Annotated in this window: 53 protein-coding genes, 4 tRNA genes, 1 other RNA gene and 1 pseudogene (1 of these 59 only partly in view); 29 read left to right on the top strand and 30 right to left on the bottom strand. The window is 60.0% G+C overall.

The annotated features are described in order from the left end of the window. From AC13CE_RS09245 to AC13CE_RS09255, 3 genes and pseudogenes are all read left to right on the top strand, one after another. Nucleotides 1–140: pseudogene (locus tag AC13CE_RS09245) on the top strand (IS630 family transposase); the annotation flags it as partial. Nucleotides 141–158: 18 nt separating this feature from the next. Beyond that, nucleotides 159–1,220 carry an amidohydrolase family protein gene (locus AC13CE_RS09250; protein ID WP_221540561.1) on the top strand — a complete coding sequence of 354 codons (1,062 nt, stop codon included), beginning with the start codon at nt 159–161 and terminating at the stop codon, nt 1,218–1,220. An 81-nt stretch (nt 1,221–1,301) separates the two neighbouring features. After that, a complete protein-coding gene (locus AC13CE_RS09255; protein WP_221540563.1) occupies nt 1,302–2,273 on the top strand; it encodes an NAD(P)H-dependent flavin oxidoreductase in 972 nt (323 codons plus the stop codon). An 18-nt stretch (nt 2,274–2,291) separates the two neighbouring features. On the opposite strand, the gene AC13CE_RS09260 is transcribed toward AC13CE_RS09255, so the two are convergent. Next, complete coding sequence (locus AC13CE_RS09260; protein ID WP_221540565.1) at nt 2,292–2,777, bottom strand: flavodoxin family protein; 486 nt, start codon at nt 2,775–2,777, stop codon at nt 2,292–2,294. Nucleotides 2,778–2,859: 82 nt separating this feature from the next. On the opposite strand from AC13CE_RS09260, the gene recJ reads away from it, so the two are divergent. The 10 genes from recJ to phoB all read left to right on the top strand — a co-directional run bounded on the left by recJ (nt 2,860) and on the right by phoB (nt 13,580). Then, nucleotides 2,860–4,647, top strand: coding sequence for a single-stranded-DNA-specific exonuclease RecJ (recJ, locus tag AC13CE_RS09265; RefSeq protein WP_221540566.1), 1,788 nt, complete (start codon nt 2,860–2,862; stop codon nt 4,645–4,647). A gap of 83 nt (nt 4,648–4,730) precedes the next feature. Further along, nucleotides 4,731–4,805: transfer RNA gene (locus AC13CE_RS09270), tRNA-Glu, on the top strand. Between the two features lie 68 nt (nt 4,806–4,873). Further along, nucleotides 4,874–6,043, top strand: a complete 1,170-nt coding sequence (locus AC13CE_RS09275; RefSeq protein ID WP_221540757.1) for an ATP-binding protein — start codon at nt 4,874–4,876, stop codon at nt 6,041–6,043. A 138-nt stretch (nt 6,044–6,181) separates the two neighbouring features. Next, complete coding sequence (locus AC13CE_RS09280) at nt 6,182–7,537, top strand: porin (protein WP_221540759.1); 1,356 nt, start codon at nt 6,182–6,184, stop codon at nt 7,535–7,537. 126 nt (nt 7,538–7,663) lie between these two features. Beyond that, nucleotides 7,664–8,713 carry a substrate-binding domain-containing protein gene (locus AC13CE_RS09285; RefSeq protein WP_221540760.1) on the top strand — a complete coding sequence of 350 codons (1,050 nt, stop codon included), beginning with the start codon at nt 7,664–7,666 and terminating at the stop codon, nt 8,711–8,713. An 18-nt stretch (nt 8,714–8,731) separates the two neighbouring features. Continuing rightward, entirely contained in the window at nt 8,732–10,117 is a 1,386-nt protein-coding gene (gene pstC / locus AC13CE_RS09290) for a phosphate ABC transporter permease subunit PstC (protein WP_221540763.1), read from the top strand. Then, complete coding sequence (pstA, locus tag AC13CE_RS09295; protein WP_221540765.1) at nt 10,110–11,360, top strand: phosphate ABC transporter permease PstA; 1,251 nt, start codon at nt 10,110–10,112, stop codon at nt 11,358–11,360. Before pstC ends, pstA begins: the two co-directional genes overlap by 8 nt. Continuing rightward, a complete protein-coding gene (gene pstB / locus AC13CE_RS09300; protein ID WP_221540767.1) occupies nt 11,354–12,145 on the top strand; it encodes a phosphate ABC transporter ATP-binding protein PstB in 792 nt (263 codons plus the stop codon). Before pstA ends, pstB begins: the two co-directional genes overlap by 7 nt. A gap of 12 nt (nt 12,146–12,157) precedes the next feature. Continuing rightward, nucleotides 12,158–12,829 carry a phosphate signaling complex protein PhoU gene (gene phoU / locus AC13CE_RS09305; RefSeq protein WP_160726436.1) on the top strand — a complete coding sequence of 224 codons (672 nt, stop codon included), beginning with the start codon at nt 12,158–12,160 and terminating at the stop codon, nt 12,827–12,829. A gap of 61 nt (nt 12,830–12,890) precedes the next feature. Further along, entirely contained in the window at nt 12,891–13,580 is a 690-nt protein-coding gene (gene phoB / locus AC13CE_RS09310; protein ID WP_221540874.1) for a phosphate regulon transcriptional regulator PhoB, read from the top strand. Here the strand turns inward: phoB and AC13CE_RS09315 are convergent, their stop codons facing one another. After that, nucleotides 13,581–14,306, bottom strand: a complete 726-nt coding sequence (locus tag AC13CE_RS09315; protein WP_221540769.1) for an extensin-like domain-containing protein — start codon at nt 14,304–14,306, stop codon at nt 13,581–13,583. Between the two features lie 277 nt (nt 14,307–14,583). Between AC13CE_RS09315 and AC13CE_RS09320 the strand changes: the two genes are divergently transcribed. Beyond that, on the top strand, nt 14,584–15,069 hold the full coding sequence (locus AC13CE_RS09320) for a pyridoxamine 5'-phosphate oxidase family protein (protein ID WP_482972199.1): 486 nt from the start codon (nt 14,584–14,586) through the stop codon (nt 15,067–15,069). 68 nt (nt 15,070–15,137) lie between these two features. Here AC13CE_RS09320 and AC13CE_RS09325 read toward each other — a convergent pair whose 3' ends face one another. Together AC13CE_RS09325 and AC13CE_RS09330 are read right to left on the bottom strand one after the other, a co-directional pair. Further along, the gene (locus AC13CE_RS09325; RefSeq protein ID WP_221540773.1) at nt 15,138–16,715 is read right to left on the bottom strand and encodes an amino acid permease; all 1,578 of its coding nucleotides are present in this window, start codon (nt 16,713–16,715) and stop codon (nt 15,138–15,140) included. Between the two features lie 102 nt (nt 16,716–16,817). Beyond that, the gene (locus AC13CE_RS09330) at nt 16,818–18,248 is read right to left on the bottom strand and encodes a sodium-dependent transporter (protein WP_221540775.1); all 1,431 of its coding nucleotides are present in this window, start codon (nt 18,246–18,248) and stop codon (nt 16,818–16,820) included. A 128-nt stretch (nt 18,249–18,376) separates the two neighbouring features. Between AC13CE_RS09330 and panB the strand changes: the two genes are divergently transcribed. Together panB and AC13CE_RS09340 are read left to right on the top strand one after the other, a co-directional pair. Then, a complete protein-coding gene (panB, locus tag AC13CE_RS09335) occupies nt 18,377–19,249 on the top strand; it encodes a 3-methyl-2-oxobutanoate hydroxymethyltransferase (protein WP_221540777.1) in 873 nt (290 codons plus the stop codon). Nucleotides 19,250–19,263: 14 nt separating this feature from the next. Further along, nucleotides 19,264–20,331 (top strand): DUF475 domain-containing protein, encoded by a 1,068-nt coding sequence (locus AC13CE_RS09340; RefSeq protein ID WP_221540779.1) that lies wholly within the window; start codon nt 19,264–19,266, stop codon nt 20,329–20,331. Here AC13CE_RS09340 and AC13CE_RS09345 read toward each other — a convergent pair. The 5 genes from AC13CE_RS09345 to AC13CE_RS09365 form a co-directional block, all read right to left on the bottom strand. Next, nucleotides 20,264–21,265, bottom strand: coding sequence for a bile acid:sodium symporter family protein (locus AC13CE_RS09345; RefSeq protein ID WP_482972200.1), 1,002 nt, complete (start codon nt 21,263–21,265; stop codon nt 20,264–20,266). The two genes, AC13CE_RS09340 and AC13CE_RS09345, sit on opposite strands and share 68 nt — an antisense overlap. A gap of 29 nt (nt 21,266–21,294) precedes the next feature. Continuing rightward, nucleotides 21,295–22,659: a PEP-CTERM-box response regulator transcription factor gene (gene prsR / locus AC13CE_RS09350; protein WP_482972201.1), complete on the bottom strand. Its 1,365-nt coding sequence runs from the start codon at nt 22,657–22,659 to the stop codon at nt 21,295–21,297. After that, a complete protein-coding gene (prsK, locus tag AC13CE_RS09355; protein ID WP_221540785.1) occupies nt 22,659–24,767 on the bottom strand; it encodes an XrtA/PEP-CTERM system histidine kinase PrsK in 2,109 nt (702 codons plus the stop codon). Before prsK ends, prsR begins: the two co-directional genes overlap by 1 nt. Before the next feature lie 188 nt (nt 24,768–24,955). Continuing rightward, nucleotides 24,956–25,252, bottom strand: a complete 297-nt coding sequence (locus tag AC13CE_RS09360) for a hypothetical protein (protein WP_221540787.1) — start codon at nt 25,250–25,252, stop codon at nt 24,956–24,958. 85 nt (nt 25,253–25,337) lie between these two features. Continuing rightward, complete coding sequence (locus AC13CE_RS09365) at nt 25,338–26,720, bottom strand: helix-turn-helix domain-containing protein (protein ID WP_221540788.1); 1,383 nt, start codon at nt 26,718–26,720, stop codon at nt 25,338–25,340. 153 nt (nt 26,721–26,873) lie between these two features. On the opposite strand from AC13CE_RS09365, the gene AC13CE_RS09370 reads away from it, so the two are divergent. Both AC13CE_RS09370 and AC13CE_RS09375 read left to right on the top strand, forming a co-directional pair. Further along, entirely contained in the window at nt 26,874–28,472 is a 1,599-nt protein-coding gene (locus AC13CE_RS09370; protein WP_221540790.1) for an isocitrate lyase, read from the top strand. Nucleotides 28,473–28,483: 11 nt separating this feature from the next. Continuing rightward, nucleotides 28,484–28,675 (top strand): hypothetical protein, encoded by a 192-nt coding sequence (locus tag AC13CE_RS09375; RefSeq protein WP_425594526.1) that lies wholly within the window; start codon nt 28,484–28,486, stop codon nt 28,673–28,675. Between the two features lie 111 nt (nt 28,676–28,786). Here AC13CE_RS09375 and AC13CE_RS09380 read toward each other — a convergent pair whose 3' ends face one another. From AC13CE_RS09380 to efp, 6 genes are all read right to left on the bottom strand, one after another. Continuing rightward, nucleotides 28,787–30,127, bottom strand: coding sequence for an amidohydrolase (locus AC13CE_RS09380; protein ID WP_221540792.1), 1,341 nt, complete (start codon nt 30,125–30,127; stop codon nt 28,787–28,789). Between the two features lie 126 nt (nt 30,128–30,253). Further along, nucleotides 30,254–32,080 carry an SLC13 family permease gene (locus AC13CE_RS09385; protein WP_482972202.1) on the bottom strand — a complete coding sequence of 609 codons (1,827 nt, stop codon included), beginning with the start codon at nt 32,078–32,080 and terminating at the stop codon, nt 30,254–30,256. A gap of 112 nt (nt 32,081–32,192) precedes the next feature. After that, a tRNA-Leu gene (locus AC13CE_RS09390) sits at nt 32,193–32,277 on the bottom strand. A 79-nt stretch (nt 32,278–32,356) separates the two neighbouring features. Then, a complete protein-coding gene (locus AC13CE_RS09395) occupies nt 32,357–33,175 on the bottom strand; it encodes an inositol monophosphatase family protein (protein ID WP_482972203.1) in 819 nt (272 codons plus the stop codon). A 9-nt stretch (nt 33,176–33,184) separates the two neighbouring features. Next, a complete protein-coding gene (locus tag AC13CE_RS09400; RefSeq protein ID WP_221540795.1) occupies nt 33,185–33,538 on the bottom strand; it encodes a hypothetical protein in 354 nt (117 codons plus the stop codon). A gap of 11 nt (nt 33,539–33,549) precedes the next feature. Continuing rightward, nucleotides 33,550–34,113 carry an elongation factor P gene (gene efp, locus AC13CE_RS09405; RefSeq protein ID WP_221540796.1) on the bottom strand — a complete coding sequence of 188 codons (564 nt, stop codon included), beginning with the start codon at nt 34,111–34,113 and terminating at the stop codon, nt 33,550–33,552. A gap of 141 nt (nt 34,114–34,254) precedes the next feature. Between efp and AC13CE_RS09410 the strand changes: the two genes are divergently transcribed. Further along, nucleotides 34,255–34,620, top strand: coding sequence for an elongation factor P (locus tag AC13CE_RS09410; protein WP_345719468.1), 366 nt, complete (start codon nt 34,255–34,257; stop codon nt 34,618–34,620). Here AC13CE_RS09410 and AC13CE_RS09415 read toward each other — a convergent pair. The 3 genes from AC13CE_RS09415 to thiE all read right to left on the bottom strand — a co-directional run bounded on the left by AC13CE_RS09415 (nt 34,617) and on the right by thiE (nt 37,223). Next, on the bottom strand, nt 34,617–35,327 hold the full coding sequence (locus tag AC13CE_RS09415) for a M23 family metallopeptidase (RefSeq protein WP_221540797.1): 711 nt from the start codon (nt 35,325–35,327) through the stop codon (nt 34,617–34,619). The two genes, AC13CE_RS09410 and AC13CE_RS09415, sit on opposite strands and share 4 nt — an antisense overlap. 17 nt (nt 35,328–35,344) lie before the next feature. Further along, nucleotides 35,345–36,484 (bottom strand): L,D-transpeptidase family protein, encoded by a 1,140-nt coding sequence (locus tag AC13CE_RS09420; protein ID WP_221540798.1) that lies wholly within the window; start codon nt 36,482–36,484, stop codon nt 35,345–35,347. 106 nt (nt 36,485–36,590) lie between these two features. Then, nucleotides 36,591–37,223, bottom strand: coding sequence for a thiamine phosphate synthase (gene thiE, locus AC13CE_RS09425; protein ID WP_221540799.1), 633 nt, complete (start codon nt 37,221–37,223; stop codon nt 36,591–36,593). Nucleotides 37,224–37,302: 79 nt separating this feature from the next. Here thiE and AC13CE_RS09430 point away from each other — a divergent pair, with 79 nt between their 5' ends. Next, the gene (locus tag AC13CE_RS09430; protein ID WP_221540801.1) at nt 37,303–37,695 is read left to right on the top strand and encodes a hypothetical protein; all 393 of its coding nucleotides are present in this window, start codon (nt 37,303–37,305) and stop codon (nt 37,693–37,695) included. 18 nt (nt 37,696–37,713) lie between these two features. On the opposite strand, the gene AC13CE_RS09435 is transcribed toward AC13CE_RS09430, so the two are convergent. Continuing rightward, a complete protein-coding gene (locus tag AC13CE_RS09435) occupies nt 37,714–38,601 on the bottom strand; it encodes a fructose bisphosphate aldolase (protein WP_482972204.1) in 888 nt (295 codons plus the stop codon). A 125-nt stretch (nt 38,602–38,726) separates the two neighbouring features. Here AC13CE_RS09435 and AC13CE_RS09440 point away from each other — a divergent pair, with 125 nt between their 5' ends. Further along, nucleotides 38,727–39,485, top strand: a complete 759-nt coding sequence (locus tag AC13CE_RS09440) for a flavodoxin family protein (protein WP_221540806.1) — start codon at nt 38,727–38,729, stop codon at nt 39,483–39,485. On the opposite strand, the gene AC13CE_RS09445 is transcribed toward AC13CE_RS09440, so the two are convergent. From AC13CE_RS09445 to tkt, 4 genes are all read right to left on the bottom strand, one after another. Then, entirely contained in the window at nt 39,482–40,603 is a 1,122-nt protein-coding gene (locus AC13CE_RS09445) for a serine hydrolase domain-containing protein (protein ID WP_221540808.1), read from the bottom strand. The genes AC13CE_RS09440 and AC13CE_RS09445 overlap by 4 nt on opposite strands. Beyond that, nucleotides 40,555–41,754: a phosphoglycerate kinase gene (locus AC13CE_RS09450; RefSeq protein ID WP_482972205.1), complete on the bottom strand. Its 1,200-nt coding sequence runs from the start codon at nt 41,752–41,754 to the stop codon at nt 40,555–40,557. The genes AC13CE_RS09445 and AC13CE_RS09450 overlap by 49 nt, the downstream gene beginning before the upstream one ends. Nucleotides 41,755–41,865: 111 nt before the next feature. Further along, nucleotides 41,866–42,873 carry a type I glyceraldehyde-3-phosphate dehydrogenase gene (gene gap, locus AC13CE_RS09455; protein WP_221540811.1) on the bottom strand — a complete coding sequence of 336 codons (1,008 nt, stop codon included), beginning with the start codon at nt 42,871–42,873 and terminating at the stop codon, nt 41,866–41,868. A 15-nt stretch (nt 42,874–42,888) separates the two neighbouring features. Beyond that, the gene (gene tkt, locus AC13CE_RS09460) at nt 42,889–44,889 is read right to left on the bottom strand and encodes a transketolase (protein ID WP_482972206.1); all 2,001 of its coding nucleotides are present in this window, start codon (nt 44,887–44,889) and stop codon (nt 42,889–42,891) included. Nucleotides 44,890–45,068: 179 nt separating this feature from the next. Between tkt and AC13CE_RS09465 the strand changes: the two genes are divergently transcribed. From AC13CE_RS09465 to AC13CE_RS09490, 6 genes are all read left to right on the top strand, one after another. Next, nucleotides 45,069–45,251: a hypothetical protein gene (locus AC13CE_RS09465; RefSeq protein ID WP_221540816.1), complete on the top strand. Its 183-nt coding sequence runs from the start codon at nt 45,069–45,071 to the stop codon at nt 45,249–45,251. Then, on the top strand, nt 45,248–45,580 hold the full coding sequence (locus AC13CE_RS09470) for a cell division protein ZapA (protein ID WP_221540818.1): 333 nt from the start codon (nt 45,248–45,250) through the stop codon (nt 45,578–45,580). The genes AC13CE_RS09465 and AC13CE_RS09470 overlap by 4 nt, the downstream gene beginning before the upstream one ends. A gap of 11 nt (nt 45,581–45,591) precedes the next feature. After that, nucleotides 45,592–45,759: non-coding RNA, 6S RNA (gene ssrS / locus AC13CE_RS09475), on the top strand. A gap of 184 nt (nt 45,760–45,943) precedes the next feature. Continuing rightward, nucleotides 45,944–46,516, top strand: a complete 573-nt coding sequence (locus AC13CE_RS09480) for a 5-formyltetrahydrofolate cyclo-ligase (RefSeq protein WP_221540819.1) — start codon at nt 45,944–45,946, stop codon at nt 46,514–46,516. After that, the gene (locus tag AC13CE_RS09485) at nt 46,513–46,728 is read left to right on the top strand and encodes a DUF2842 domain-containing protein (protein WP_221540822.1); all 216 of its coding nucleotides are present in this window, start codon (nt 46,513–46,515) and stop codon (nt 46,726–46,728) included. The genes AC13CE_RS09480 and AC13CE_RS09485 overlap by 4 nt, the downstream gene beginning before the upstream one ends. Nucleotides 46,729–46,776: 48 nt before the next feature. Then, nucleotides 46,777–48,198 carry an MFS transporter gene (locus tag AC13CE_RS09490; RefSeq protein WP_221540824.1) on the top strand — a complete coding sequence of 474 codons (1,422 nt, stop codon included), beginning with the start codon at nt 46,777–46,779 and terminating at the stop codon, nt 48,196–48,198. A gap of 108 nt (nt 48,199–48,306) precedes the next feature. Here AC13CE_RS09490 and AC13CE_RS09495 read toward each other — a convergent pair. Then, nucleotides 48,307–48,383 (bottom strand) — tRNA-Asp (locus AC13CE_RS09495). A gap of 72 nt (nt 48,384–48,455) precedes the next feature. On the opposite strand from AC13CE_RS09495, the gene AC13CE_RS09500 reads away from it, so the two are divergent. Continuing rightward, on the top strand, nt 48,456–48,647 hold the full coding sequence (locus AC13CE_RS09500; protein ID WP_482972207.1) for a hypothetical protein: 192 nt from the start codon (nt 48,456–48,458) through the stop codon (nt 48,645–48,647). Between the two features lie 46 nt (nt 48,648–48,693). On the opposite strand, the gene AC13CE_RS09505 is transcribed toward AC13CE_RS09500, so the two are convergent. The 4 genes from AC13CE_RS09505 to thyA all read right to left on the bottom strand — a co-directional run bounded on the left by AC13CE_RS09505 (nt 48,694) and on the right by thyA (nt 53,413). Beyond that, complete coding sequence (locus AC13CE_RS09505) at nt 48,694–50,013, bottom strand: dihydrolipoamide acetyltransferase family protein (protein WP_221540828.1); 1,320 nt, start codon at nt 50,011–50,013, stop codon at nt 48,694–48,696. A gap of 5 nt (nt 50,014–50,018) precedes the next feature. Continuing rightward, nucleotides 50,019–51,080 (bottom strand): alpha-ketoacid dehydrogenase subunit beta, encoded by a 1,062-nt coding sequence (locus AC13CE_RS09510; RefSeq protein WP_221540830.1) that lies wholly within the window; start codon nt 51,078–51,080, stop codon nt 50,019–50,021. Next, nucleotides 51,077–52,381 carry a 3-methyl-2-oxobutanoate dehydrogenase (2-methylpropanoyl-transferring) subunit alpha gene (locus AC13CE_RS09515; protein ID WP_221540832.1) on the bottom strand — a complete coding sequence of 435 codons (1,305 nt, stop codon included), beginning with the start codon at nt 52,379–52,381 and terminating at the stop codon, nt 51,077–51,079. The genes AC13CE_RS09510 and AC13CE_RS09515 overlap by 4 nt, the downstream gene beginning before the upstream one ends. Before the next feature lie 90 nt (nt 52,382–52,471). Then, the gene (thyA, locus tag AC13CE_RS09520; protein WP_221540833.1) at nt 52,472–53,413 is read right to left on the bottom strand and encodes a thymidylate synthase; all 942 of its coding nucleotides are present in this window, start codon (nt 53,411–53,413) and stop codon (nt 52,472–52,474) included. A 141-nt stretch (nt 53,414–53,554) separates the two neighbouring features. Between thyA and AC13CE_RS09525 the strand changes: the two genes are divergently transcribed. Continuing rightward, nucleotides 53,555–53,631: transfer RNA gene (locus AC13CE_RS09525), tRNA-Pro, on the top strand. Between the two features lie 79 nt (nt 53,632–53,710). On the opposite strand, the gene AC13CE_RS09530 is transcribed toward AC13CE_RS09525, so the two are convergent. Together AC13CE_RS09530 and AC13CE_RS09535 are read right to left on the bottom strand one after the other, a co-directional pair. Further along, on the bottom strand, nt 53,711–55,015 hold the full coding sequence (locus AC13CE_RS09530) for a sigma-54-dependent transcriptional regulator (RefSeq protein WP_221540849.1): 1,305 nt from the start codon (nt 55,013–55,015) through the stop codon (nt 53,711–53,713). Continuing rightward, nucleotides 55,012–56,022, bottom strand: partial view of an ATP-binding protein gene (locus tag AC13CE_RS09535; RefSeq protein WP_221540850.1) — the 3' portion only. Its footprint extends 675 nt past the window's final position; 1,011 of the gene's 1,686 nt are visible here — the last part of the coding sequence; its start codon lies beyond the right edge, outside the window — the gene reads right to left on this strand; its stop codon occupies nt 55,012–55,014. The genes AC13CE_RS09530 and AC13CE_RS09535 overlap by 4 nt, the downstream gene beginning before the upstream one ends.

The raw sequence follows: 56,022 nt of genomic DNA on the forward strand, positions 1-56,022 counted from the left end.
CCGATATCCTCGCCTTCATCGAAACGCACAACGAAAACCCCAAACCCTATCGCTGGACCAAATCCGCCGATGAGATACTCGCCTCGGTCAAACGCTTCTGTCAAAAAGCTATGAGCCGAACTTCAGATTCAGGTGACTAGGTCTAAGGGGGCTCAGCCATGAGCGAAGAAATCATCGATCCCGATCTTCCTATCATAGATCCGCATCATCACCTTTGGGACCTGCGCCCTCTGCTTCCTGCCTTCCCAGAGCCGCGCCACCCCTTTCTCGAAGCTATCGCAGGGGCGGCCTATTACACTTTCGACGAATTGCAGCAGGACACACGTGGCGGGTTGGGCGGCGGCCATAATATCGTCGGCACCGTCTTCATGGAATGCGGTGCGTTCTATGATCCCAGCCGGGGCGAAGCGCTAAAGAGTGTCGGCGAAGTAGAGTTCGTGGGCGGCGTCGCGGCGCAGGGCGCTAGTGGGCTATATGGCGACTATCGCCCCTGCGCAGGCATCGTCGGACATGCGGACCTCACACTCGGCGATGCAGTAAAGCCGGTGATCGAAGCACTACAGGCGGCTGGCAATGGCCGCTTCCGGGGCATCCGCCATGCCGCCGCCTGGGATGCCGATCCGGACGTCCTGGGGCCTCCTTTCCATGCTCCCGAAGGACTTTACACTTCCGACGCCTTCCGTGCAGGCTTCGCTGCCTATGCCGAATACGGCCTGACCTTCGATGCCTGGCTGCTCGAACCGCAATTGGGCGATGTGATCCACCTCGCGAAGGCATTTCCGGAGCAGACGATCATTCTAGACCATTGCGGCACCCCGCTCGGGATCGCCAGTTACAAGGGCAAGCTGCACGAGAACTTCGACAGGTGGCGGCGCTCGATCCATACTCTGGCAGAGTGCCCCAATGTCTCGGTCAAGCTCGGCGGCCTAGCCATGGCATTCTGCGGTTTGCCCGAGGATGGCCCGATGAGTGGACACGGGGCCGAACACCTCGCCGCGCTGTGGCGGCCCTATATCGAGACCTGCATCGAAGCTTTCGGCGCGGATCGCGCCATGTTCGAATCGAACTATCCTGTGGACCGCTGGGGCGCGAGCTACGATGTCCTGTGGAACGCCTTCAAGCGGCTGGCCCGCAGCCATTCGGCTGCCGAGAAGCGCGCACTGTTTTCCGGAACGGCAGCGCGGATTTACGGGATTGAGCACGTTCTGCCCAACGCTTGACGTTTACGTAACGTCACTCTCGACAAGCCCCGCCGGGCGCCATACGCCCTGCCTCGACATTACTTGAGGAGCCGCTACACCATGACTCTGCCCGCCCCCTTCGACAAGCTGCGCATCCCCGTGATCGGCTCGCCGCTGTTCATCGTTTCTGGGCCGGAACTGGTCATCGCCCAGTGCAAGGCGGGAATTGTCGGCAGCTTCCCGGCGTTGAATGCGCGCCCGCAGAGCGAGCTCGACGAATGGCTCCACCGGATTACCGAAGAACTGGCCACGCATAACCGCGACCATCCGGACTGCCCGGCTGCGCCTTTCGCGGTCAACCAGATCGTCCACCGCTCGAACGACCGGATTGAGGCCGACATGGCGACCTGCGCCAAATGGCAGGTCCCGCTGGTCATCACCTCCCTCGGCGCACGGGAGGAGATATTCAACGCCGTGCGCGGCTGGGGCGGCATCACCATGCACGACGTGATTAACAACCGCTTTGCGCGCAAGGCCATCGAAAAGGGTGCAGATGGTCTTATCCCGGTTGCGGCTGGCGCTGGCGGACACGCTGGGACGCTGAGTCCCTTCGCCCTGATGCAGGAAATCCGCGAATGGTTCGATGGTATGGTGGCACTATCCGGCTCGATCGCGCACGGGCGCTCCATCCTTGCAGCGCAGGCGCTGGGGGCGGACTTCGCGTATATAGGCTCGCCCTGGATTGCGACCGATGAAGCCAATGCGGTCGATGGCTACAAACAGGGCATCGTGGAAGGCAGCGCGGACGGGATCGTCTATTCGAACCTGTTTACAGGAGTTCATGGCAACTACCTGCGCTCGAGCATCGAGAATGCAGGACTTGACCCGGAAAACCTACCGACCAGCGATCCCAGCAAGATGAACTTCGGCAGCGGCGGCAATACCAAAGCCAAGGCTTGGAAGGATATCTGGGGTTCGGGACAGGGCATCGGCACGGTCAAGAAGGTCGGTCCGGTCGAAGATATGGTGGCCCGCTTCGAGAGCGAATATGTCGCCGCCAAGAAGGCGCTTGCGGATAGGACTGCGTGCTAGAGGTTTTCCGAAAGCTCGTCACAAGATACCCTCGGCAATGCCTTCGCCGAGACCGCGCCCAAGGTCGCGAGCTTGCGAAAGATGTTTGGCGTCAATGGTTTTCGGCGCGATGATTTCTTCTTTGGTTTGCGCGTGCGTACCGACGATCATCTGCTCTGCGACGCGCCTGAGCCTCCATCCCTTGGCAATCCGGTCGATCTGTTTTTGCGCCCCCTCGCCATCGGAGCCCGCGGCGATCATCGTCGCGTAGGGCCGTCCTTCGATCTGGCCGAGCACCGGATAATAACAGCGATCGAACATTTCCTTCATCTCGCCGCTCATGCTGGCGAGGTTCTCGGGGCAGGCAAAGAGATATCCGGAAGCTTCGAGCAAATGGTCCGGCCCAACATCCTTTGCCCGCATGAGCCGCGCGTGGGAGCCGCCACCGTCGAAAGCAGCTTGGGCCAGAGCCTCGCAGCTCCCGGTCCGGCTGTGCCAGACGATCAGCAGATACCTGTCGTTCATACCTTAGGCCTCGTCCTCAAGCTGTCGATTGTCAACGTGGGTGCGCTTGCTGCGCGCAGGGCTCTCAAGGTAGGAGGCAAGCATGGCTTCCACTGCCCTTCCCCAGGTTTTCGGCGTTTCGCGATCCCTCACCGGTCGAGCTTGGCGCTGGCGCGGAGGAAATATGGATCTTGGCCAAGGCTATCTGGCCGATGGCGAAGCAATCGTTCGTCAAATCCTGCTCGCGCGCGGGGTAGCGGCGGAGGACTTGCAACGGCATCTTTCGCCGACGCTTAGGGATTTTCTGCCCGATCCGTCCGAATTCAACGACATGGACATCGCAGCGGATCGTATCGCCCAAGCTGTACTGAGCGGCGAGCGGATCACGATCTACGGCGACTACGATGTCGACGGTGCCACCAGTTCCGCCCTGCTGATCCGCCTGTTGCGCGATCTGGGCGTGGAAGCGGGCTACTACATTCCCGACCGCCTGCTCGAAGGATATGGTCCTTCGGGCGAAGCGCTGGTCAAGCTCGCCGAAGCCGGTTCGAGCCTGATCGTTACGGTCGACTGCGGGGCGATGGCGCATGAAGCTCTGGCCATGGCGAGCGATGCTGGCGTCGATGTGATCGTGGTCGATCATCACAAATGTTCTCCCGATCTGCCGCGCGCAGCCGCGCTGGTGAATCCTAACCGCCTGGACGAGAACGACCTTGCGGCGGCGCACGGCCATCTGGCGGCGGTCGGCGTGGCCTTCCTACTGGCGATTGCGCTGGTGCGTACACTTCGCGCCCAAGGCTTTTTCGAGGATCGCAAGGAACCAGATCTGTTCGCCCTGCTCGATGTCGTCGCGCTGGGCACAGTGGCCGATGTCGCGGCGCTTCATGGCCTGAATCGGGCGTTCGTGGCGCAGGGGTTGAAGGTTATGGCACGGCGCGACAATATCGGCATGTCCGCACTGATCGACGCGAGCCGGCTGAAACGCGCGCCGGTCTGTTCCGATCTCGGATTCGCGCTCGGTCCACGCATCAATGCGGGCGGCCGTGTGGGAGAATCCACGCTGGGCGTACGCTTGCTGACTGCAATGGACCCGGAGGAAGCGCGAAGCATCGCCGCACAGCTTTCGGCCCTCAATGACGAACGACGCGCGATCGAGGCCGAAGTGCAACAGGCAGCGGAGGAACAACTCGCCGGCCAGCATAATCGTGCCGTGCACGTGCTGGCCGCACGCGGATGGCATCCGGGCGTCATCGGGATCGTCGCCGGACGGATCAAGGAAAAGACCGGCAAACCTTCGCTGGTTATCGCGCTCGACAAAGAAAATGGTGAAGGCAAGGGATCGGGGCGTTCGATTTCCGGGGTGGATCTGGGTGCGGCCATTATCAGGGCGCGCGAAGAAGGTCTGCTTGTCAAGGGCGGCGGCCACGCCATGGCAGCAGGACTGACTGTTCTGGAAGACAAGCTCGATGCCTTTGCCGACTGGCTCGACGACCATCTAGCAGGCGCAGTGTCCCGTGCGGGCGAGAATAGCGAAATGCTGCTCGACCTCGCTGTAGCCCCAGGCGGACTCACCCCTGAACTGGTCGAGGCGCTGGACGGCGGCGGCCCCTATGGCGTGGGCTGGCCGGGGCCGCGCGTGGCTGTCGGCCCGGTGCGGCTGGTAAAATGCGACATCGTCGGGACGGACCACGTCCGCCTGATCGCCAGCGGTGACGACGGCAAGAGCTTCAAGGGCATCGCCTTTCGCTCAGCGGAGAGCGATATGGGTCAGGCTCTGCTCCATGCCTCGCGCGGGCGGAGGCTATGGCTGGCGGGCCGCGTAAAGATCGACGACTGGGGCAGCCGTCCCCAGGCGGAACTGCATTTGGAAGATGCTGCGTTCGCCGATTGATTGCAAATCGCCCGATTGAGGGTTGACGGTTTTTTCCCTCCCGCCTAAGTGCGCCGCCACGCCACCGACCCGGTAACGGGACTGGCCCCTTCGTCTAGCGGTTAGGACGCGGCCCTTTCACGGCTGAAACACGGGTTCGATTCCCGTAGGGGTCACCATCTCTTTGATGACAAATCGACGCTCGCACTAGCGCGCCCGGTTCTGCCTCGCTAAGCGCAAGCACGCAATGAGCGAAAGCCCCTTTCCCTGGTCCGGTTTTGCGCTGGCTCTCGCAACGGCAGTTGGCCTCGTTGCGCTTGGTCTTCCTCCGCTCCCCATACTTCTCATGCTGTTCGTCTGGGCGGGTTCGCTCTGGCTCGTGGGATCGACCCCGCCACCACCAGCGCCTACGAATGGAAACGGGGGTATTTCGCGCGATATGATGGGCGACTTAGTCGAGCATTCCGAGACTCCGGTGATCGTGACGGAGGCTGGCCGCGTGATCATCGCCAATCTCGCCTCGCGGCGTCTTCTTGGTTCGCACATTCTCGGCCAGGACGTGCGTATGGCGCTCCGCCAGCCCGAAGCAGTCAGCCTGCTCGAAAGCGACGAAGATGGAGCGGCAGTGGTCCGGGGACTTGCACGGCGTAAGGACATCTGGCGGATCAACCGCAAGAATCTGGATGGCGGGCTTTCCATTGTCGAATTCGTGAACAAGACGGCCGAGGCGGACATCAGCCGCGCGCACACCGATTTCGTGGCCAATGCCAGCCACGAGTTGCGCACACCCCTCGCCTCGATCCTCGGCTATGTCGAAACACTGCGCGAGGACGTCGACAATTTCGATCCGAAAATCGGCGACAAGTTCCTGGCCACGATACAGCGCGAAGGGCGCCGCCTACAGGATTTGGTCAGCGACCTCATGTCGCTCTCGCGGATCGAGGCGGAAAAGCACGATTTGCCCAGCGATGCGCTCGATTTCGGCAGGTTGGTCGAACGCGCCGCCCGAGACGCTGCGGGCGACCGCGTTGAAAGACTGGATATCGAAGCGCATGGGCAATTCACCGTCTGCGGCGATGAACAGCAGCTGGAGCAGCTGGTGCGCAACCTCGTGGACAACGGTCTCAAATATGGAGACGAGGACAAGATGGTCACCGTCCGCCTCCAGCCGCAGGGCGACAAGCGTGTGGTGCTATCGGTCCAGGACCGCGGCGACGGGATCGCCCCCGAACACCTTCCACACCTGACCCGCCGGTTCTATCGAACTGATCCTGGCCGGAGCCGCGCTTCGGGAGGTACGGGTCTCGGACTCGCCATCGTGAAGCACATCGTCGAGCGCCACCGTGGCAAACTGGCGATCGAAAGCGCGCTCGGCGAAGGCACGCGCGTCAAGGTCACGCTTCCGCTGGACTGTTGAACCTTCTGGGTCGACAATATGCATGTTTCGGTTTGGCCCTGGCTACCGGGCGCGACGCTACACGAACTATGTCACAAAGACGTAATAGAGTGGTCATAGAGGCGACGCCGGATCGTAACCTTGTAAGAGATTCGCAACATGAGTACCGCATACCGGCTCTCCGTCCTCACGACGGCACTGAGTTGCACCGTGGCCACCCCGGTGCTTGCGCAAGATACGACTGTCCCCGCCGAAGACGAACTGGCGGCGATGCGCTCGCAACTTCAGACTTTGGTTACGCGCATCGATCAGCTCGAAAGCGAGCTCGCGGAAACCAGAGCCGAAAATGCCGAGCGGGACACTGTGATCGTGGCCCAGGCGCAAAGCGCCGAGTCCACTGCCAATTCCACGCGAGCTGACGAACTCGCGAATTCCGACGGCTGGAGCTTCAAGCCTCGCGGTCGGCTGATGTTTGATGCCGGTACGCTGAGCGCCCCCGAAACGATCGGTGCCGACGATGGCTTCGGCAATGAAGTGCGCCGCGCCCGCCTCGGCGCTTCGGGCGACATCCCGGGCGGCTTTGGATACAAGTTCGAGCTCGACTTTGCCGGAAACGAAGTCGAGGCCGCCGACGCCTATCTTTCCTATGGCGACGGGCCGTTGGAAGTGATCGTCGGTCATCACAACAATTTTCAGTCACTCGAAGAACTGACCAGTTCGCTCCATACCAGCTTCATCGAACGCGCGGCTTTCACCGATGCTTTCGGCTTCGAACGGCGTATCGGTATTTCGGCTAGCTACGAAGCAGGTATCGTGCTCGCGCAGGTCGGGGCTTTCACCGATAATTTCGCCGACACAGGTACAAACAATCGCGGTGTTGATGGACGCTTGGTGATCAGTCCGAATACGGAAAATACCCAGCTGCATTTCGGCGGTTCGCTGCATTACAACGATCTCGGCGAGGAGGACGCAGCAGCAGTTCGCTATCGACAGCGCCCACTGGTCCATTTCACCTCGACCCGTTTCGTCGACACGGACACTCTCGCTGCAAACAGCGAATTCGGTGCTGGTCTTGAAGCCGCAATTATTTCCGGCCGGTTGCACGCTGTAGCCGAGGGCTATTGGCAAAATGTCGATCTGCCGCTGGCCGACGACAACCTGACCTTTTTTGGGGGCTACGCCGAAGTCGGCTATTTCCTGACCAAGGGCGACTCGCGCGGCTACAAGGGCGGAAAGTTCGATCGCACCAAGCCAGTTGATCCGGTCGGCAAAGGTGGAATCGGATCGGTCCAACTGAACCTTCGCTATGACCACCTCGATCTCAGCGACGCCGGTATCATCGGCGGAATCCAGAACGGATACCTGGCATCGCTTGTATGGAAGCCGACCGATTATACCCTCATCAGCCTGAACTATGGCAGGATGGATTATGAGAACGCCGTGCTGCCGACCCAAGGAGACGAGACCGATTATGGTGTCGACGCGTTCGGTGTACGCGCGCAGGTCGATTTCTGATCCCAACAACCGTATGGGGCGCCCACAGATTCGTGTCGCCTCACAACGAAAGTCACACTCTTGTCGTCAACATGTAACAATTTCGCGCTTCTGCGCGGCTAGTGGACATCTAAGGGGTACCTACCAATGACCAAGACTTTCAAATTCGTTTTCGCTGCGGCTTCGGCCCTAGCACTTGTGGCTTGCGGCAGTAATGGAGCAGGCGGCGGCGCCTCGCGTGACCAGATCAAGGCCGTTGGCTCTTCGACCGTCTATCCGTTCGCCAAGTCGGTTTCGGAAACCTTCACCCGCTCAAACCCGAATTTCAAATCGCCGATCATCGAATCGACCGGGACCGGTGGCGGCATGAATTTGTTCTGCCAGGGCGTGGGTGCGGAAACACCCGACATCGCCAATGCATCGCGCCGCATGAAGGCGAGCGAATTCGAAACCTGCCAGCAGAACGGCGTGACCGACATCATCGAAATTCAGGTTGGTCTCGACGGTATTGCACTTGCTTCTGCACAGGGTGGCATCCAGATGGATCTAACCCCGAAGATGGTCTACGAGGCATTGGCAGCAGCGCCCTATGGCGGCGAACAGACCAATCAGACGTGGTCCGACGTCGATCCTTCACTCCCAGATGTGGAAATCCTCGTCTACGGTCCCCCGAGCACTTCCGGTACGCGCGACGCACTCAAGGAATTGATCCTCGAGATCGGCTGCGAAACCAATCCTGAAATGGAAGCGCTCAAGGAAAGCAACGAAGATCGTTATGCGCAGGTCTGCACAGAAGTCCGAAGTGACGGGAAATACGTCGATCAGGGCGAGCAGGACAATCTGATTGTCCAGAAGATCGAAGGAAATCCCAATGCCGTGGGGATTTTCGGCTACTCCTACCTTGAGGAAAACGCCGACAAGGTGCAGGGCCTCAACATGAACGGCGTCGCCCCGACCTACGAGAATATCGCCAGCTTCGAATATCCGGGCGCCCGTCCCCTCTACATCTATGTCAAGAAGGCGCACCTGGAAGCCATCCAGGGTCTCAAGGAATTTCTCGCCCAGTGGACCACGATGTGGGGACGTGACGGCCAGCTTGCCAAGATCGGGCTCGTCACCAATCCGGAGGATGTGATGGCCCGTTCGATGTCAGCTGCCACCAACTTCGACACCCTCGACGGTTCAGAACTCAATTAAAGGCTGAATGCACGCACGATGTCGCTGACTCTCCTGCTCCTCCTGGCCCTCGGGCTCGGGCTCGCCGGATGGTTGGCGGCTCGTGCGCGTGCTTGGTCGTTCCGGCGCGCCAGCCCCAACGGGCGGTTGGCGAGTCTCCCAACCTACCACGCCTGGTATGTAGCGCTCTGGATAATCCTGCCCGTACTGATCTTTGTCGGCATTTGGAGCGCGATCGCACCGGGTCTTATCACCCAAGCGGTCCTGACTGCGCCAGCGGCCGACCAACTTCCCGCATTCGGCTTCCAGCGACAGACTATCCTCAACGAAGCGCGCGCTGTCGCTACCGGGGCCGCACAGGGGGTCTTCAACCCCCTTGCACGCGAGTTTGTGGAACCCTATCGGGAAGCAATTGGCCGCTATAACTGGATTGGTGTCATCGTCACACTGGCGATCGCCTTCCTCGGCGGAGTTTATGCTTTCCTCCGCCTCAAGCCCGATTTCGCCGCGCGCAACCGCGTCGAAAAGATCGTCATGGCGATCCTGCTTGGCGCATCCCTTGTTGCCATTCTGACCACATTGGGGATCTTCGTCAGTCTCGTATTCGAGACCATTCGCTTCTTCGGAATGGTAAATCCGATCGATTTCCTCTTCGGTCTTCATTGGGGTCCCGACCCCATGTCCAATGCGGAGAATCCGGATTCGAGCCGCTATGGCGCAATTCCGCTCTTCTGGGGGACGCTGTTCATAGGTGCGATCATTGCGATGATCGTGGCCATTCCGCTTGGACTGATGAGCGCGATCTACCTTACGCAATACGCCAATCCGAAGTTCCGCGCATGGGTGAAGCCTGCGCTTGAGATCCTCGCCGGCGTCCCGACAGTGGTTTACGGCTACTTCGCCGCACTTACTATTGCGCCTGCTATCCGCGATTTTGCGATCTCGCTCGGTGCATCGAGCGCTTCGAGCGAGAGCGCGCTCGCTGCAGGTCTCGTGATGGGCGTGATGATCATTCCCTTCGTCAGCTCGATGGCCGACGACAGCATCGCAGCCGTACCACAGGCAATGCGAGATGGGAGCCTCGCCATGGGAGCCACCACCAACGAGACTATTCGCCGGGTTCTCGTACCCGCTGCACTTCCAGGTATCGTTGCTGGCGTGATGCTGGCGATCAGCCGGGCAATCGGGGAAACGATGATCGTCGTCATGGCAGCTTCGACAGCCGCGAACCTTAGCGCGAACCCACTGGATTCGATGACTACGGTGACCGTGCAGATCGTCGCAATGCTGACCGGCGAAGGCAGTTTCGACCACCCGGCAACGCTGAGCGCATTTGCGCTGGGTTTCGTACTGTTCCTTGTTACTCTCGGCTTGAATTTCATCGCCCTGCGCGTCGTGAAGAGGTTCCGCGAAGCTTATGAGTGAGCAAATCGCCCCCACGCGGACGCCCGTCTTCGAGGCGCGGCTGAAAAAGCGCTACGCAGCTGAGAAACGCTTCAGGACCATGGGCCTTGGGGCGATCGTTTTCTCGATCACCGTGCTCCTCTACCTTCTGGGAACGATGACGCTGAACGGCATCGGGGGCTTCCAGCGCGCCGAAGTGGCCGTGCCAATCGACTTCACACAGGCAGGCATTTCTGCCGATCCCGCTGTAATGGACTCTTCCGGGGCGATGCAGTCGCTCGAAGACCAGGGCTTGCCGCAGGTTGTACAATATTTCGCGGATGAAGCACTCGGTGAAGAGGGGGCTGCCCAGATAGGCGGTCAGGCCTGGCGCGATGTCGCGGCTGCGATTGCAGCCGATCCGGGAATTGTCGAGCGACAAGAGACCTTCTGGCTTCCAGCAAGCGCCAATCTCGCTTCGGGATACGAGGGCGAAGGATCGCAGGAAATGCAGGCGCTGGCGGCCAGCCTTGCCGCCGAGGGGAAGCTGGAGAAGAACTTCGACGTAGGTTTCTTCAGCCGCGCCGATGCAACCAATCCCCAGCAAGTCGGCATCTGGGGGGCGTTGAAAGGCTCGATCCTGACAATGATCGTGACGCTGGCGCTCGCCTTTCCGATCGGGGTGCTCGCGGCGCTTTATCTCGAAGAGTACGCACCCAAGAACAAGTGGACAGATGTGATCGAGCTTTCGATCAACAACCTCGCCGCAGTGCCTTCTATCATCTTCGGTCTACTAGGCCTTGCGGTCTTCCTGACTGTCTTTCCCAATTTCCGCTCCGCACCCCTTATCGGGGGTATGACGCTGGCGCTGATGACCATGCCGGTTATCGTGATCGCCGGTCGCAACGCGATTAAGGCAGTCCCGCCAAGCATTCGTGACGGCGCACTGGCTGTTGGTGCGAGCCCGGTGCAGGTGGTGTTCCACCATGTCTTACCCCTCGCCCTACCCGGCATCCTAACCGGCACGATCATCGGCATGGCCCGCGCGCTCGGTGAAACCGCTCCGCTTTTGATGATCGGCATGCGTGCCTTCGTAGCTTCACCACCCGACGACTTCACTTCGCCCGCAACGGTCCTCCCGATGCAGATTTTCCTCTGGTCGGACGAGATCGACCGAGGTTTCGTGGAGCGAACCAGTGCTGCTATCATTGTCCTATTGCTGTTCCTCCTCGTGATGAACGGCCTCGCAATCTACCTGCGCAACAAATTCGAGAAAAAATGGTGACTGTAGTTCACGAAAACCTTGAGAGCACCGAAGCCAAGATGAGTGCGCGGGACGTCTCCGTTTTCTATGGAGACAAGAAAGCGATCGACAATGTCTCGATCGACATCCCCACAGAATACGTGACGGCCTTCATCGGTCCTTCTGGCTGCGGCAAGTCGACCTTCCTGCGTTCGCTGAACCGGATGAACGACACCATCCCCTCGGCGCGGGTCGAAGGCGAAATCACTCTGGACGGCGAAGACATCTACTCGCCCAAGCTCGACGTCGTGCAGCTTCGTGCCCGCGTCGGCATGGTGTTCCAGAAGCCCAACCCCTTTCCCAAGTCGATCTATGAAAACGTGGCCTATGGCCCGAAAATCCATGGGTTTGCAGAGGGCAAGGACGAACTTGATGCGATAGTCGAGAAGTCGCTCCGCCGTGCAGGCCTGTGGGAAGAGGTAAAGGAGCGCCTTCAGGACAGCGGCACTGCGCTTTCAGGCGGACAGCAGCAGCGCCTGTGTATCGCACGGGCCATTGCAGTCGATCCCGAGGTCATCCTGATGGATGAACCCTGCTCTGCCCTCGATCCGATCGCCACGGCCAAGATCGAGGAATTGATCGACGAACTGAATGGTCGTTATGCCATCGTGATCGTTACCCACTCGATGCAGCAGGCAGCCCGCGTCAGTCAGCGCACTGCGTTTTTCCATCTGGGAAAGATGGTGGAATATGGGCGTACTTCTGACATATTCACCAACCCGATCGAGCAGCGGACCCAGGATTACATTACCGGACGCTATGGCTAAGGCCCTGAGACTATGAACGAACATACCGTAAAAGCCTTCGACGAAGACATTACCCGCCTTCGCGGCTTGATCGCGGAAATGGGCGGACTGGCCGAAGTCGCCATTCAGGAAGCGCTCGATGCGCTGGTCAGAGGCGACGACGAACTCGCCAAGAAAGTCGTCAAGAACGACAAGAAGATCGACAAGCTCGAGAGCGAAGTGGACAAGCTGTCGGTTCGCATCATCGCGCTGCGGGCGCCGATGGCGGACGACCTGCGCGAAGTGATCGCCGCGCTGAAGATCGCCGGCGTCGTCGAACGCATCGGTGACTATTCGAAGAATATCGCCAAGGCGAGCCGCCAGATCGGCGACAATCGCAAGAAATTCGAACCGCTGACCCTGCTCCCGGCAATGGCCGAAGTCGCCAGCGAAATGGTTCATGACGTGCTGACCGCCTACGCTGCCAGAGATGCCGAACTCGCGCGGGAGGTCATCGCAACGGATGAGAAGGTAGACGCCTTCTACAATTCCATTTTCCGTAACCTTGTCAGCCACATGGTCGAGAATCCTTCCACGATTTCGAGTGCTGCGCAATTGCTGTTCGTCGCTCGCAATCTGGAACGCATCGGCGACCATGCCACCAACGTGGCCGAAATGGTTCATTTCGCCGCCACGGGCACTTATCCGCCCGACGAGGACGGTTGACACAATTCTGTAGCTTGAGGGTCATACTGCTGTGTCGAAGAAACTGCAGGAAGGGGCCAAGGTGCAGGCTGGCAAGCTACTTCTCGTAGAGGACGATCCCGCCCTCTCGGAACTTCTCGAATACCGCTTTTCGAACGAGGGCTATGGCGTTCGCACCACCGCGGATGGCGATGAAGCACTGCTCCTCGCTTCCGAAGATGTGCCGGATCTGGTCATCCTGGACTGGATGATCGAAGGTACTAGCGGGATCGAAGTCTGCCGCCGTCTTCGGCGAGACAAGACTACCGCCCATGTTCCTATCATCATGCTCACCGCACGCGAAGCGGAAGACGATCGTATCCGCGGACTCGAAACCGGTGCCGACGATTACCTGACAAAGCCGTTCTCGCCACGAGAACTGCTCGCGCGTGTCGCAGCGGTGATGCGTCGCATCCGTCCGGTACTGGCAGGAGAATCGATCGAGGTCGGTGATCTTACCCTCGACCCGGTGGCGCATAAGGTGACGCGCCGAGGCAAGGTGCTCAAGCTAGGCCCTACCGAATATCGCCTGCTCAAGTTCTTTATGGAAAGCCCGGGCCGCGTCTTCAGTCGCAACCAGTTGCTCGACGGGGTCTGGGGTACCGAAAGCGACATCGAATTGCGTACCGTCGACGTGCACATTCGCCGGTTGCGCAAGGCGCTCGAGATCGACGGCGCCAAGGACCCGGTACGCACCGTGCGCAGCGCAGGCTATTCGCTCGAAGCCGCCTGATCAGCGGCAGACGCTCGTCCAGCTATCGTCCATGTCGAAATGGAAATGGTCGGCATGGGCAGCGTTGTAATCGGGTGAAAGCACGGTGGAAAAGGCTCCGCAGGCACCATCTCGCACTTCGCGCAGAAAACGCTGTTTTTCGCCTTCGCCATCCCAGTCTGCCAAAACGCTAATTCGCGTGCCGTCTTCAAGTTCAAATCCGGCGATATCGAGTGCATTGGCGGTGGCATGCTCACTCCAAGGGCCTGCGCTTCGGCCGTACAATCTGCGGCAGGAATATACGCCCAGATGCTCGATAAGTGTGACCTCGCTGCCGAATATCTCCCATGCCAGCGGATCGAGCGTGTCGCGTCTCCACAGCTCCATGGCAACAGCAATTGGACACGTTGAGGCGGGAACGTCCGGGCCGAGTGGATAATATGTCAGCCTGGTGCGGTCTTCTCGACGGCATCCGCCTTCCCCTGCCGGCTCGAGCACGTCGAAAGGCACATCGCTTCGTTCCAGTACTGCGCGGCAGGCCAATACGTCGTCCCTTAGCGCTACCAGTTTCTGCTGCGTAGCCCAGCCCTTCGGATCATTGAGGTCGAGCGGTGCCCAGGGATTATGTTCGGGGTGCACGGCAAGCCAGCTGCGTCCGGCAATGAACAGCCCTACCAGCACCAGCAGCAGCAATACCCGCCGGTCAAAGACGAATTTTCCGATGCGCCGCGAGATCGTAAGTTTCAAAGCTGCGTCCCATAGAGATCGACCGCGATTGCAACCGCTATCAGGATAAATACGATCCCGATGCCAAGATCGATCCAGCGACGCGTGGCAGCGTGCTCCATCGCTTTGCCAACTCTTGCCTCCGCCGATGTACGGTCAGTCGATAAGTCGACAGTTCATGAAGAGTCCGACTCTATTGGTCTGGTTCCGTTTCAAGACTGACGTAATCGTACCTCATGGCGGGACCGAACCCACGCCTCACTCATTGAGAAGATAAACCCATTCTCAGGAGACCATCATGAAACACGCAGAAGGCAATCCCGACGAACTCAAGAAGAAATTCTGGCAAGCGCTGGCCGACAGCCCGGTTCTTTTTCTGCAGCTAGATGGTGACAGTTCAACAGCCGTGCCGATGAGCCCCCAACTTGACAAGGACGCAAACAGCTCGATCTGGTTCTTTACCCATACCAAGAGCGACTTCTGCAGGCTCGGGCCGGTGACCGCTATCTTCGAAAGCAAGGGCCACGATATCTTCGCCCGCTTCAACGGAAATCTGGTCAGGGAAACCAGCCAGAAACGCTTCGACCAGTTCTGGAACAACTTCGTCGAAGCCTGGTACGATGGCGGCAAAGACGATCCCGACATCTTCTTCATGCGCATGGATTTGGGCGATGCCGAAATCTGGAACAGTGATCTCGGCCTGCTCAACACCGCAAAAATGGCGCTCGGCATAACCGTTCATGAAGAGGCCGAAGAACGCCATGTCGACAAAGTCGATATCTAACCCGGCCCGGCAGCAATGATAAAAATCGAAAGGGCTGCTCCGAATTGGAGCGGCCCTTTCTTGTTACCTCACGCCTTGGGTGGGTGGATGGGGATCATCGTTTCCTCACCTGCAACGTCATCGACCACCTCCACAATGCCACGTCCGAGATGGCTGTTCCTCCGACCGTAGGCGAAATAGACAACCAGCCCGATCGCCGTCCACACCGGCAGCACCAGCATGGCAGCGCTCGGCAGGTTGAGGAAGAGGTAGGCACATCCGCCAATGGTGGCGGGTCCGACAAACCAGAGCATGGGTGTACGGAAATCGCGCTTCCTGTCGGGCGCAGTACGGCGCAACACCATCACTGCAACAGCCACCATCAGAAAGGCATACAGCGTGCCTGCATTGGCAATATCCGCCAACTGGCCGACCGGGAAGAAAGCCGCGCCCACGGCTACGATTAAGCCTGTCAGAATAGTTACGACGTAAGGAGTCTTCCAACGCGGATGCACCTTGGAAAGACCTTCGGGCAACAGCCCGTCACGGCTCATCACGAAGAAGATACGGGTCTGCGCGAACAGCAGGACGAGAATTACCGAGGGCAGAGCAAGGAAAGCGGCAATACCCAGCATATTGCCGATGCCCGAAAAACCGATCTGGCGAAGGACATGGGCCAAGGCTTCGTTCGAACAGACCAGCGCATCGGAATAGGCCGGAAGCGCACACTGACGGGCCAGTTCTTCCGACCCTGCCGGGAAGGGAATTCCCCCCGGTCCCATGATCGGTTGCCCGCCGATAGTGCCGATCGCACCTGCCGCGACGAGGATGTAGAAGACGGTGCAGAAAACGAGCGAACCGACAAGTCCTATCGGCACATTGCGCTGCGGATTCTTGGTTTCTTCCGCGGCCGTGGAAACCGCATCGAAACCGACATAGGCGAAGAAGATCGTCGCCGCCGCGCCGACGGCTCCCACGCCCGTTCCGAAACCGCCAAAAATGCCGGCGGGCAGGAACGGGTTGAACCTGTCGGGATCGAAATAAGCGCTGGTCAAGGTCAGTCCGATAAAGGTTGTGAGCGCCGCCACCTTTATCGCCACCAGGATCGCGTTGACCTTGGCGCTTTCACTGGTGCCGATCATCAGTAGCCAGGTCACGAGTAGAGCGATGACGAGCGCAGGGAGGTTTATCAATCCTCCAGGCTCGCCGCCCAGTGCAAGAGGACCAGCGGACAACCATTGTGGCAATTCAATGCCGAGAAATTCGTTCAGGATCGTCCCGCTGAAATAGCCCGACCAGCCTACGGACACTGCCGATGCGGCAATGGCATATTCGAGGATGAGCGCCCAACCAACTGTCCAGGCGAGCAATTCACCCATTGTGGCATAGCTATAGGTATAGGCCGAGCCTGCCACGGGTATCATCGAGGCGATTTCGGCGTAGCACAATGCGGCAACGATGCAGACCGCCCCCGCTATGACAAACGCCAGCATCAATCCGGGACCCGCTTTCTGGGCCCCGGCAGAAGTGAGCACGAATATCCCCGTGCCGATGATGCAACCTATGCCGAACAACATGAGCTGCAGAGCGCCTAACGAACGGTGCAGCGACTTCTTTTGCGCCGCCGCCAGAATGGCGTCGAGCGGCTTCACTCTGTCGAGGATCATTTCTGGCCGATGGGCTCCACCGGCCCGCAGCGGGCCCTCCCCGCTCTGCCAACCGGAGTGCGCTCATTACGCGCGATTCTCCGGTTGGAAAAGAGAGATTCGTCAGGCGCCGAGGATGCTCGGGAAAAGTCCGGTCACGAGGATGATTGTAACCGCAATCGGGCACAGCCATGCAATGAGAAAGCGCCACAGGCCGAACGCCAGCGGCGAAAGACCGGTAGTCGTCCGCAACAGGTTGGCATCGGCCTTCCAGCCGATGAAGATCGAGGTCAGCAAGGCGCCCAGCGGCAGCATGACCTTCCCGGTGAAGCCATCTATCGTATCAAGGATATCGGTGTTTTCGAACAGCGGCCAGAAACCGAGCGGGCGTACGTCCGACAGCACATTGTACCCAAGCAGACAAAACACCCCGATCAGCAGGGCACCGACGCCGAACACCAAGGCGGATTTCGTCCGACTCCAGCCCAGTTCTCCGATACCCCATGCAGTAGGCACCTCGAGTAGCGAAATCGAGCTGGTGATCGCCGCGACAAGGATCAGAACAAAGAAAAGGAAGCCGAACAGGGCGCCGCCCGGCATGGTCTGGAAAGCAAAGGGGAGAGTCTGGAATACCAAGGTTGGACCCGCCGCCGGGTCGAGACCCACCGCGAAAACGATCGGGAAGATCATCAGGCCCGCAAGCAGCGCCACGCTGGTATCGGCGACTGCGATTATCGCAGCCGTGCCGCCGAGATTGCTCTTTTCCTTGATGTAAGAACCATAGGTGATGAGGCCGGCCACGCCAAGCGAAAGCGAGAAAAGCGCCTGACCCAGCGCAGAGTTCATCACCTCGGGGGTCAGCTTCGACCAGTCTGGCGTGAACAGGAAGGCGAATGCTTCGGCGATATCGCCTTCGATCGCGCCATAGACCACGAGGCCCAGCAGCAGCATGAAGAATACAGGCATGAGATAGGTTGCCGCCTTTTCGATCCCCGAGCTCACCCCGCGCGCGACGATGTAAAGCGTCATACCCATGAAGACGAGATGCATGGCAAGCAGCAAGCCGGGACTTGCAAACATATCGCCAAGTCTTTGCTGGATCTGGGCTTCGCTTTCACCTGCCAGTGCGCCGCGGAATGGATCGGCCGCCATGATAGCTTGAAGAAAATCCCAGCCCATCAAGCCGGCGTAGTAAAGCACCCAACCGGCAACAACCGAATAGAAAGATACGATCAGGAAGGCGGCAACCGCACCGACTCCACCGAAAATCGACCACTTGTGGGAGGCGTTTGAGGATTGCGCCACCTTGCGAATCGAGCCAACCGCATCGGTCTGCCCGACACGCCCTATGAAGATTTCGGACAGCACCAGCGGCAATCCGAGGAGAAAAACGCAAGCAATATAGAAGATCACAAAGGCCCCGCCTCCGCTTTCGCCGGCAAGCGTCGGGAAGCGCCAGATATTTCCAAGACCAACCGCTGCACCGACGGCAGCAAGAATGAATGCGGAACGTGAGGACCAACCCTCACCCGTGGTTTTGCCGGCGGCGACCATTTACGTGATATCCCTCTCGGTTGTCGGCGCTTGCCGCGCCCTTATGTACGAGAGGCTTAAAGCACGGAAATCCGCCAGTGTCCAAGCCTCGCTTCCAACTGTCGACAGGGCTTGCTAGGGCAGCCCCCATGTCGACGACCTTCCAGCTCGATACGAGCACCAGCCGGGCCAATCCCACTCCGCAACCGATGAAGCGGTTGACCGTGCCGAAAATCCGCGCCCACAAAGCGGACGGCGAAACCAAGGAACCGCTGGTCATGCTCACCGCCTATACGGCGCGACAGGCCCAGTTACTCGATGCACATTGCGATCTTTTGCTGGTGGGCGATTCGCTGGGACAAGTAATCTACGGCCTTCCCTCCACCATTCCCGTTACGATGGAGATGATGTCGAACCATGCAGCCGCTGTGGTACGCGGAAGCTATCGTTCGGTGGTCGTGGTAGACATGCCATTCGGCTCTTACGAAGCTTCGAAAGAACAGGCTTTCGCGAGCGCATCGCGCCTCCTCAAGGAAAGCGGCGCTGCAGCTGTGAAGCTCGAAGGTGGGGAGCAGATGGCCGAAACCGTTGCGTTTCTGAACCATCGCGGCATCCCGGTAATGGGGCATGTCGGTTTGACCCCGCAGGCAGTCAACGTGCTGGGCGGCTATATGGCACGCGGGCGCGACAATGCCGAAGCGGACAAGATCGTCGGCGATGCAAAGGCACTGGACGAGGCCGGGGCCTTCGCCATCGTTCTCGAAGGTGTTCTCGAACCCATAGCCATCGAAGCGACAAAGGCAGTGTCGTGTCCCACGATAGGCATCGGGGCCTCGGCCCAATGTGACGGACAGGTTCTTGTGACTGACGACATGCTGGGCATGTTCGAACGTGTGCCCCGCTTCGTGAAGAAATACGAAAATATCGCTGAGGTCATCGAGAATACCGTCGCACAATATGCACAAGAAGTGCGTGACCGAAGCTTCCCGACGTCCGAACAAACCTACCAGCCCAAGGGCTGAGGAACCCCACCCCAATGAACACGATACGCCAGTACTACACCTTTTCGCTCGCCTTCACGGCAGTCTGCTTTGCCCTGGCTGCCTGGTACGGATGGAGCAGCACGGGATCGATCACAGCCACCCTGGGCATCCTCTGGATCGTGCTGGTACTGTCCATTCTCGAAGTTTCGCTCAGCTTCGATAATGCCGTGGTCAACGCCACGGTGCTGCGTGAGATGGATCCGGTATGGCAGCAACGCTTCCTCACCATCGGAATCCTGATTGCAGTGTTCGGCATGAGGATCGTGTTTCCAATCGCGATTGTTGCGATTGCGGCGGGCGTCGGCCCCGTCGAGGCGATTTCCCTCTCGCTGAACGATCCGCAGGAATACGAGCGGATTGTTTCATCGGCGCACATAGGCATTGCGGGGTTCGGCGGCGCATTCCTCGCTATGGTCGGTCTGACTTTCTTTTTCGACAGCGACAAACAAGTCCACTGGATCGCTGTACTCGAGCGGGCAATTAACAAGTTTTCCAATGTCCCGGCTGTGGAGATCGGGCTTGTCTTGCTGCTGATTTATGGCGTCTCGACAATGCTCGCGCCTGCCGATGCGATCGTTTTCCTGACAGCCGGGATTCTCGGCCTCGTCACCTTTATCGGTGTGCACGCCATTGCAGCGATCATCGAACAGCGTGAAGCACGCAAGAAAGCGGCGGGCGAAATCGTGAAGTCCGGTTTCGGTGGATTTCTCTACCTTGAAGTACTTGATGCGAGTTTCAGTTTCGATGGCGTCATCGGCGCATTCGCGCTCTCGAACAACATGGTGATCATCGCGCTCGGCCTTTCAGTCGGTGCGATGTTCGTTCGCTCGATGACCATTCACCTCGTTCGCACCGGGACGCTTGCCCAGTATCGTTATCTCGAACATGGTGCCTTCTGGGCCATCATTGTACTCGGTATGATCATGCTTCTGTCGGCGCGCTACCACATACCGGAAACCATCACAGGGCTCCTCGGAGCGACCCTGATCGGCCTCAGTTTTCTGTGGTCCGTCCATCATAACCGGAAGCATGGTGATGAACCGATCCAGCTAGATAGCTAGCCATAGGAGCTGCCAAGACCAGCTGAAAAAAGTGGTAGAGCAAGAGTGGCAGAACGATAAAGCCTGCCACTTCCGGTGCGAAGAGCACCGTCGCCAACGGCGCACCGATCGCCGCCGATTTTTGCCCGCCGGCGAAAAGAAAGGCGATGCGGTCGGGTGGCTCCAGTCGTAGGGCCGAGCTTGCCAGCCATGCCCCGACGTGGCCCACGACCAGAAAGATGAGGACCAGGATGCCGGTCCATACCCAGCCGGTGCTATCGATGCGGGTCCAGACGTCCTGCTCGACCGCACCGGAAAACGCCACGTAAACAGCCAGCGCAATCACCATCCGGTCGAGCGTGACGATTCGTGGCTTGTGGAGCGCAATAAAACTCTGGGTGCGGTTTTGCACCAACTGGCCGATGGCAAAGGGCACAATCAGTATTACAATGATCTTGAGAACGGCATCGGACCCGACCACTCCTTCGCCTGCCCCACCCAGCGCCAGAAACAAAGGCACGCTCAGAAATACCCCGATGAGACTGAGCAAGGCAGCAGAGATGATCGACAGGGCCACATTGCCGCGCGCAAGCGAGCTATAGGAAGTCGACGACTGGATCGTAGTCGGCAGTACGCCGAGATAGAGGAAACCGGCCGCAACGATAGGAGGGACGTCAGCCGGTGCCAGACGCGAAAGCTCTAACCCGACAAGCGCCATAGCCCCGAATACCCAAAATATTAGTGGCAGCAGGAAGCGCAAATTGGCGGCACCGGCGGCAATCTCGCTGCGTCGGATGCGCATACCGTTGAGCAGAAACAGCGCAAAGATGCCGATATTCGCGGCTACTTGAACAACGCCTCGCGCCGCGCCCGTCGCTGGCAAAAGGGCTGCCAAGGCAATAGCCAGCGCAAGCATGCGCAGCATAGGATCGGAGATGATACTGCGTAGTGCCATAATTGAGCTAGCGGCGGCGTTTGCCGAAGTCAGGTCTGCAAATCGTACTGCTTGAGCAGATCGTAGAGTGTGGGGCGACTAATACCGAGCAGCTTGGCGGTCATCGAGATGTTGCCCTGGCTGCGGGCCAGAGCCTGACGGATCATCCTTCGATCGGCAGCCTCGCGCGCTTGCTTCAGATTCAGAGCCATTTCGCCATCCTCCGCGCGTTCCCCAAGATCAAGGTCTTCCGCACTTACCAGCTTGCCATCGGCCATGATCACCGCGCGCTTCACACGGTTTTCAAGCTCGCGCACATTGCCCGGCCAATTCCAGGAGTCGATCGCTGCGAGCGCATCCGGGGCAAAACCTTTAACCTGCGGATTCATCTCGGCGGCAAAGCGGGCGAGAAAATGCTTGGCCAGCAAAACCGCGTCACCTGGACGCTCGGACAGGGTAGGAATTTTCACTACCACCTCGGCCAAGCGATAGAACAGATCCTCGCGAAAGGTTCCTTCGCCGATCATGGCCTCGAGATTTTGATGGGTGGCGCAGACGATGCGGGTATCGACCGAAATTGGTTTGCGACCGCCAATACGCTCGATTACGCGTTCTTGCAGGAAGCGCAGCAACTTCACCTGCAACGGGAGGGGAATGTCTCCCACCTCGTCTAGGAACAACGTACCGCCGCTCGCCATCTCTATCTTGCCTTCAGTCGTTTTGACGGCGCCGGTGAAAGCCCCCTTCTCATGTCCGAACAGTTCGCTCTCGAGAAGGTTCTCCGGGATGGCTGCGCAGTTTATCGCAACGAACGCGCCGCTTCTGCGATCGCTGGCCTGATGCAGTCCCTTTGCCAGGAGTTCCTTGCCCGTCCCGCTCGCTCCCAGCAGCATGACCGAGACGTTGGTCGGGGCCACGCGTTCGATGGTTCGAGCCACTTTGGCCATTTCCGGTGCGGCCGTTATCATTGTGCCAAGTACGGTCTTATCTTCGCCCACCTTCTCGGCCAGGCGACGGTTCTCTCCCTCGATCTGACAGAGCCGGAACGCCCGGTTCACTATTAGCCCAAGTTCCTCGATATCGACCGGTTTCTGATAGAAATCATAGGCTCCACGTTCGATTGCCTGCAGGGCACTCTCGCGAGCGCCATGCCCCGATGCGACGACGACCTTGGTATCCGGCTTCATCGCCATGATCGCATCGAGGACGGCAAAACCCTCGCTCGTCCCGTCAGGATCGGGCGGCAGTCCGAGATCGAGCGTAACCACCGCCGGCTCCTCGCTGCGCAGGGCCGCCAATGCCTGATCGCGATTGCCCGCGATAATCACCTCGTAATCGTCATAGGCCCATTTGAGCTGCGCCTGCAGGCCCTCGTCATCCTCCACGATCAGCAGCTTCGGTGCGTTTTGGGCCATCAGGCGATTTCCTTTCGCTCGGCGGAGCAGGAATTCCCAAGAAGTTCATGCGCCGATTGGAGAGGCAGGTTGAGGGTGAAACGAGTGCCGAGATCCACCCGGGATTCCACCTCTACACGGCCGCCCATCGAACGGATCATCTCGCGCGCTTCGTATGCACCGATACCGAAACCGTCCTCCCTTGAGGAAACAAAAGGCTTGAACAAGCCCGTACGGAGGAACGTCGGGGTCATGCCTCGTCCGCTATCGATAATCTGGACCACTCCGGAAATTCCATCACTATAGGATTCAATCATTACTGCACTGCCGTCGACGCTGGCATCGATGGCATTCTGCACGATATGCGAGAGCGCCTGCTCGAAAGCTTCCGGCTGGCCATTGACCTGCATCGGCTCGCTTCGAACGAGCAGAACCTGATGGTTTTTCGCGAATCTTTTGCAGGTTGCACGGATGATCGCAGACATATCGAATGCGCCCATTTCTTCCTGCCCTCCTTTGGCATAGCGGCCAAGACGTGAAAGCATCGTGTTTAGCTTATCTGCGCTATTGCGCAGGGTGATCAGCATGTCCTTGCGGAACTCAGGATTGTCAGCGTGCTTTTCGGCGTTGCGCAGCAAGAGCGACATCTGACTGGAGAGATTCTTGATATCGTGCATTACGAAGGCCATGCGGCGGTTGAATTCATCGAACCGCGCGGCTTCGGAAAGCGCTTCCTGGCTGGCCTGCTCCGCCAGATAACTGGCCAGTTGCCGGCCAACAATCGCAAGAAGATCGAAGTCCTCCCAATCGAGTTTTCGTTCGATTGCAGGCCGTGCGAGAATGATGATCCCGATCAGTCGATCGAAATGCAGAAGCGGAACCGCCGCCCACACCCGCAAATCTTCCAACAGCCATGCAGGCACATGCTCCAGTTCACCTTGATGTTCTATCCCCGAACGAGCTTCGTCTAAATCGAGGATCAGTCCTTCCTTCTCGAAAATGGTTGCCAATGCGGGAGGGATCGGATGAGCAGGTACTTCCAGCTGCGGCCAACGCCAGTTCGCACCTTGCTCGACCTGTCCTTCCTCGTTCACAAGCAGAAGCAGACCGGCAGGACTGTCCGTGATGTCTGCCAGTGACCTGATTGCACGCTCCGGCAAGCTGGCTTCTTCGGAGCTTCCGAGGCCGATGGTATGTGTGAAACGGATCCATTCGTTGCGATAATCGAAGCGGTGCTTGAACAGATGCTTCACCGCCGTGACCCGTAACCAGCCGCGCAAGCTGTGCGAAGGTAGCCAGATAAGTGCCAATGCACCCGCTGCAATGACGAGACCGACCTGGGTCATTCGCGCAACGCTGCCGGATAGCACATCCAGCCAGCTGGCAAGGCCAACCATCGCAAGCAGATAAACACCGATCACCAACAGCGACAGGAAATGAAAGGTCACGGCCCGCGACGGCCTGAAAGTCAATCCGGCTACACTCTTGTTGAAGCCTGTTGCAAAGGGAACGGCGATGATCGTCACTGCCAGTCCCCGAAGAGCCACCAGCTCGATCGGAAATGATCCGACAAGATATGCGATGGTGTAGAAATTCAGCGTAAAAGCCCAGAATCCCGCCATAGCTGCTGCGTTCCAGCGCAAGATCCTGCGTGATTCCGGGGCGGCGCCTACATAAAGATTGTGCAGCAATACCAGGGCCCCGACTGCCACGAGAACGCGAAAAAGCGCAGAAGTTTGCGTGGCAAGTAACTGAACATCGGCAGCAAACGGATGCCGATGTTCGATGCCGAGAAGCGCAAATTGCAGTATCTCCACGAATGCCAGAGCCGCCACGACCGGCCTGACGAGCCGAAGGCTTTCATCGCGGCCATCGTTGGCAAAGATACGGAAGAGAAAGAAAATCCACGCGAGATTAGCGAATATTTCGGTAAGCCCGACAATGGGATGGTCGAACGCGAGACTTGCAGCCGCAATGCACCAGTTTGCAGTGAATACCAGTGCAACGGCGCCCGCCCAGCGGTCCGATCGATCAGCCGCGCCCTTCCGAGCGATCCAGAACGCAGCGATCCCGCTGACAATCGCACCGATCGAATAGCATATGTACGAAAGGGATGCGGCCCAATCCATCAGACCGGTCCTGCCCCTTCTTTCGCCAGGCTCACCATTTTCGTTCCTCACCTGCGCAACCGAACATGCTGTTCTCTGCCTAGCGGGAGATTGGTGAAATGTCGGTAAATTTTACAACATACGAATCAAAAGGACGAAGCGCGTCCGGAGACGAGCCTCGCCCTTATGTACTATCGGGTGCGGAAATCTCAGTTTTCGACCGCGTCCTGCACTGCCTCGCCAGCATTTTGTGCAGCGTCGCCAACCTGCCCAGCCGCTTCACCTACCTCGGTCGCCGCCTCTGCGACTGCATTGTCCTTGGCAACCTCGGCCCCACTCATCTGCGAGAAGATGAAGATGGCACCAACGGCCAGTACCAGAACGATGAGCGCGATTACCCAGCCAGATCCACCGCCCCTTCGGCTTTCACCGTCGGTTACCACCGTATGGGTTGTATGCGTGTCACCCGAGGGAGTGCGCGTTTCCGTAATGCGTTCTTCGGTCATTTCAATAGTCCTTCCTGAAACCTATTGTGACGAAAACGCGGCGACTTGCAGTGCGGTTCCGCAGGAAGGGGGTTAACCGCGCAATCTAGGGTTCGCCGAACTCGAACGGCGTCGTCCCCCTGCGCATACGGTCGAAACGCAGCTTTCGCCCACGGGGCGGCAAAGATCGTTGAGAGCAATTCTCGCGGTGGCAACGTGCACAGCCGGGGCCGATGGGTTGGGCATCGGCAGGCCGTAGAGATATTCCGCGCGCCTGGGCCAACTCGCTGGCAAGCACAGCTTCGATCCCGACCGCTATGACAAATCGCGCCGAGCCTGCAGCCCCGCTACCTTCGACGCTCCTCATCATGGTCAGCCATCCTCCCTGTCCCTCGCTCGTCTCTTCAAGCGAGACAAATTGCACCACCAGTTCTCCACCACGCTCGAAGGCGCGGTGCGCATCCCAGAGAGGGCAGGAAACATCTTCTCCGGCAAAACGGGCGGTGCTCGCGCCCATAAAGCTCTTGGAGAACTGCCCTGCTCGATCAAGCCGAACCATAAAAAAGGGCAAACCGCGCTGGCCCACGCGCTGAAGCGTAGTGAGGCGATGGGCAAGCTGCTCGAAACTCACCGAAAAACGACGCTCGAGTACGGGAAGATCGTAACCTGTCGCTTCGCAGGCTCTCAGGAAGCGGCCGTAGGGCATGAGCAGGGCGGCTGCGAAATAGCCTTCGAGATGGCGTTTGAAGAGTGCCCGGGCGGCCTCGTCCTTGAATTGAGCCCCTTGTGCCACGGCCATAATCTCGTCGCGTTTTTCGAGTTGCGCGACCTGAAGGGCGAGCTGGAAATTGCGCGAGGCTGGTCCAAGCATTTCCGAAAGCTGGATCTGGCGGGCATGCAGATCGAGCCGGCTGAGGCTGTCGGGCAAAACCTCCTGCGGCAATATTCGCACCGAAAGCTGGTGGCGCTCGCGCAGACGTTCCGTCAGCGCAAGTCCGATGTCCCCGCGTGAGAGACGCATTTCGTCCGCGAGTTCTTCGGCGGCGTGATCGAGGTCGGCGAAATGGTTGCGCCAGCGTTCGATCTCCCGCCGCGAGGCTGCGAGGGGATCGTCTCCGGTATCGCCGCCGGGTCCGGCATTGTCATAGAGCCGTACAAAGGCTGCGGCCGCATGAGGGGCCGTTGCGAGCAGCTCGTCGAGTTCCTCGCGATCGATGGCGAGATCCGCGAACCGCGCATCGGCGAAGCGGCGGACGAGACCATCCAGCCCGCCAATGCTCTCATCTTCGCGGATGCTTCGCGGATCGAAGTCGAACTGCTCAACCAGAGCCATGATAACCCGCGCGCTGACGGGCCGCTGGTTACGCTCTATGAGATTCAGATAGCTGGGTGAAATCGACAATCGACCGGCCATCGCCGCCTGCGTCAGCTTTTCACGCTTTCGAAGACGGCGAATAGCCGGCCCGGCACGCACATTGTCGTCAGCCATGTTTGTAACTTTCTTTACATATTCACATCGATATTAGGGTATATTCACCGATATAGACAAGATATTTTGTAAATTACTCTGCCAAAATGATCGTCTCATGCGCATTGTCGCTGCAACGCCTCATCGGGCGATGACGTATCAGGAGACGACGCCATGACCTATCAGAGCAACATCGCGGAAATGAACGAAGCGATCGGACGGAAGGGAGAAAGCTGGGCCGCGATTGATGCCGCCAGCGCTGCCCGCATGGCTGTCCAGAACCGCTTCCCCACCGGTCTCGATATCGCCCGCTACACCGCGAAGATCATGCGCGAGGACATGGAAGCCTATGATCGCGATCCGGCAAACTACACGCAGTCGCTGGGCTGCTGGCACGGTTTCATCGCGCAGCAGAAGATGATTTCGATCAAGAAGCATTTCGGCAGCACCAAGCGCCGGTACCTCTATCTTTCGGGCTGGATGGTTGCCGCGCTGCGCAGCGATTTCGGTCCACTGCCCGACCAGTCGATGCATGAGAAGACGTCGGTTCCGGGGCTGATCGAAGAAATCTACACTTTCCTCAAGCAGGCGGACGCCCGCGAACTCGGCATGATGTTCCGTGAACTCGACGAGGCGAAGGCCGGGGGCGACGCGGTGAATACGCACCGCCTGCTCAAAGAAATCGACGAGCACCAGACGCATGTCGTGCCGATCATTGCCGATATCGACGCCGGATTCGGCAATGCCGAGGCGACCTACCTGCTCGCCAAGAAGATGATCGAGGCGGGCGCCTGCGCGCTGCAGATCGAGAACCAGGTCTCGGACGAGAAGCAGTGCGGCCACCAGGACGGCAAGGTCACAGTGCCGCATGAGGACTTCCTCCAGAAGATCCGCGCTATCCGCTATGCGTTCCTCGAACTTGGCGTTCCGGACGGCATCATTGTTGCGCGCACCGATAGCCTCGGAGCCGGCCTTACCAAGCAGATCGCTTTCTCCAAGGAACCCGGGGACCTGGGCGACCAGTATAACAGCTTCCTCGACTGCGATGAGGTCGATGCTGAGGACATCAAGAACGGACAGGTCTTCATCAGCCGTGATGGCAAGCTGCTTGCCCCCAAGCGCCTGCCTTCGAACCTCTACCAGTTTCGTGCGGGAACGGGCGAGGACCGCTGCGTGCTCGACTGCATCACGGCGCTCCAGAACGGTGCAGACCTACTGTGGATCGAAACCGAAAAGCCGCATATCGGCCAGATCGGCGGAATGGTAAACCGTATCCGCGAGGTGATCCCGAATGCCAAGCTGGTCTACAACAACTCACCCAGCTTCAACTGGACGCTGAATTTCCGCCAGCAGGTCTACGACGCATGGGAAGAAGCAGGCAAAGACGTCTCGGCCTATGATCGCGCCAAGTTGATGAGCGTGGATTACGACAGGACCGATCTCGCCGCCGAAGCCGATGAGCGTATCCGGACTTTCCAGAAGGATGCGGCACGCGAGGCGGGCATCTTCCACCACCTCATCACACTGCCGACATATCACACGGCAGCGCTGAGCACCGACAACCTCGCCCGTGAATATTTCGGCGAGCAGGCGATGCTTGGTTACGTCAAGAATGTGCAGCGCGAGGAGATCCGCCAGGGTATCGCCTGTGTGAAGCACCAGAACATGGCCGGATCGGACATCGGCGATGACCACAAGGAATACTTTGCCGGAGAAGCGGCTCTCAAGGCCGGCGGTAAGGACAATACCATGAACCAGTTCGCTGCGGCGTAAGGAGAGGAAGGATGACTACGATGACCGAAGACACTCCGAAGACCGAGCCAGGCCGCGCCCGCGCCCTGTTCTCGACCGCCGATTTCCGCCTGCTGCGCACCGCTCTCACCAGCTACGCCCGCCAGACGGAAGACCGCGAAGAACTGGCCAGGATCAACGCTCTGCATCACCGTCTCGGCACATACGTCCCTTCGGACGGCTGACCGTGGTCAAGTAACGAAGCGGTAGCGCGAGAACACGCCTACCCTCAAATCAGTTCTCCTGGGGAGGAGAAGCGGCTGCCGGAGTGCCCCAACGCTCCGGCAGCCGTCAATTTATCCGCCGTTGGCGGGCATCAGGTCGAGTGCCGCAGCAGCGAGTGCTTCGGCGCCAGTCCGCACAACCGCTTCCGCATCTGGCGCCCAGAACGGCGAATGCAGAGAAGGCAGCGGCTTGCCCTCCTCTTCCAGCGCGATGAGCATTTCGGCTGGGGTCCCGCTGATCCAGAAGATCATCGACTTCACGTCATCCGGCGCAGCGCGGCGAAACTGGCTGAAATCCTCGCCCCCCATGACCGCGGGCCACTGCATCACCCGGTCTTCGCCGAACCGCTGGCGAAAACCGGCTGCAAGCTCTTCGCTGAAATCGGGATCGTTGAAGGTCGAGGGTGTATAGGGCTCTTCCACCGTCACTACGGGATAGAGGTCCTCCGGCAGCCCGGCAGTAATGGCCTCGCCCCGGGCTACGCGCCGAATGCCGTCGAGCAGCAACTGTCGGCTTTCATCCGAATAGCTGCGCACGGTCAGTTGCAACTTCGCTTCGTCGGAAATGATGTTGTGCTTCGCGCCCGAATGGAAGCTGCCGACAGTTATAACGGCGGGATCGAGCGGCGAGGAATTGCGGCTGACGATCGTCTGCAATTTCATGACGATCGCGCTGGCAAGGACAATCGGGTCCTTGGTCGTGTGCGGATAGGCTCCATGTCCGCCAACGCCCTTCACCGTGATATCGACGCTATCGACATTCGCCAGCGCATACCCGGGTGTAAAACCGATAGTGCCCGCCGGGACGGGCGCGGCCGCATCGTGGAAAGCGATCACATATTCGGGCTTGGGGAACCGCTCGTACAATCCGTCTTCCAGCATGGCGAGCGCACCCAGCCCCAGCTCCTCGGCGGGCTGGAGGATCATGACCAGGGTCCCTTGCCATTCATCCTTCCTCTCGGCCAGCAACTGGGCAGCCCCGATGAATCCGGCCATGTGCGTATCATGACCGCATGCATGCATGACACCCGTCGTCACACCGCTGGCGGGCGTGGCCGTTTCCTTGCTGGCAAAGGGCAATCCGGTCTGTTCGACAACGGGCAATCCGTCCATGTCGGCTCGCAGCATCACGGTAGGCCCATCGCCATTGCGCATGACCGAAACCACGCCTGTCTGTCCCACGCCTTCGGTCACCTCGAAACCGAGCGCGCGCATCCGCTTGGCCAGCTTGGCGGCAGTTTCGTGTTCTTCGAAGCTGAGTTCGGGATGTGCGTGGAGATCCCGGTAAAGCTCCATCAGGCCGGGCATATCTTCGTCCAGCGAAGTGCGCAGGTCCTGCGCGTTGGCCGGTAAAGCGAAAGCGAGCGCTGTCACGCAAGCGGCAGTGATGGCTGTAGGACGAATGTAGGACATGGTCTGGTTACCCCTCCAGAATGGAAAACATACAACACGGACCCGAAGGGGAAAAATCCCTGCCTTCGGTCCACCCCGCGTTCTGTGCCGCAAGACTGGCAGAGGCACGCGCGATAGGAAAGGCCCTTAGAGCTGGTAGGTCAGGACCAGTCCCACGGAAAGCGCAGCAACCATGATCACCACCAAGGGGATTCCGGTGCGGATATAATCGCCAAATTCATAGCTACCCTCGGCCATTATGAGCATATTCGTCTGATATGCGATCGGCGTCGCATAGCAGAGATTGCAGCCGAACAGCACGGCCAGCACCAATGGCTCTGGCGGCAAGCCGAGTTGCGCAGCGATGCTGAAGGCAATCGGCGTACCGACGGTGGCCGCAGTCGCGTTCGACGCGAAGTTGGTGAGAAGAGTGACGAACAGCATGATCGCAGCGAGTACGCCTGCAGGTGGCAGATGCTGCAGGCCGGATGAAATCAGCAGTCCCAGCCAGTCTGCCGCCCCGCTTTCGAGAACGATCCGTCCGATCGCAATACTGGCGGCGACCAGTACGATCACCTTGCCGGACAAGGCACGGCCGACCCGGTCGAACTTCACGCAGCCGGTCACGAACATCAAGATCGCACCCGCCAGCGCTGAAATGGCGATCGGGACCTTGAGCAAAAAGAACCCCTCGCTCCCGAAAAAGGGTAGCCCGACCGAAGCCAAGGCAACCGATCCGATCATGATGGCCGCGGCCAGCACCGCCTTCGATCGGCGCGGCAATTCGCGCATGCCTTCGAGCTTGAGGAGGCTGTCACCTTGGGCGAAATTTTGCAGGTCGTCAGGTAGGCCCATGACGAGCAAGACGTCGCCCTCGACGATACGCATGTCCCCGCCGACAGAGAACTTATCCTTTTCCCCTACCAGCCGCTTGGGCCTGTGAAGGCCAATCACCGCTACCCCATAGAGGTCCGCAATCCCGGAGGTAGGCAGCGTCCGGCCGATGAGGCGAGAGTCGGCCGTGACGGTCATTTCGACGACGGCAATATCGATGCTCTTTTCCTGGGAACTCCGACGGATACGCTCCATCACCCAAGAAGGCGCAGCGTCCCCGCGCAGAACTCTTGCCGCTTCCTCGATCACCTCGTGAGTGCCGGTCATGGTGAGGCGTTGATTCGCCCGCATTAACCCGGGTGGCACTTCCTCGAACTCGATTCCTTCCGGGAGGCGCTTGACCACTTCGGCCAATTCGCGCCCGTTGAGCATCGAATTCTCGGTCACTCTCAACCGGGTCACAAAGCGGCGTAATTCATGCTGGTCGAACACCCGGTTATCGCCAAGCAGGCGCGGCATAACCAGCCAGAGGTACGGCAGAGCAAACACGGCCGCAAAGAGGACGATCGGCGTGTAATCGAATACGCCCATTTCGCGCATCCCGAGATCCACGGCGATAGATACGACGAGAATGTTCGTGGACGTACCAATCGTCGTGGCCATTCCTCCAATCAGTACCGCAGCGTTGATGGGGATCAGCGTCTTCGACGCCGGCATGCCTCCGCGGTGCGCCAGCGCGACGAAGATGGGCAGGAGAAGCACGAGGACGGGCGTGTCGTTGACCGCCATCGACAGGACCATCGCAACTACCAGCGAAATCAACAGGCCGAGTTGCCCGTTGATCTTGAAGACCCGTTCAAGGAGGCGTGCAGCAGGTTCCAGCGCACCGGTAACAACCAAACCGCGCCCCATGATCATGAGGGCGCAGATGGTGATGAGTGCGTAATGTCCGAAGCCTGAGAACGCAAGCGAGAGGCCGTCGGTAGGTGCCGTGCCTTCGAGCGGGAAAAAATAGAGCCCCACCGCAATCACGGCGATGGTCATCAGCGAGATGATCTCCACCGACATTCGCCCACGCGCAAAGGCGATGAACATGGCGATTGTCACCGCCATGGCTGCAATCGCGTGGTAGGACGGCATCCCGATCATCCGGTCGGATCAATCCCACCGCTATCGCCGAATATCAAGCGATTTCGCGATGATATCGGGGCTGCACCCGCGGATCTTAGAGCCGAATACCGATTGTCCTGGATGGTACCCCTGGCCGGACTCGAACCGGCACTTCGTAAGAAACTCGATTTTGAGTCGAGCGCGTCTACCAATTCCGCCACAGGGGCACTGTGCTGGAGCGCGACGCGTTAGCCGCGCGTCTTTGCCGCATCAAGCTTTCAATGAAAATCGCCCGCAATCGCCACCCTACTTGAGCGCATTCGCGAGCATCTTGTGCAGTTTGGAATGCAACTGATCGTTCGCTGCGAGGATCTGCTTCGAGTGAATCTGCTCCGAACGGCCGCGGAAGTCGGAAACGAAGCCGCCCGCTTCGCGCACGATCAGGCATCCGGCCGCTGTGTCCCAGTCATTGAGGCCGCTCTCCCAGAAGCCGTCGAAACGTCCGGCGGCGAGCCAGGCGAGATCGAGCGAAGCGGCGCCGAACCGGCGGATGCCCGCCACATTGGGCCCGATGGCGTTGAATATCTTCGACCATTCGGAAAAATCGCCATGACCGGAGAAGGGAATGCCGGTGGCGACCAGCGCTTCCGACGGATTGCGGCGAGATGAAACGCGCAGGCGGCCGTCATGCAGCCACGCGCCGCGCGTCTTCTCGGCCCAGAAAGTCTCGTCGGTAACCGGGTTATAGACCACCGCGGCAGTGACATCGCCCCAATCGTCGCTGCCCAGCTTGCGCTCCTGCACCGCGATGCTGATCGCGAAATGCGGGATGCCGTGCAGGAAATTGCTGGTTCCGTCGAGCGGGTCGACGATCCAGCGCGGCATGCCGTCCTTCCCCTCGATCGTTCCGGCTTCTTCCATCTCGAAACCCCAATCGGGGCGCGCGGCCAGAAGTTCGTGGTAGATTGCGCGCTCGGCCCGCATGTCGGCCTTGGACACGAAGTCGGAAGGGCCCTTGCGGCTTACCTGCAGGTGCTCGATCTCGCCGAAGTCGCGGCGCAGGCGGCCACCCGCCTTGCGCGCGGCCTTCTCCATCACGCGGATCAGTCCGGAAATTGCGGCCATTATACTCTCTTATTCGGTCAGGACGCGGATCGAACGCGCCTGCAGGTGGATGTCGCCCCACTCGCAGGCCATGTCGAACTTCGTGCCCTCGATGTTGAATGTTTCGATAGCGAAGCGGCGCTGCATCCCGTCGCCGGCGGTTTCGCGCCGGTCGAGCTGCAGCTTGCTGATCCCGGCGAACTTGAGCAGGCCGGGATGCCAGCAGCACTCTTCGCCCGCGCCGGGCTCTTCATAGTCCGGATGTGCAGGCTCAAGGCAGAAATCCATCTCCAGCGTCAGCTCGTCATCGTTGATGATGACCGCGCGCAGCGTGCTTTTGGCGATGTCGACATTATCGAAACGACTGGCGATGGATTTGCCCATGTCTGCGCCCCTCAGCTCGCCTTGCCGACGTAGCTCTGTTCGTAGACGTCGACGATGATGCGCGTTCCGCTTCCGATATGCGGAGGAACCATGATGCGCACGCCGTTGTCCAGCACGGCAGGCTTGTAGCTGGAGGAGGCGGTCTGCCCCTTCACCACGGCATCTGCTTCGACGATTTCGGCTTCGATCTGCGCCGGAAGCTCGACCGAGATCGGCTTCTCTTCCCACAGTTCCAGCTTCACCTGCATTCCGTCCTGCAGGAACGGACGGGCATCGCCCAGAAGATCGCTCGGCAGAGTAATCTGCTCATAGGTGTTCTGGTCCATGAAGACGAGCATATCGCCATCTTCATAAAGGAACTGGTATTCTTCGGTATCGAGACGGACCTTCTCGACCGTGTCGGCGCTACGGAAGCGGACGTTGGTCTTGCGGCCGTCCTGCAGGTTCTTCATTTCGACCTGCATATAGGCACCACCCTTGCCCGGCTGGGTGTGCTGGATCTTGGCGACTTTCCAGATGCCGCCTTCATATTCGATGATGTTGCCCGGACGGATGTCCACGCCGCTGATTTTCATGGGAGTCTGCCTCGATGTGAAAGAGCGCCGTCCGGCATCGAACGGTCGTGCGTGAGCGCCCTTACAGGCTGGCAGGGCGCACGGCAAGGCGGTGGAAATTTTGCGGCAATATCCCTATAAGAGGGTCTTGGAGGGTATGACGTGAAATCGTTTGCAATCGCCGTGTTGGCGTCCGCTGCGACGCTTACCGCATCTCCCGTACTGGCGCAGGGTCGCCTCGGCCTGTTACCGCAGGGCGAATACGTCTGCGCGCTGCCGGGCAGTGCAGACGGCCCAGCCTGGCGAGAGGTCGAGGGGCGTAATTTCGCTATTACCGGCGCGTCGAGCTACACCGCCGGCAATGGATCGGGGACCTACCTGATGGAAGGCAAGCGCATCACTTTCACCCGCGGCCCCATGAAAGGCATGCGCATGATGCGCGTGTCTTCCGGCATGCTTCAGGAAATCGACCGAAGCGGCAAGCTGGGCCGCTTGCGCTGTCACAGGGCTGGTCCGATAAGCGACTAGTTGTCCTGGGAACCCTTCAGAAGTGGATAGGGATTGATCGCGTTCGCTGGTTCCCACCACTCCGCATCTTGTGTCGTTTGAAGAATTGCAAAATGAAGATGCGGAGCGTCCTCCGAGGCATTCCCGCTTGATCCCACTTCGCCAAGGCGCTGTCCCCGCCGCACCTGCTGTCCTTCCTTGAGCCCCCTCGCATATCGGTCGAGATGGGCATAATAATGGATCGTGCGCCCGTCGGACGAGCGGATATACAACGTATTCCCCCCGGCATCGGATTCGAACATCTTTTCGACAATTCCCGGTCCCGCTGCAATCACGCTGGTACCCTTGGGAGCCATGATATCGATCGCCTCGTGCAATCGCTCGCCGCCGCCACGGGAGTCGGTAAACGTATCGGATAGTTCGGAGGAGCTCACATTGAGTACGGGGATGATCAGATCCTTTGCCGCTCCCTCTTCGATCATCCGGGCGAATTCGGTGTTGAGGGGCTTGGCATTGCGGGCTTCGTCGGAGACCGGCGTCTCCGTACCCGGTTCGGCAGGGCCGGCCCGCGTTGGCGAAGGGCTTGGCGCGGATTCGGCAGGCCGCGTATTCTCGCGCTGACTATCGGCCGTGGCGTTTTCGATCAGGCTGCCACCCGCCACGATCCAGATCGCGCTGGTAATCGTAGCCGTGACGACGATGGTAAGTATTCGATCGATGATTTTCATTCGCACTTCCTAGCCTGTCAGCTTTCGAAAATCACTCTGGTAGATTGAGACACCATTCCGGCGAGCCTGGCGGCGTCCCAATTCGTCAACCGCACGCAGCCGCTCGATTGTGCACGGCCGATCGTTTCCGGATCAGGCGTGCCGTGGATGCCGTAGTGTTCCTTCGACAGATCGATCCAGACCACTCCGACCGGGCCGTTGGGGCCGGGCGGAAAAGTATGGACACCACCCTCCGCATCGTCTTTGCCAAGCACCTCGGGATCATATTGGTAAGTTGGATTGTATGCCTCGCCGACAATGTCCCATTCGCCCAATGGCAGGGGAAATTCGCTCGAGCCAGAGCTGACGGTGAAAAGTGCGACGAGTTCGTCGCCCTGGTACGCTTTCAGCGTCTTGCCCGCCTTGCTGACCACGATACGGTCGACTTCGGGCTGCTCGGTGCCCACTCCAAGACTTGCGAGCGTTGTTTGCCAGTCCCGATCTTCTATCGCGCCCTTCTCGATCCGGTCGGCACCGATATTGGGCACGCGGACTTGCTGACCAGCCTTGAAATAGCCATCGCTCGAGCCAGCGGGTGCAGGTTGATCGGCATTTCCTTCGCTTGCCTCCGCAGGCGAACCGGCCCCGGCAGGTCGGCCGTTCGGGTTGAGTTCGCGGAGCACCTCTACCGTCGTGTGAAAGCGCTCTGCCAGCCGCTCGTCGAGCGACTTGTATCCAAGCCTTTCCATCTCGGCTTTCTCTGCCGGGTCCTCCGGAATCTCGTAATACCGGGCGTCTCCCCAGCTTTCCGGGATGGTGACAACACGTGTCGCAGGAATTGAATCCCAGTCCGCCAGCGCCGTTTCGGTCGCCTCGTCCAGCTCGCCGGTGATTTCCAGATCGTTGGCTTCCTGGAAACCGCGCAATGCGTTTTCCGTGCTCATGCCCATCTTGCCATCGATCACGCCCGGCCCCCAGCCTTGCCGGTCCAGCACGACCTGCGCCTGCATGATCGGGCGCTCTTCCGGATCGGGGATCACGTCATCCTGGCGCGATTCTTCGTCGTTCGATGCCATGGAGTCGGCGAGATTGTTCTCGTCGTAGGTTTCGTATCCGTAATCTTCGGCAGGTTCGGCCTGGACGGTGCCCGTATCGTTTTCCTCTTCGGCACCGTTCATACCGCATGCCGCGAGGGCGATCGAAGAAGCTGCAACAAATAGAAATGTGCGCACGAGGTATCTCCTGAAATTTGGGGAGGCGACCCGCCCCGTTCAGTGAGACAACTCATGCCTTGGAGATTTGCTCCGCAAAGGCTTTCACGGCTGCAACCTCATCGCCCGACCAGACTGCGCCGGATACCGCCAGGAAGTCTGCCCCGGCTTCGATGATCGGCCTGCAATTTTCCGGAGAGATCCCGCCAATGGCGACCGAGGGAATTTCGACCATTTCGTTCCACCATTCGAGCAACTGCAATTCCGCACGATGCTCGGTTTCCTTGGTTTCGCTCGGGAAAAAGGCTCCAAAGGCGACATAATCGGCACCGGCCTCGCCTGCTTCGATCGCGAGGTGGCGCGATGCATGGCAGGTCACGCCAATCTGGGCTTCGCGGCCGAGTTCCTCGCGTGCCTCTTTCACATCGCCATCGCCTTGGCCCAGATGGACGCCATCGGCCTTCAGTCTCTTGGCCAGCGCAATCGAATCGTTGACGATGAAGGCCACTTCGTGCGCCGCGCAGATTTCCTGCAACGGTACGGCAAGCGCAGCGGCCTCGTGCTGGTCGATCCCCTTCACCCGGAACTGGAAAGCGGTGACGACGCCCTTCCCCGCTTCGAGCGCGCGTTCGAGCCTGCGAGGAAAGTCGCCCGAAACGTCGAGCGGCGAGATCAGGTAAAGCTGCGTGATTATCTTTTGGGCCATCGCTCCGCTCCGTATCGCCAAGAACGCTGTTCGTCGACATTCAGATTGGGGAAAGCGAAGCGGGCGCTATCTCACAGCCATGGCAAGAATATTCGCGCTCGCGCTCATCGCCCTCCCGCTCGCTTCCTGCGCGGTAATCCCCGATACGCCCCGCGTCGGGAAGGATGCGGCGGCACAGGGGACCCCGGTCGGCATTGGCGAACCCGTCTGGACGGGCGATGCGATCCTCACCCCGCTCGCGGTGGTGGAGGACAGCAGGTGCCCGGAGAATGCGCGCTGCGTATGGGCCGGCAAGCTCACCGTTTCGACCCGCATTACCTCGACCCACTGGGCGCAGACGGTGGACCTGACGCTGGGCGAACCGCACGAGGTCCTCAGCCGCACCTACGTGCTCGTCTCCGGCCTGCCCGAAAAACGGCAGGACCGCGAAACGCAGCCCGGCGAATACCGCTTCGTTTACGAGCGGCGCTAGCCCGCTCGCTGCGAGGGATCAGGCCACGCTGGCTGCGTGAATGCGGTCAATCGCACCCGACAGCGTGCCGTCGAATTCCTCATCGCTCTGCTGCTTGCGCAGATCCTGCAGCAAGCCGCGGCTGAAGCTGGCGATCATGCCCGGGTTTTTCGCCAGCTCGGCACAAGCCTCGTCGGTCGAATACCCGCCCGAAAGCGCGACCACACGCAGCACCCTGGGATGCTTCGTCAGACCGGAGTAAAGCCCTGCCTCCTTCGGAATCGAAAGCTTGAGCATGACCTGCTGGCCCTCGGGAAGCGCTACAAGCCCTTCCTCGATCGCTTCGAGCATGATCTTCTCGCCCTCGGCACGGTCGGCAGAGGTGATGTCGTATTCGGGCTCGAGCATGGGCACGAGGCCGCAGGACAGTATGCGTGCGCCTTCTGCAAACTGCTGGCGCACGGCTTCCTTGATCCCCACCGGATTGGCCGACTTGATCACGCTGCGCATCTTGGTGCCGAACACGCCGAGATCCTTCGCCCGCGCGCACATCGCCTCGAGATTGAGGTTCTGCTTCATCAACTGCGCACCGTCGCGCTCGTCCTCGAGGCCCTTGTCGACCTTGAGAAAGGGCACGATGCCGCGTTCCTTCAGGCGCGCCGGCACGCTCTTTCCGCCGCTTGTCCCTTCCATGGTCTTTTCGAACAGGATCGCCCCGATGACCTTGCCATTGCCGAAGCAGGGTGCCTCGATGATGCGCTGGCGCATTTCGTGGATGAGGCCGAACATCTGCTCGTCGCCGTCCCATTCGCCATCTTCCACGCCGTATCCACGCAGCGCCTTGGGGGTGGAACCGCCCGACTGGTCCAGTGCCGCAATAAAGCCCTGCCCGTGTGCGATCCGGTCGCGCATTTCGTCGAAAGTCATGTAAGAATCCCCGTGGGTCTGCATTCGTATGCGCGGCCCATACAAAAGGCCCTTCGCACCTGCAACAGCCGGGGTGCAACAATTCGCAATGCCGTTCGTAATCCTTGATAGAGACAGGAGAATCCATGCTCGACGAGACCCAGAAGAAGCTGTGCGACGACCATTCGAACGACTATTCGGATCTCAGGGCGCTGACGATCAACTGCACCTTGAAACGCTCACCCGAAGGCTCGCATACCGACAAGCTCCTCGGCGTGGTCGAGGCGATCCTGGTGCGGAACAATGTCTCACTCGATCAGGTGCGGCTAGTGGATCACGAAATTGCGCCCGGCATCTATCCCGACATGGCAGAGCATGGGGCGGAACGGGACGACTGGCCGAAAATCTGGAAGAAGGTCGATGCATCCGACATACTCGTGATCGGCACCCCCATCTGGCTGGGCGAAAAATCCTCCGTCTGCCAACGCCTGATCGAAAGGCTCTATGCTCATTCGGGCCAGACCAACGACAAGGGCCAATATGTTTTCTACGGCAAGGTCGGAGGGTGCATCGTCACGGGTAACGAAGACGGCATCAAACATGTCGGCATGGGCGTCCTCTATTCGCTCCAGCATGTCGGCTATACCATCCCGCCGCAGGCCGATGCGGGCTGGATCGGCGAAGCGGGACCAGGCCCGAGCTATGGCGATGCCAAGGAAGACGGCAGCGGCTATGTCGGCTTCGACAACGACTTCACCCGCCGTAACACTACCTTCATGACATGGAACCTGATGCACATGGCGCGCATGTTGAAGGATGCGGGCGGCATCCCGGCATGGGGCAATTCGGTCGATTTGTGGAAAGATGGCCGCCGCTTCGACGCGCCCAATCCCGATTATCGTTAAGCCGGTTTCTTCAGTGCCGCGTCGCTTGCGAAAATATCGAGGAAAGTTCGGGCGATGATGCTCTCGACCACCTCCGCCTTGACCAGTGAATTATGCCACCAGATTGCTTCGGTATTGGCGAGCACGATCAGGGTCAGGTTCTTCTTCGGCACCTTGAGATAGAGCGCCGATCCTTTCTGCTCATCCCATCCGGAGTGCCACAACAGGCGCTTTCCTTCCCAGTCCTCGAGGAACCAGCCGAGACGATAATCTCCGAGCGGCCCGATTTCGCGCTCGACCAGTTCCTGCCTGTAGCTCGGTGGGATCAGCGTTCCCGCATCGAAGGCTATATCGAATGCTGCCAGCGCACGCGGGCTGGCAATGATCCCGGCAGCTGCGCGGAAATCGTCATCGGACAAAGGTTGCTTCTGCACGCGGCCATCGACGACATGGTATGCGAAAGCGAAATTGCGTAGCGCTGCCCCGCCCTTGGGATCATGCCATCCTAGCGCCGAATCATGCATGCCTGCCGGATCCGCCACGCGTTCGCGCACGATGGCGCGCAAGGACCGCCCCCCGGCACCCTCGATGGCACGATCGATGCGGGCAAACAGGATCGGGTTGTAAACGAATGTCTCACCGTTCGCCCGCATGTCGAGCATCTCGGCAAGAGTCGTCATTTTCTTGCAGTCCACCGGGGCTATCGTGTTGCCGAGCCGGTCTGTGCCGCCTTTCATGAAGGGAATGGGCGTGGTGGCGAAGTAATCGCACAATTCCTGCCACCCTTCGTCGCTGCGCATGGGCAAGTCGAGATCGAGGCCCCCTGCCAGATGCTCGGCTAGAATGGCGGTGGCCGATATCGGCTTGGTGGTGGAGGCGATCTTGTAGGTTGTATCGGCGTTGGTCGGCCGTTCGCCCTCGTCGTCGTAATAGCCGTAATAGCCTTCCCAGGCGACTTCGCCATCGCGCACGATGACGGCGCTCAACGAAGGGATCATGTGCTCGCTACGGAACTCTTCGAGGAAGGCGTCGAACTGCTCCTCGGGCTCTTGTGCCAAGGCGGCAGCGGGAGCGAGCAACAGCGCGCCGATCAGCGAGAGAGCGCGGCGACCCCGGGTAGCTGTTTGCCTTCCATCCATTCGAGAAATGCCCCTCCGGCAGTCGATACAAAGGTGAAATCGTCCTTCACGCCAGCATGCGCGAGTGCGGCGACGGTGTCACCCCCGCCTGCGACCGAGGTCAGCGAGCCATCCTGCGTCAGTGCAGCCGCCGTCTTGGCGAGTGCCACGGTCGCCGTGTCGAAAGGCTCGGTCTCGAATGCGCCCAGCGGGCCGTTCCAAACCAGTGTGCGGCAGGTCTTGAGCACGTCGCCCAGTGCCTCGACCGCCTGTGGGCCGACGTCGAGGATCATCTCGTCCGAGGCGACTTCGTGTACGTTGCAGATCCGCATGCTCGGCGGATTGGCCGCGAATTCTTTCGCGACCACGACGTCATACGGCAAGTGGACGGTGCAACCGGCATGGTCGGCCCGGTCCATGATGCGGTTCGTCGTATCGGTGAGATCATGCTCGCATAGCGACTTGCCTACATCGACACCGCGCGCGGCGAGGAAAGTATTCGCCATTCCGCCGCCGATTATCAGGTGCTGCACCCTGCCAACAAGGTTCTCCAGCACATCGAGCTTGGTGGAAACCTTTGCTCCGCCAACGACCGCAGCGACCGGCTGCTCCGGACTGCCGAGAGCAGCATCCAGCGCCTTGAGTTCGGCCTCCATCGCGCGGCCCGCATAGGCCGGCAGATGGTGCGCCAGGCCTTCGGTGGTGGCATGGGCGCGGTGCGCGGCGGAAAAGGCGTCGTTCACATAGAAATCGCCGAGAGTGGCGATGCCTTTGGCGAAGTCGGGATCGTTCGCCTCTTCGCCGGGCCAGAAGCGGACATTGTCCAGCAATCCGATATCGCCATCCGACAGGATGCCGATCGATTGTTCGACTACCGGTCCCATGACCTCGGGAATGAACATGATCTCCTTGCCAAGGACCTTCTCGACGTCGCCCTGCACGAAGCTGGTGCTCATTGTCGAATAGCGCTGGCCCTTGGGACGCCCGTAATGCGCAAGCAGCAGGACTTTCGCTCCGCGCTCGCATAGTTCGAGGATGGTTGGCTTCACAGCTTCGACCCTTGTGACGTCGGTGGCCGACCCGTCCTTCATCGGAAGGTTCAGGTCGACCCGCACGAGCGCGACCTTGCCGGTGATGTCGCCAAGGTCGTCCAGGGTCTTGAATTTCGCCATGAGTCCGGTTCCGTTAGGGCTGAGCCTGTCGAAGCCCCGTTCTTACTTCCGGCTCAGCACTCAAAGAAAGGACGGCCCTTCGACAAGCTCAGGGCGAACGGGTGAGATTTGTCAGAGGAACTTCGCCATCACGCCGGTGGTGTCGATCATGCGGTTCGAGAAGCCCCATTCATTATCATACCAGCTGACGACGCGGGCAAGCTTGCCTTCCATGACGCTGGTTTCGAGGCTGTCGATGGTCGAGCTGGCCGGATAGTGGTTGAAGTCGGAAGAGACGAGCGGCTGGTCGGTGTAGTCGAGCACGCCCTTCATCTTGCCTTCCGAAGCAGCCTTGAGCGCTGCGTTCAGTTCCTCTGCGCTCGTATCGCGGCCGGAGGTGAAAACGAGATCGACGAGACTGACGTTCGGCGTCGGTACACGGACCGACGATCCGTCGAGCTTTCCGGCCAGCTCGGGCAGAACCAGGCCGACCGCGCGCGCTGCGCCGGTGGTGGTCGGGATCATGTTCTGTGCACCGCCGCGTGCGCGGCGCATGTCGCCATGCATCTGGTCGAGCATGCGCTGGTCGTTGGTGTAGCTGTGGATCGTGGTCATGAAGCCACGTTCGATACCCACGGTTTCGTGGAGTACCTTCGCCATGGGCGCGAGGCAGTTGGTGGTGCAGCTGGCGTTGGAGACGATTACGTCTTCCGCCGTCAGCGTTTCGTGGTTCACGCCGTAAACGATAGTGGCGGAAACGTTCTTCGCCGGAGCCGAAATGAGCACACGCTTGGCGCCCGCCTTCAGGTGCGGTTCGGCCTGCTCGTGGCTCTGGAAGAAGCCGGTGCATTCGAGCACGATATCGATGCCCTGCGCTGCATGAGGCAGGTCGCCCGGGTTACGTTCGCTGGTCACTGCAATCGACTTGCCATTCACGATGATGGCGTTGTCCCCAACCTCGACGGTGCCGGGAAAACGGCCATGCGTGCTGTCATACTGGAACAGCAGGGCGTTGGATTTGGTGTCGGCGAGATCGTTGATGCTGACGAGTTCGAGATCGTGATCGTCGCGTTCCAGGATTGCGCGCGCCACGAGGCGGCCGATACGTCCGAAACCATTGATTGCAACCTTGGTGGTCATGCGAAAAGCTCCTGCTTAACCGTTCAATTTGTTCATGATTTGCGGAACGATGGCGTCCGCCGTGATGCCGAATTTCTCGAAGAGATCGCTTGCCGGTGCACTGGCGCCGAAACGATCGATACCGATATTGAGCCCGTCCACGCCCGTGTAACGCTCCCAACCGATGGTGACGCCCGCTTCTATCGAAACCTTGAGTGCATCGGCAGGCAATAGGTCTGCACGATAGGCCGCGTCCTGCGCATCGAACAATTCAGTGCAGGGCATGGAGACGACATCGGCGCCAATGCCCTGCGCTTCCAGCGCCTCTGCGGTAGCGACGGCCACTTCGACTTCGGAGCCCGAAGCGAGCAGCACCACCTTGCGCGTCGCCTCGGCCGAACGCAGGCGATAACCGCCCTTCGCGCAGCGGTTGCTTGCGCCGGTCCAGTCTTCGTCACCCTCGCCACGCACGGGGGTGAGGTTCTGGCGGGTCAGCGCCAGCACCGAAGGCGTTTCGGGAGTCTGCAGCGCCAGTGCCCAGCATTCCGCCGTCTCGATGGCATCGGCGGGGCGATAGACGCTGAGGTTGGGGATAAGGCGCAGGCTCATCACCTGTTCGATAGGCTGGTGTGTCGGTCCGTCTTCGCCCAGGCCGATGCTGTCATGCGTCAGCACATAGACCGTGCCGATCTGCTGGAGTGCGGAGAGGCGGATGGCATTGCGACAATAATCGCTGAAAATCAGGAATGTACCGCCATATGGTACCACGCCGCCATGCAGCATCATACCGTTCATCGCGGCTGCCATGCCGAATTCACGGATACCGTAATAGACATAGCGGCCCGCGTAATCATCAGCGCTGAAAGGCGTGGTCGAAGGGGTCTTGGTGTTGTTCGAGCCGGTCAGGTCGGCCGAACCGCCTATCAGCTGCGGCAGCTTCTCGGTCAGCGGGCCGAGTGCCATTTCGGAGGCCTTGCGCGTTGCCACCTTGGGAGGATTGGCGGCAATACCCTGAATATAGGCCTCGAGTGCCGGAGCGGCGAGATCGGATACGCCCATCATGTGATTTTCGAACCGCGCGCGCCGATCAGCATCGCTTGTCAGTCGCTTATGCCATGCGGCATGAGCAGCTGCTCCACGTTCGCCCGTCGCGCGCCAGTCGGCGAGTATCTCTGCGGGAACCTCGAACGGCGCGGAGGTCCAGCCCAGCGCTTCGCGCGTGGCGGCGATTTCCTCTGCCCCCAGCGGAGCGCCATGGACATGATGCGTCCCGCCCTTGTTCGGCGCACCCTTGCCGATCACCGTCTTACAGGCGACCAGCGACGGGCGCGGATCGGCGGCAGCTTCTGCCAGCGCGCGGCGGATATCGGCGAAATCATGCCCGTCACACGTCGTAACGTGCCATCCGGTCGCCTCGTAGCGCGCCTTGATATCCTCGCTGGTCGAAAGGTCGGTATCGCCGTCGATGGTAATGCGGTTATCGTCCCACAGCACATTCATCCGGCCGAGCTTGAGATGTCCGGCAAGCCCGATCGCTTCGTGGTTGATGCCTTCCATCAGGCAGCCGTCGCCAGCAATCACCCAGGTGCGGTGGTCAACCAGATCATCGCCGAACAGCGCGTTGAGATGACGCTCCGCAATCGCCATGCCGACTGCCATCGCAAGCCCCTGCCCCAGCGGACCGGTGGTGCATTCGACGCCGTCGAGCAGGAAGTTTTCCGGATGGCCAGCGCAGGGCGAACCCAGCTGGCGGAAATTGCGGATATCGTCGATCGTCGGGCGTTCATAACCCGAAAGGTGCAGCAGGCTGTAGATCAGCATCGAGCCATGACCGGCCGACAGAACGAAGCGGTCGCGGTCGGCCCAGTCAGGCGCCTTGGGATCGTGCCGGAGAAATTCGCTCCACAGCACGGTGGCCACATCCGCCATCCCCATCGGCATGCCGGGATGCCCCGAGTTTGCCGCCTGCACCGCATCCATGGAAAGTGCCCTGATGGCGTTGGCCATCCGGACCATGCGAGCGGTGTCGAGACTCATGGGGATCATTCTCCGAAAATATGGGGCGATTCGACGCGCGCGCACCCTTCGCGGAGGGCGCGCGCAAGGTCAACCCGAGGCGCGGTGAGGAAGACCACTCCGCCTTGCTTGCGCGATTTATCAACAGGCAGCCGCAAGCCTTTGCCAAGACAGCCTCTTGGCGTTAATTCGGGGCAGGTATGAGCGAGCAACGTATCTCCGGCGCTATCGACAGGATCGAACGCGCGCTTGCGCGGATCGAGGCGCAGGCAAGCCAGCAAGGCGGCGATGGCGAAATCGCCGCACGGCACGAGGCGCTGAAGGCCCGTGTATCGGCAAGCCTCTCGCAGCTCGACGATCTCATCGAAAGCCTCGAGAAATGAGTGACGTGCGGCTCAAGGTCGGCGGACGGCACTATACCGTTTCCTGCGCCGACGGGCAGGAAGAAAACGTCCAGCGGCTCGCAGCGGTGATCGATAGCAAGCTGGCGTCAATGGGCCCGAACCTGTCGAGCAACGAGGCCAAGAACCTGCTCTTTGCCGCGCTGATACTGGCCGACGAACTCGAGGAAGCTCAGGGCACGGCGGCACAGTCAAGCGCGCCGCCGCCGCCAGCCATCGACACCAATGGCGTCGCCGAAAAGCTCGAACGGCTCGCAGCCTCGCTCGAAAATGCAGCGACGAGGCTTGAGGGTAGCTCGCACACCTCCTAAATAGGGCAGCGGCGGGGCTGCCCGGCACGAGCCGCATGAACATCCCTGAGGCTATAAGCAATCCAAGGGAGCTGTCCCTACCGGATTGGCGGGTTCGTCCTGGCAATCTGGATATACGGCGCCCACCTGACGTGAAGGCGTCAGAGGATTTTCCGGCAACGACCCATGGCGGTCCCGTCACTTATATTCGCGCTAATGCTGCGCCGCTTGAGCGCGGAAGTTCTATTTCGGCTGTGCGTTTGATAGCCGTTCGGGCTGAGCTTGTCGGAAGCGAAGCTGGGCATTGCCCACCCCCCGCACTTCGCTTTATGTGCCACTCAAGAAGGCAGACCGGTCCTTCGACAAGCTCAGGACGAACGGCTTTTGGACAAACAGTCTCTCCGCAAGCATTTGCGCGCCGCCCGGCGCGATCAGGTCGCGGCGCTGCCCGACTCCATGCGCGCGCTGGTGTTCCACCGCCCGCCTGCTCCGCTGCTCGAACTTGTGCCCGAAGACGCGGTGGTCGGCCTCTACCGGGCAAACCCGTTCGAGGCACCGGCGGCATCCTATGCCAAGTTCTTCCTCGATCGCGGCCACGAGATCGCCCTGCCCCGCTTTGCGAGCCGCAATGCCGCAATGGAATTCGCGCGTTTCTCCGATCCCTATGACGAAGAGGATCTGGAGGTCGGGCCGTTCGGACTGCTCCAGCCCTTCGCAGACGCGCCCGTGCTCATCCCCGACGTGCTCTTCGTGCCGCTCATCGGCTTTTCCGGCAGCGGCAACCGCCTTGGCCAGGGCGGCGGACATTACGACCGGTGGCTGGCGGACCATCCTGAGGCCACGCCCATCGGTCTCGCCTGGGACTGCCAGCTGGTCGAAGACCTGCCCACCGAAGATCACGACCAGCCCCTGCGGGCTGTCGTGACCCCCACCCGGATTTACGGACCCTTCGCATGAGAACCGAACCGACCTGGCGCATCCCCGTCGGCCTGCTCGGCCTGCTTCTGGTGCTGATCGTCTATGGCATCGTGGTCGCGCGCTACATGCCGGACCTGATCGGCGACTGGCCGACGCTGGTTCAAACTGCGATCTATCTATTCCTCGGCCTCGTCTGGCTGCTGCCGCTGGGCCGCTTCCTCAAATGGATGGAAACCGGCAACTGGCGCTGATTGCCAAGGGCAACCTGCTCCGATAGCGTCCCTCCCGAGGGAGAGATTATGGCAGGTGATGGCGCGGGCGCCGACAAACCGTCGGTGGGATTGAAACTTGCGCACGGCTTCGGCGCCGCGGCGTTCGGTATCAAGAACAACGGTTTCGACTATTTCCTGCTGCTCTTCTACGGCACCGTCATCGGGCTGGAGCCGGGCCTCGTCGGGCTCGCCATCCTGATTGCACTGGTGTTCGATGCGGTATCCGATCCGCTGGTGGGATACTGGTCGGACAATTTCCGCAGCAAATGGGGCAGGCGCCATCCCTTCATGTATGCCGCCGCTTTGCCCGTCGCATTCAGCTATTTCCTGCTGTGGAACCCACCCGAACTGAGCCAGACGGGTCTCTTCCTCTATCTGACCTGCCTCGCGGTGCTTATCCGCACCTTCATCACTTTCTACGAAACGCCGAGTTCTGCGCTCATCCCCGAACTTTCGACCGACTATGACGAACGTACCAGCCTCCAGTCCTACAGGTTGTTTTTCGGCTGGTCCGGCGGGAGCATCATGAGCGTAGTCATGTTCGGCGCCCTGCTGACCGGCCCGCTCGGCATGCTCGACCGGGAAGCCTATGCCACCTACGGCATCATTTCCTCGGTCCTGATTTTCGCCGCGATCATGGTATCGGCACTTGGCACCCACAGCCGGATACCCTTCCTCCACCGCCCCGTCGCCACGGGCGAGCGATACAGCGTCACGCGCATCTTTCGCGAAATGATCGAAACGCTGAGCGAGAAGAGCTTCCTCGCCCTGTTTTTCGCCACCGTCCTCTTCGCCATTGCCACCGGGCTCTCGGCTGCCCTCGCCTTCCTGATACTGCGGTATTTCTGGGGCTTCGGCGAATTCCAGATCTTCATCTGGACCTGCACCGTCTTTTTCTCCGCGCTGCTGGGTTTCCTGCTCGCCCCCTGGGCAACGCGGCGACTGGGCAAGAAACGCGCCACGATTACGCTTGGGCTGCTTGCCTTCACCATCCAGCCGGCGCCCGTCCTCCTCCGCCTCGCGGACCTGATGCCAGAGAATGGAGATCCGCTGCTTTTCCCTCTGGTGCTGGGGATCAACGTGATCGACCTCGCTCTCATCATTGCGGTGCAGGCGGTGTCCTATTCGATGATTGCCGATCTCGTGGAATCGAACCAGCTGCGCACCGGCCGCAGGAGCGAAGGGGTCTATTACGCAGCGATGACCTTTACCCGGAAAGTTACCCAGGGAATCGGGGTGGCGGCTGCCGGCGTGATCCTGTCGCTCATCGCCTTTCCCGAAGGCGCCGACCCCGACACTGTTTCGTCGGAAACGTTGTGGCGTCTGGGGGCTTTCTATGCCCCCACTCTCCTCCTGCTGTGGCTGAGTGCGCTGTACTGCGTTTCTCGCTACAAGATCGACAGGGCCGGTCATGAAGAGAACCTGCGCCGCCTGCGCGCAGCGGGTTGAGCGGAACTGTCAGAAACGAATCTTGGCGCCCGACGCTCGAGCGCGAAGGTCGGCGGACGAACCGCCTATTTTTGCGACAAGCATCAGGAATGAGGTAATATCCCAAGGTGGCGCGAGTGACGGGACTCGAACCCGCGACCCTCGGCGTGACAGGCCGATACTCTAACCAACTGAGCTACACCCGCGCATTTGCGCTGTAGCGCCCCTTGGGAGCCGCGCATCTAGTGGAGGCTCCGATTCCTGTCAACGCAAATTGGATGGGAAAATTCGCACTTTTTGCCGGAGCTGGACGGGCGGCCGAAATTTACCCGAAGTTTTCTCTTCGGGCCGGTTTCGGGCGGACGAAATCGTATGGGGCAAAACGGGCTGACGAAGGCATTCTCGCCGTATATCTCGTCATGCTGGGCGGCGATATCGGCGATAGGCATGTCGTATTCAGCCGTGTCTGAACCGCCTGCCAAATGAAAACTCCCGCCGAAGCGGAAGCTTCCGAAATCAGTCGACCAGGATCAGCGCCGGGGTTTCCAGCAGCTTTTTCAAGGCCTGGATGAAGCTTGCCGCATCGAAGCCGTCGACAACGCGGTGATCGCAGCTGATCGATATGTTCATCAGCTTGCGCTTCTCGATCCGCTCTGCACCATCGCTGCCTGTCACATACATCGGGCGTTCGATGATGCGGTTCGGGCCGATGATGGCCACTTCGGGACGGTTGATGACCGGCGTGGTCGCAACGCCGCCCAGCGGGCCGAGCGAGGTCACGGTCAGCGTGCCGCCTTCCATGTCTTCTTTCTTCGCAGTGCCGTTGCGCGCGGCATCGGCGAGACGCGAAATCTCGTTGGCGAGCTGCCACAGGTTCCTGGAATGCGCATTCTTGATGACCGGGACCATCAGCCCGGCATCGGTCTGCGCCGCCATGCCCAGATTGACCGCACCGTGGCGTGTCACCACGCCTGCCTCGTCGTCATAGCGGGCGTTGATCATCGGGAAGTCGGGCAGCGTCTTGCAGATCGCCGTGATCAGCAGCGGCAATATGGTGAGCTTGGGCTTGTCGCCGCGGCTGCGGCTGTCGTTGAGCTGGGCGCGCAGCACTTCCAGATCGGTGACGTCGCATTCCTCGACATAGGTAAAATGCGGGATATTGCGTTTCGAAGCGGCCATGTTTTCGGCGATGCGGCGGCGCATCCCGATGACTTTCCGCTCCTCGTCCTCGCGCGTTCTCGCGGCAGGCGCGTAACCCGAATTGTAGGACAGGAACTGGTCGAGATCGCCGTGGCGGATGCGGCCTTCTTCGGAAGGCTTCACCTGGCCCAGATCGACGCCGAGTTCCTTCGCACGCTTGCGCACGGCCGGACTGGCAAGAACCTTGGCGGCAGCTGCCGGTGCCGGTTCGGGTGCCGGGGTCGGCGCGGGCGCAGGCGGCGGTGCGGGGTCGGCCGCCATCGCATCGTCGGCATCGCCGGCGTCCGAATTCTCGACCTCGATACGCTCTTCGACTTCCTTGGCCTTCGGCGAAGGAGCAGGCGTCGCTTCGGTTGCGGCCTCGTTCTCTTCGATGACCTCGTCGGGCACTTCGCCTTCGACCTCGATCACCACCAGCATCGAGCCGATCGAGACCATGTCGCCTTCTTCGCCCGCCACTTCGAGGATCTTGCCGGTGACCGGGCTTTCCATCGGCACAGTGGCCTTGTCGGTCATCATGTCGACGAATTCCTCGTCCTCCTGGACGGTGTCGCCGACTTTCTTGTGCCACTGGACGATTTCCGCCTCGGCAATGCCTTCGCCGATATCGGGCATGTTGAATGTGAACTTGGCCATTGCGGTTACTCGCTCAGAATCTTGTCGAGGGCCTCGCCGATGCGGATCGGACCCGGGAAATACGCCCACTCGAGGCTGTGGGGATAAGGCGTGTCGAAGCCGGTCACGCGCAGGACCGGGGCTTCCAGATGGTAGAAGCAGCGTTCTGTGACCAGCGCGGAAAGCTCCGCACCGAAACCGGCGGTTCGGGTCGCTTCATGGACGATGAGGCAACGCCCGGTCTTCCTGACCGATTCCTCGATCGTTTCGATATCGACCGGCACGATGGTGCGCAGGTCGACGATGTCGGCCTCCACGCCCTTTTCGCGGCAGATCGCTTCGACCACATGGACCATGGTGCCATAGGCGAGGATGGTAAGCTCGTCCCCCTTCGTGGCATAGCGCGCCTTGCCGAGCGGGATGTTGTAATAGCCTTCGGGCACGATGCTGGCCTCGAAGCGCTTCCAAGGTTCGACCGGCTTGTCGTAATATCCCGAGAACGGGCCGTTGTAGATGCGCTTGGGCTCGAAGAAAATGACCGGGTCGTTATCCTCGATCGCACTGATCAACAGGCCCTTCGCGTCATAGGGGGTCGCCGGGATGACCGTCTTCAGGCCGGAAACATGGGCGAAGATCGCCTCCGGGCTCTGGCTGTGCGTCTGGCCGCCGAAAATGCCGCCGCCGAAGGGGCTGCGCACGGTAATGGGCGCAGTATATTCCGCCGCAGACCGATAGCGCAGGCGAGCCGCCTCCGAAATCAGCTGGTCGAGACCGGGGTAGATATAATCGGCAAACTGGATTTCCGGCACCGGGCGCAGGCCGTATGCCCCCATCCCCACTGCCGCAGCGATAATGCCGCATTCGGAAATCGGCGTGTCGAAAACGCGGGTCTTGCCGTATTTTTCCTGCAGGCCCGCCGTGCACCGGAAGACACCACCGAAATAGCCCACGTCCTCGCCCATGATGACGGTGTTCGGATCGCGTTCCATCATCACATCAAGCGCTTCATTGACAGCCTCGATCATGTTCAGTCGGCGGTCTGTCTGGCCCTCGGTGGCGGATGCGTCCTTGGTCTTGGTGTCGCTCATGCCTCGGGCAACCCTTCTGGGAATTTGGTTTTGCGCTCGTGAATTGCCTGCTCGCTCTGCTCTTTGAGGTGCCAGGGCAGCTCTTCGAAAACGTCTTCGAACATGGTGCGGAACGGGTGGTGGAGACCATGCCCCAGAATGCCGTTGGCCTCGGCCTCCTTGGTGGTCTTCTTGACGTATTCCGCCGCCTCGAGATCCATCTTTTCCTGCCTCTCCTCGTCCCACTCGCCGAGCTCGATGAGGTGGTTCTTGAGACGCATGACCGGATCGCCGAGCGGCCATTCTTCCCGCTCCTGCGCGCTGCGATAACCGCTGGGATCGTCGGAGGTAGAGTGGCCTTCAGCGCGGTAGGAGAAGAACTCGATCAGGGTCGGTCCGGCATTGGCACGGGCGCGATTAGCAGCCCACTGCTCCGCCGCATAACAGGCCAGCGGATCGTTACCGTCCACCCGCAGCGAAGCAATGCCATAGCCCACCCCGCGCGCAGCAAAAGTGGCGCGTTCGGCCCCGGCAAAACCGCTGAAGCTGGAAATCGCCCACTGGTTGTTGACGACGTTGAGGATAACCGGCGCGTTGTAGACGGTAGCAAACAGACAGGCGGAATGAAAGTCGCCTTCCGCGGTGCTGCCCTCGCCTACCCAGGTCGCTGCGATCCGGCTGTCGCCCTTGATTGCCGATGCCATTGCCCAACCAACTGCCTGCGGGGTCTGCGTGGCTAGGTTGCCCGAGATGGTGAAGAAACTGTGCTCCTTGCTGGAGTACATGATCGGCAGCTGGCGGCCCTTCAGCTTGTCACCCTTGTTCGAGTAGATCTGGTTGATCATCTCGATCATCGGATAACCACGCTGGATCAGGATGCCCTGCTGGCGATAGCTGGGGAAGACCATATCGTCCGCCGCGAGCGCCATCGAGGCCGAAACGCTGGTCGCCTCTTCCCCGGTGCACTTCATGTAGAAGCTGGTCTTGCCCTGGCGCTGCCCGCGGAACATCCGCTCGTCGAAGGCCCGCGTCATGGCCATGTGACCGAGCATTTTTCGCAAGGTTTCAGGGTCGAGCTTCGGGTCCCACGGCCCGTGCGCCTTGTTGTCTTCGCCCAGGACCCGGATCAGCCCATGGGCGAAATCGAGCATATCCTTGGGATCGGTCGTTTCGTCGGGCCGTGGCTGCGCCCCCGCCTCCGGAACTACGATATGCGAGAAATCGACCGCATCACCAGGGCGGAATTTGGGTTCGGGTACGTGAAGCGAAAGCTTTGGACGGTTATCACCGGCTTTCGCAGTACCTTGAGGCCTGTCGGCCATAGAATCGTCTCCCAGACGTAATCTTACGCTTGCGCGTTATTTTATTTCGCGCGAGCGTAGCGGTCAAGTGAAGCTTGAGTCCGCTTCGTGTCACACCGCTACGGGGGCTTTGATCGGCCCGTGCGGCGTGTAGTCGTGAACCGCGAAATCCTCAATCCGGTAGTCGAAGATAGTCGATGGACGTCGCACGATTTCAAGCCGTGGCAGGCCTTGAGGTTCCCGCGACAACTGCTCCTTCACCAGATGTTCGTGGTTGAGATAGAGGTGCGTATCGCCCCCCATCCAGACGAACTCGCCGGGCTCCATACCCGCCTGTTGCGCCAGCATGCGCTGGAGCAACGCAGCCGACCACAGATTGAACGGCAGGCCAAGTGCCACGTCGCAACTGCGTTGATAAAGGATGCCGTTGAGGCGCGGCTCTCCATCGATCCCGGTCGACACATGGTACTGGTAGGTCTTGTGGCAGGGGGGGAGCGCCATTTGCGGAACCTCGGCGACGTTCCATCCCTCGATAATGTGCCTGCGGCTCCCGGGATTCTCGCGTAGAGATCGAACTACTTCGGCCACCTGGTTGACACCCCGACCTTTGCGGAACAGGCCGCCCTTCACCGGCTGATAGGTTGGCCAGTCGACCCATTGCTTGCCATAAACCGGGCCCAGATCACCCCATTGTGCGGCAAAATCTACATCGTCGGCGATCCGCTGAACGAAGTCGTCAATCGCGATATCCTTGCCCGTCTCCTCCACATAGCGTGCATGGGGCCACTCGTTCCAGATCTTGACGCCCTGTAGCACCAGCGGGCGAATGTTGGTTTCCCCTGTGAGAAACCATAGAAGTTCCCGGGTCGCGGTCTTCCAATAGACCCGCTTGGTGGTGACTAGCGGCATCGCGCCATCGGAAAGGTCGAACCGCAGTGTCGCGCCGAAGATCGAACGCGTGCCAACGCCCGTCCGGTCACGCCGCTCGTCTCCCTCGAGCCAGATGAGGCGCATGAGGTCGAGATATTGCTGTTCGAAATGGGTGTCGGGCACGGGCAATCGATACTCTTGTGGTCGGTACAGACCCTAGGAGCAAAATAAGGCAAAAGCGCGCTTGCGCCAGTTGCAATCCACACCTATAGGCCGCGCCTGCTTCGCACCCGCTGGCTTTTAAACGCCACGGGCCGATCCGGTCGGGGAGTAGCTCAGCCTGGTAGAGCACTGTCTTCGGGAGGCAGGGGCCGGAGGTTCGAATCCTCTCTCCCCGACCATCACAACGTCACGAAATTGCTGAACTTTTCATTTCCCTTTGCCTTCGGCCAGGAATATCGGCTTCGGCAACAATCTATATCAATCTCGAAAAGTGTCGGGCTTGATGCCGTACTTGTTAAGTTTATCGTAAAGGGTCTTGCGTGGGATCGATAAACTACGCTGCACCTCTGAGATTTTGCCGTTGGTTCGGACCATAGCGTCCTCCAAGATCGCTTTTTCGAAATTTGCGATCATTGAACGAAGGCTCACGTCCTTCTCTAAAACAGTGCTCGAAGTGGCCAGATGGGTCAGTCCGAGTACGAAGTTTTGCGCAAACATCCGCAATTCTCGCAAATTTCCTGGCCAGTCGTGCGAGATGAGGTGCTTCCATTCCATTTCGTTTACGGGTTCGGCCTTCCGGCCGAGGCTTTCCTCATACTCGCGCACGAATAGACGGAAGAGTTCGGGAATATCCTCTTTTCGTTCGATCAGAGAGGGGAGTCCTAATGTTATCCCGCCGAGCCGGTCACGGAGACCGCTAGCGTCAACCTCGGTTGAGCTACTGGTACCAATTATACGCAGATCAATTTTTCGCGGCCGCTCTGCACCAAGTGCTAGAAAGCTACGATTGTCGATCATGCTCACCAGACGTGCACGCGCCTGGGATGGTATCCTCTCGATCGCATCAAGCACCAGAGTTCCGCCGTTGGCACGCTCGATCATCCCGGACCGCGAGAGGGCTGCCGAGGGATCACGGCCATAGAGAAGAAGATCGGCCTCTGCGTTTGCGAATACACCCGGATCGACCACCACAAATGGCCTGTCGGCGCGGTGGCTCAGATCGTGGATACGCCGCGCGAGAAAACTTTTGCCGGTTCCAGGAGCACCTTGAAGCAGCAAATCGGTTTCGGTGCGAGCCACTTCCTGCGCGATAGTATTGAGGCGGATCGATGCAGGTGCGCGCCCCACCATTGCGGTCTTCGAATGGCTTTTCAGTTCGGCCCGCAATTTGCGGTTTTCAATCTTGAGGGAGCGCCTCTCACTGGCACGCCTGATAGCGTGGGCCAATCGCGAGACCGAATAGGGTTTCGGAAAGAAATCGGCAGCGCCGTTCTTCATCGCATCGACTGCCATGTCGATATCGCCATGGGCCGTCGTAAAGATCACCTGCATATCGGGGTCTCGCTCGCGCAGGCGGGCGAAGAACTCGATTCCATCCATTCCTGGGAGACGCACGTCGCTGACCACGACACCGGGAAAATCTACGTCGATTTCAGACAGGGCGAGGCTGGCCTCGGCGAACGCAGATACTGCAAACCCTTCAAGTTCCAGCGCCCGGCTCGCGCCGATGCGGAGCGCCTCGTCGTCTTCGACAAAGATCACATCGGGTGACTGTTCGCTCATGAGGCAAGTGGGATGATCATGGTGAAACAAGTCGCGTCATTACGGCGTTCGAATTGCAGCTCGCCGCCAAGGTCGCGCATGATATCGCGCGAAATGATCAGCCCGAGGCCCAGCCCGTCCTCCTTACTGGTCGCGAAAGGCTGGAACAGCTTGTCCTCCCGGCCGACGGGAATTCCTTCGCCGTCGTCGACAACACTAACATGCAATTGCTCTCCATCGAGTTCGATCTCTATGGCAATACTGCCTTCGTCGTCGGTCGCGTCGAGGGCATTCTGAAGTAGGTTGACCAGCACCTGTTCCAGCCGGACATGCTCTGCTGCGACTTCCACTGCGCGCAAGCTCTCATCCGGCAATCTCACCTGATTGCCCCGAGTGACTATGCGATCGCGAAGCAGCATGAGTGCACCCTCTATGATCTCGCCAATAGCGACGACTCTGGTTTCACCGGGCTGTCGTCTGCTGAAGCGCCGCAATTCGCCCGTAATCCGTCCGATCCTGTCGGCGAGCCCCATGATTTCCCGGAAATTTGCCGCTGCCTGTTCGAACTTGCCTGCAGCAACCAGTTTCTCCCCGCTCTCGGCGAAAACGCGCAGCGCTGCGACCGGCTGACCGATTTCGTGATTAACTCCCGCCGAAATTTGTCCGAGTGTCGCAAGACGGTTGGCCTGCGACAATTGGTCGCGAAGGGTTCCGGTGCGTTCAGCCACGATCGCTTCCTCGCGAGCAAGTCTGCGGCGCCGGACCAGCAGGGCCCCGAAAACCAACGCTATGAGTACTCCAAGCGCCAGTGCCAATGCCAGCCGGCCCGTCGCCACTGCTGCCGCTACCCGGGGGCCAGGGTCCAGAACAAGATGAAGGTCCCAGCCTGCAGGCGAAATATTCTGCTGCGTCCTTGTCACCGGAACCTGCACCACTGTTTCGCTGAGACCCGAGAGCTGCGGCGCCAAGGGAAGTAGCGGAGAACGCCCGAATTGCTGCAAGTCGCTGGCAGCATTGCGGCTGTTCGA

This window comes from Qipengyuania sp. B-5 (genome assembly GCF_056857815.1).

What these genes read in the sequence shown, in the direction of transcription:
- AC13CE_RS09250 (WP_221540561.1), top strand. Translation starts at nt 159, where the DNA reads ATGAGCGAAGAAATCATCGATCCCGATCTTCCTATCATAGATCCGCAT.
- AC13CE_RS09255 (WP_221540563.1), top strand. Translation starts at nt 1,302, where the DNA reads ATGACTCTGCCCGCCCCCTTCGACAAGCTGCGCATCCCCGTGATCGGC.
- AC13CE_RS09260 (WP_221540565.1), bottom strand. Translation starts at nt 2,777, where the DNA reads ATGAACGACAGGTATCTGCTGATCGTCTGGCACAGCCGGACCGGGAGC.
- recJ (WP_221540566.1), top strand. Translation starts at nt 2,860, where the DNA reads ATGGCTTCCACTGCCCTTCCCCAGGTTTTCGGCGTTTCGCGATCCCTC.
- AC13CE_RS09275 (WP_221540757.1), top strand. Translation starts at nt 4,874, where the DNA reads ATGAGCGAAAGCCCCTTTCCCTGGTCCGGTTTTGCGCTGGCTCTCGCA.
- AC13CE_RS09280 (WP_221540759.1), top strand. Translation starts at nt 6,182, where the DNA reads ATGAGTACCGCATACCGGCTCTCCGTCCTCACGACGGCACTGAGTTGC.
- AC13CE_RS09285 (WP_221540760.1), top strand. Translation starts at nt 7,664, where the DNA reads ATGACCAAGACTTTCAAATTCGTTTTCGCTGCGGCTTCGGCCCTAGCA.
- pstC (WP_221540763.1), top strand. Translation starts at nt 8,732, where the DNA reads ATGTCGCTGACTCTCCTGCTCCTCCTGGCCCTCGGGCTCGGGCTCGCC.
- pstA (WP_221540765.1), top strand. Translation starts at nt 10,110, where the DNA reads ATGAGTGAGCAAATCGCCCCCACGCGGACGCCCGTCTTCGAGGCGCGG.
- pstB (WP_221540767.1), top strand. Translation starts at nt 11,354, where the DNA reads ATGGTGACTGTAGTTCACGAAAACCTTGAGAGCACCGAAGCCAAGATG.
- phoU (WP_160726436.1), top strand. Translation starts at nt 12,158, where the DNA reads ATGAACGAACATACCGTAAAAGCCTTCGACGAAGACATTACCCGCCTT.
- AC13CE_RS09320 (WP_482972199.1), top strand. Translation starts at nt 14,584, where the DNA reads ATGAAACACGCAGAAGGCAATCCCGACGAACTCAAGAAGAAATTCTGG.
- AC13CE_RS09325 (WP_221540773.1), bottom strand. Translation starts at nt 16,715, where the DNA reads ATGATCCTCGACAGAGTGAAGCCGCTCGACGCCATTCTGGCGGCGGCG.
- AC13CE_RS09330 (WP_221540775.1), bottom strand. Translation starts at nt 18,248, where the DNA reads ATGGTCGCCGCCGGCAAAACCACGGGTGAGGGTTGGTCCTCACGTTCC.
- panB (WP_221540777.1), top strand. Translation starts at nt 18,377, where the DNA reads ATGTCGACGACCTTCCAGCTCGATACGAGCACCAGCCGGGCCAATCCC.
- AC13CE_RS09340 (WP_221540779.1), top strand. Translation starts at nt 19,264, where the DNA reads ATGAACACGATACGCCAGTACTACACCTTTTCGCTCGCCTTCACGGCA.
- AC13CE_RS09345 (WP_482972200.1), bottom strand. Translation starts at nt 21,265, where the DNA reads ATGGCACTACGCAGTATCATCTCCGATCCTATGCTGCGCATGCTTGCG.
- prsR (WP_482972201.1), bottom strand. Translation starts at nt 22,659, where the DNA reads ATGGCCCAAAACGCACCGAAGCTGCTGATCGTGGAGGATGACGAGGGC.
- prsK (WP_221540785.1), bottom strand. Translation starts at nt 24,767, where the DNA reads ATGGATTGGGCCGCATCCCTTTCGTACATATGCTATTCGATCGGTGCG.
- AC13CE_RS09360 (WP_221540787.1), bottom strand. Translation starts at nt 25,252, where the DNA reads ATGACCGAAGAACGCATTACGGAAACGCGCACTCCCTCGGGTGACACG.
- AC13CE_RS09365 (WP_221540788.1), bottom strand. Translation starts at nt 26,720, where the DNA reads ATGGCTGACGACAATGTGCGTGCCGGGCCGGCTATTCGCCGTCTTCGA.
- AC13CE_RS09370 (WP_221540790.1), top strand. Translation starts at nt 26,874, where the DNA reads ATGACCTATCAGAGCAACATCGCGGAAATGAACGAAGCGATCGGACGG.
- AC13CE_RS09375 (WP_425594526.1), top strand. Translation starts at nt 28,484, where the DNA reads ATGACTACGATGACCGAAGACACTCCGAAGACCGAGCCAGGCCGCGCC.
- AC13CE_RS09380 (WP_221540792.1), bottom strand. Translation starts at nt 30,127, where the DNA reads ATGTCCTACATTCGTCCTACAGCCATCACTGCCGCTTGCGTGACAGCG.
- AC13CE_RS09385 (WP_482972202.1), bottom strand. Translation starts at nt 32,080, where the DNA reads ATGCCGTCCTACCACGCGATTGCAGCCATGGCGGTGACAATCGCCATG.
- AC13CE_RS09395 (WP_482972203.1), bottom strand. Translation starts at nt 33,175, where the DNA reads ATGGCCGCAATTTCCGGACTGATCCGCGTGATGGAGAAGGCCGCGCGC.
- AC13CE_RS09400 (WP_221540795.1), bottom strand. Translation starts at nt 33,538, where the DNA reads ATGGGCAAATCCATCGCCAGTCGTTTCGATAATGTCGACATCGCCAAA.
- efp (WP_221540796.1), bottom strand. Translation starts at nt 34,113, where the DNA reads ATGAAAATCAGCGGCGTGGACATCCGTCCGGGCAACATCATCGAATAT.
- AC13CE_RS09415 (WP_221540797.1), bottom strand. Translation starts at nt 35,327, where the DNA reads ATGAAAATCATCGATCGAATACTTACCATCGTCGTCACGGCTACGATT.
- AC13CE_RS09420 (WP_221540798.1), bottom strand. Translation starts at nt 36,484, where the DNA reads ATGAACGGTGCCGAAGAGGAAAACGATACGGGCACCGTCCAGGCCGAA.
- thiE (WP_221540799.1), bottom strand. Translation starts at nt 37,223, where the DNA reads ATGGCCCAAAAGATAATCACGCAGCTTTACCTGATCTCGCCGCTCGAC.
- AC13CE_RS09430 (WP_221540801.1), top strand. Translation starts at nt 37,303, where the DNA reads ATGGCAAGAATATTCGCGCTCGCGCTCATCGCCCTCCCGCTCGCTTCC.
- AC13CE_RS09435 (WP_482972204.1), bottom strand. Translation starts at nt 38,601, where the DNA reads ATGACTTTCGACGAAATGCGCGACCGGATCGCACACGGGCAGGGCTTT.
- AC13CE_RS09440 (WP_221540806.1), top strand. Translation starts at nt 38,727, where the DNA reads ATGCTCGACGAGACCCAGAAGAAGCTGTGCGACGACCATTCGAACGAC.
- AC13CE_RS09445 (WP_221540808.1), bottom strand. Translation starts at nt 40,603, where the DNA reads ATGGATGGAAGGCAAACAGCTACCCGGGGTCGCCGCGCTCTCTCGCTG.
- AC13CE_RS09450 (WP_482972205.1), bottom strand. Translation starts at nt 41,754, where the DNA reads ATGGCGAAATTCAAGACCCTGGACGACCTTGGCGACATCACCGGCAAG.
- gap (WP_221540811.1), bottom strand. Translation starts at nt 42,873, where the DNA reads ATGACCACCAAGGTTGCAATCAATGGTTTCGGACGTATCGGCCGCCTC.
- tkt (WP_482972206.1), bottom strand. Translation starts at nt 44,889, where the DNA reads ATGAGTCTCGACACCGCTCGCATGGTCCGGATGGCCAACGCCATCAGG.
- AC13CE_RS09465 (WP_221540816.1), top strand. Translation starts at nt 45,069, where the DNA reads ATGAGCGAGCAACGTATCTCCGGCGCTATCGACAGGATCGAACGCGCG.
- AC13CE_RS09470 (WP_221540818.1), top strand. Translation starts at nt 45,248, where the DNA reads ATGAGTGACGTGCGGCTCAAGGTCGGCGGACGGCACTATACCGTTTCC.
- AC13CE_RS09485 (WP_221540822.1), top strand. Translation starts at nt 46,513, where the DNA reads ATGAGAACCGAACCGACCTGGCGCATCCCCGTCGGCCTGCTCGGCCTG.
- AC13CE_RS09490 (WP_221540824.1), top strand. Translation starts at nt 46,777, where the DNA reads ATGGCAGGTGATGGCGCGGGCGCCGACAAACCGTCGGTGGGATTGAAA.
- AC13CE_RS09500 (WP_482972207.1), top strand. Translation starts at nt 48,456, where the DNA reads ATGGGAAAATTCGCACTTTTTGCCGGAGCTGGACGGGCGGCCGAAATT.
- AC13CE_RS09505 (WP_221540828.1), bottom strand. Translation starts at nt 50,013, where the DNA reads ATGGCCAAGTTCACATTCAACATGCCCGATATCGGCGAAGGCATTGCC.
- AC13CE_RS09510 (WP_221540830.1), bottom strand. Translation starts at nt 51,080, where the DNA reads ATGAGCGACACCAAGACCAAGGACGCATCCGCCACCGAGGGCCAGACA.
- AC13CE_RS09515 (WP_221540832.1), bottom strand. Translation starts at nt 52,381, where the DNA reads ATGGCCGACAGGCCTCAAGGTACTGCGAAAGCCGGTGATAACCGTCCA.
- AC13CE_RS09530 (WP_221540849.1), bottom strand. Translation starts at nt 55,015, where the DNA reads ATGAGCGAACAGTCACCCGATGTGATCTTTGTCGAAGACGACGAGGCG.